Genomic DNA, 43316 nt, shown 5'->3' with positions numbered 1-43316 from the left:
CATTTGGTCGCGGTGCGATGACCAACCACTGGGTCGACATCAAGAACGCCAACCTCATTGTGGTGATGGGCGGTAACGCCGCTGAAGCGCACCCGGTCGGGTTCCGCTGGGCGATGGAAGCCAAAATCCACAACGGTGCGAAACTGATTGTGATCGATCCCCGCTTCACGCGTACTGCGTCAGTGGCGGATTTCTACACCCCTATTCGTTCAGGTACTGACATTACTTTCCTGTCAGGCGTACTGCTGTACCTGATGACCAACGAAAAATACAACCGCGAATACACCGAAGCCTATACCAACGCCAGCCTGATCGTGCGTGAGGATTACCACTTCGAAGATGGTCTGTTTAGCGGTTACGACGCCGAAAAACGCAAGTACGACAAAACCAGCTGGAACTACGAGCTGGATGAGAAAGGTTTTGCGAAGCGTGACACCACCCTGCAACACCCGCGCTGCGTATGGAACCTGCTGAAAGAGCACGTCTCCCGCTACACGCCGGAGGTTGTCGAAAACATCTGCGGTACGCCGAAGGCGGACTTCCTGAAGGTGTGCGAGCTGATCGCCGAAACCAGCGCGAAAGACAAAACCGCGTCGTTCCTGTACGCCCTCGGCTGGACGCAGCACTCCATCGGCGCGCAGAACATCCGCACCATGGCGATGGTGCAGCTGCTGCTCGGCAACATGGGGATGGCAGGCGGCGGCGTGAACGCCCTGCGTGGTCACTCTAACATTCAGGGTCTGACCGACCTCGGCCTGCTGTCTCAGAGCCTGCCGGGCTACATGAACCTGCCAAGCGAGAAACAGACCGACCTGCAAACCTACCTGACGGCCAGCACGCCTAAACCGCTGCTTGAAGGTCAGGTGAACTACTGGGGCAACTATCCGAAGTTCTTCGTCTCGATGATGAAAGCGTTCTTCGGTGACAAAGCGACGGCGGAAAACAGCTGGGGCTTTGACTGGCTGCCGAAGTGGGACAAAGGTTACGACGTTCTGCAGTATTTCGAGATGATGCACCAGGGCAAAGTGAACGGCTATCTGTGCCAGGGCTTTAACCCGGTTGCCTCGTTCCCGAACAAGAACAAGGTTGTTGAGTCGCTGTCGAAACTGAAGTTCCTGGTGACGATTGACCCGCTCAATACCGAAACCTCAACCTTCTGGCAGAACCACGGTGAATCGAACGACGTCGATCCGTCGAAGATTCAGACCGAAGTGTTCCGTCTGCCATCGACCTGCTTTGCGGAAGAGAACGGCTCTATCGTCAACTCCGGGCGCTGGCTGCAGTGGCACTGGAAAGGCGCGGACGCCCCGGGCATCGCCATGAACGACGGCGAGATCCTGGCCGGTATCTTCTTACGCCTGCGTAAGATGTATGCGGCTGAAGGCGGCGCGAACCCTGAGCCTGTGCTGAACATGACCTGGAACTACTCGACGCCGGAAAACCCAGCGCCGGAAGAAGTGGCGATGGAGAGCAACGGTAAGGCGCTGGCGGACGTTATCGACCCGGCCACCGGCACCGTGCTGGCGAAGAAAGGCGATCAGCTCAGTACCTTCGCGCACCTGCGTGACGACGGCACCACCTCCAGCGGCTGCTGGATCTTTGCCGGTAGCTGGACGCCGAAAGGCAACCAGATGGCCAACCGCGATAACGCCGACCCGTCGGGTCTGGGCAATACGCTGGGCTGGGCATGGGCGTGGCCGCTCAACCGCCGTATCCTCTATAACCGCGCGTCCGCTGACCCGCAGGGCAACCCGTGGGATCCGAAGCGTCAGCTGCTGAAGTGGGACGGTGCGAAATGGGGCGGCGTGGATATTCCGGACTACAGCACTGCCGCACCAGGCAGCGATGTCGGACCGTTTATCATGCAGCCTGAAGGGATGGGGCGTCTGTTCGCTATCGATAAGATGGCGGAAGGTCCGTTCCCGGAACACTATGAGCCGTTTGAGACGCCGCTGGGCACCAACCCGCTGCACCCGAACGTGGTTTCTAACCCGGCAGCCCGTATCTTCAAGAGCGATTTTGAAGCGCTGGGTAAAAAGGACAAGTTCCCGTACGTGGGCACCACTTACCGTCTGACCGAGCACTTCCACTACTGGACCAAGCACGCGCTGCTTAACGCCATCGCGCAGCCGGAACAGTTTGTGGAGATCGGCGAGAAGCTGGCGAACAAGCTCGGCATTGCCCATGGCGATACCGTGAAGGTCTCCTCTAACCGCGGCTACATCAAGGCCAAGGCGGTGGTGACCAAGCGTATTCGCACGCTGAACGTTCACGGTCAGCAGGTGGATACCATCGGCATCCCAATTCACTGGGGCTATGAGGGCGTGGCGAAGAAAGGGTTCATTGCGAACACCCTGACGCCATTCGTCGGTGATGCGAACACGCAGACGCCGGAGTTTAAGGCCTTCCTCGTGAACGTGGAAAAGGTGTAACGGAGACGATTTATGGCTTATCAATCTCAAGACATTATCCGTCGTTCCGCGACTAACGGTTTCACGCCCGCGCCTCAGGCGCGGGACCACCAGCAGGAAGTGGCGAAGCTGATCGACGTGACCACCTGTATCGGCTGTAAAGCCTGTCAGGTGGCCTGCTCTGAGTGGAACGATCTGCGTGACGAAGTGGGCCACAACGTCGGGGTGTACGACAACCCGGCGGACCTGACCGCCAAGTCCTGGACGGTGATGCGTTTCTCGGAAGTGGAGCAGAACGACAAGCTGGAATGGCTTATCCGCAAAGACGGCTGTATGCACTGCGCGGATCCGGGCTGCCTGAAGGCATGTCCGTCAGAAGGGGCTATCATTCAGTATGCCAACGGCATCGTCGACTTCCAGTCCGAGCAGTGCATTGGCTGCGGCTACTGCATCGCGGGCTGTCCGTTCGACGTACCGCGCCTGAACCCGGAAGACAACCGCGTCTACAAATGTACGCTGTGCGTAGACCGCGTTACCGTCGGCCAGGAGCCTGCCTGCGTGAAGACCTGCCCAACCGGCGCCATCCACTTTGGTTCTAAAGAGGATATGAAAACGCTGGCGGCAGAGCGCGTGGGCGAGCTGAAAACCCGTGGTTACGACAATGCGGGCCTGTACGATCCGGCCGGTGTTGGCGGTACGCACGTGATGTACGTGCTGCACCACGCCGACAAGCCGAACCTGTATCACGGCCTGCCGGAGAACCCGGAAATCAGCGCCACCGTGAAGTTCTGGAAAGGCATCTGGAAACCGCTGGCAGCGGTGGGCTTTGCTGCCACCTTCGCAGCGAGCATCTTCCACTACGTCGGCGTCGGTCCGAATCGCGCGGAAGAGGAAGACGACAACCTGCATGAAGAGAAAGACGAGGTGCGCAAATGAGAAAACGTGACACCATCGTGCGCTACACCGCACCGGAACGCATCAACCACTGGGTCACCGCCTTCTGCTTCATGCTGGCGTCGATAAGCGGGCTGGGGTTCTTCTTCCCGTCCTTCAACTGGCTGATGCAGATCATGGGGACACCACAGCTGGCGCGCATCCTGCACCCGTTTGTGGGCGTCATCATGTTCGCGTCGTTCATCATCATGTTTTTCCGCTACTGGCACCATAACCTAATCAATCGGGATGATATCTTTTGGGCGAAGAATATTCGTAAGATCGTCGTCAACGAGGAAGTGGGTGACACCGGGCGTTATAACTTCGGCCAGAAATGCGTATTCTGGGCGGCGATTATCTTCCTGGTCCTGTTGCTGGTCAGCGGCGTGATCATCTGGCGTCCGTACTTTGCGCCTGCTTTCTCAATCCCGGTGATCCGATTCGCGCTGATGCTGCATTCATTTGCCGCAGTGGCGTTAATTGTGGTTATCATGGTGCATATCTACGCCGCCCTCTGGGTGAAAGGCACCATTACCGCGATGGTGGAGGGATGGGTCACCAGCACGTGGGCGAAGAAACATCACCCGCGCTGGTACCGTGAAGTCCGCCAGAAACAGGAAAAGTCATCTGAATGAGTATTCACATAATCCCGCAAGATGAGCTGGGGTCGAGCGAGAAACGCACGGCGGATTATATTCCGCCGTTGTTATTCCCCAGACTCAAGAACCTCTACAACCGCCGCGCAGAGCGTCTGCGCGAGCTGGCAGAGAACAACCCGCTGGGTGATTTTCTGCGCTTTGCCGCGCTGGTCGCCCACGCGCAGGAAGTGGTGCTGTACGACCACCCGCTGCAAATGGACCTGACCGCGCGGATCAAAGAAGCCAACGCGCAGGGTAAGCCGCCGCTGGACATTCACGTCCTGCCGCGCGACAAGCACTGGCAAAAGCTGCTGCATTCGCTGATTGCCGAGCTGAAGCCGGAAATGAGCGGAACCGCGCTGGCGGTCATTGAGAATCTGGAAAAAGCCTCTGACCTGGAGCTGGAAGAGATGGCGAGCGCGCTGTTTGCGTCCGACTTCTCGCTGGTCAGCAGCGATAAGGCGCCGTTTATCTGGGCAGCCCTGTCGCTCTACTGGGCACAAATGGCAAGCCTGATCCCGGGCAAAGCTCGCGCCGAATACGGCGAGGCGCGCCAGTTCTGCCCGGTATGCGGCTCTATGCCGGTCTCCAGCATGGTGCAAATCGGCACCACTCAGGGGCTGCGCTACCTGCACTGCAACCTGTGTGAAACCGAGTGGCACGTGGTGCGCATCAAGTGCAGCAACTGCGAGCAGACCCGCGATCTGAACTACTGGTCGCTGGAAAACGAAGACGCGGCGGTGAAAGCCGAAAGCTGCGGCGACTGCGGCACCTACCTGAAGATTCTCTATCAGGAAAAGGACCCGAAAGTCGAAGCGGTGGCCGACGATCTCGCCTCGCTGATTCTGGACGCGAAGATGGAGCAGGAGGGCTTTGCCCGCAGCTCGATCAACCCGTTCCTGTTCCCGGGCGAAGGGGAGTAATTCCCTGTGACAGTGCCGGGCGGCGCGTGCTTGCCCGGCCTACACCTGGTAAGGCGTAAGGACCTCGTCAATACCCGCAAAATCTTTCGTGTTGCGAGAAACCAACGGACATTTTCTGCTCTGCGCTGTAGCTAGGATGATAGCATCAGGCAGTTTCATTCCATGCTTCTCACGTAGTAAAACGCTTCTTTCCGCGATATCCCGAGACACATCAATAATTTCAAAAGCGCCCATCACGGCTGCCGTTTTCGCTTCATGACCATGCCTGCGAGCGCCCACCATCACTTCCATCCAGGTAATTAAGCTGATGGCACGATGCGACGCGGTATTCTCAATCGCATCCGCAGCTTCAACACGGTTGTTGAAGAGATCAATGAGAATATTGGTATCAAACACTGCCATGTGCTCCATGATTACCACTCCTCACGCAGCTTGCGTTCATACTCAAGCCCGTCCTCTTTTCTGTCTCCCCACAGACCAAGCGCATTTCGGATAACAGAAGAACTCTGCTGGTCGAGATACAGCTCTATCGCTTCGCGAAGCAGTTCAGCACGTGGTTGATTTCGCAATTGCTTGAGGTTATCCAAACGTTGAATCACGTCATCAGACAAATCGATAAGTATTCTGCCCATATCAAGTTCCGCCAAAACGCTCATATATCACCTTAGTATATCATCTTTGGTTAATTTTCAGGCAAAATACTCTTTATCAATTTAGAGTGAAAGGACGTTTTTTAGGGAATGATCGATTTTGCGAGCCGCTTTCCACAATATGCACCTCTCAACATTTCTCTGTTTTCATCTGCTGTAAACCAGGCTATAAACTGTATAAAAAAACAGTAAAAGGACGTAACCATGGCTCTGGAGAAGGGTATTGATAAGCTGGTACAGGAGTTTATTGCCGCAGGACGACCTTCCTCGCGAAAGCAGAGTATTGATGACCGGAGAAGCGGATATGTCGCCAGCACAGCGCTGGCTGGGGAAAAAGAAACTCGTGTCCAGGTTGAAACGCTTGTTCTAGAGGATTTGACCTTTCGGGTATTTTCGCCTCTCAATGCGCCTGAACTATTGCCTGCTGCCATCTACTACCACGGCGGATGCTTTATCAGCGGCGGCTTTGATACCCATGACAACCAGCTCCGTCAGTTAGCCTGCTACGGCAATTGCCGGGTGGTTGCGATTCAATACAGGCTGGCGCCGGAGCATACCTTCCCCGCCGCACATGACGATGCGGAAAAAGGTGCAGATCTGGTCTGGCAATATGCGGATAAACTGGGCGTGGATAAAAACCGGATCACCTTTTGCGGAGACAGCGCGGGGGGACATCTTGCGCTGGTAACGGCGCTGCGGCTTAAGGCTAAAGGGCTCTGGCAGCCTGTACAGCTTATTCTTATCTACCCCATGCTCGACGCCACGGCCAGTTTTGAAAGCTATACCCTCAACGGCATGGATTACGTAATTACTCGCGATACCCTGCTGAGCGGCTATGAAATATATCTGGCTGGAGCCGACCGTAAGCATCCTGAAGTTAGCCCGCTGTGGCGAGAAGACTTCAGCGGCCTGCCAGCTGTCCATATCGTTACCGCTGAGTACGATCCGTTATGCGATGAAGGTGAGGCGCTGTTTCAACGCCTCACGGAGCAAGGAGTGACTTGTACCGCTCAGCGATGGCTGGGAGTAATACATGGCTTCTTCCAGCTTGGTGGAATTAGCCAATCAGCGCGAGATGTTATGCAGGATATCGCCGGGCGGATTCAGCACGCCCGGGGAGCGTAAACAGGAGATTACTCCTCCTCGTTCCCGCCCTCTTCATACGCGCCAAAAGGCTTCGCCGGAAGAACAATGTAGGTGCCTTCAAACACCGCGCCCGGCGTTTTATCGCCAAACAGTTCGACCTGCATTTGTACGCGCGCCTTGCGACCGCGTGCCAGACGGTCAAGATCGCCACCCAGTGATCCCAGATCGGCCACGGCGGTCGGCTTGCCGCTTATCGGCGCGCTATAGCGAATGTGGGCATCGGCCAGAATGATGGTCCCGCCCAGATGGCGCTCGCGCAGCATCAGCCAGATAAGCCCCCAGCCGGTGAGCGTGGCCAGTGAGAAAAGACTTCCGGCAAACAGGGTGTGGTGCGGATTCTGGTTGCCGGTTTCCGGCATGGTGGTAATAAATTTTTGTCCGGTGTACTGCTGAATGCGTACGCCCATTTTTTCGCTGAGCGGAATGTGCTGATACCAGGCCTGCTGCAGCTGTCCGCACCAGTCGGCGCGATGCAGAATATCGTCCAGCGTGGCGATGGGTTTGATCATCAAAAAATGACGAATCGGCGTGGTTTGCGGGGTTGTGATTTCACCCTGATTCACAAAACCGAGTTTAGCGAAGAATTCCACGGCATCTTCGCGGGCGCTACAGGTGACGCGCTTAACGCCTTCCTGACGGGCGACGGATTCCAGGGTCATCGCCATTAGCGTCCCCAGACCTTTGTCCTGCACGGAGGGATGAACCGCCATAAAGCGAATAGACGCTTCGTTATCGGCGTTGATATACAAACGCCCGACGGCCACAAGGTTGCCCTCTTCGTCCATCACCATCTGATGGTGGGCCATCGCGTCCCAGGCGTCTCGCTCAGAGCCTTTTGGCTGATGTAATGGCTTGCGTAGCATTTCCCAGCGGAACTGGTAATAGGCTTCTAACTCTTCTTCCGTTTGCGGTACTCGAAGGTGATACATAGCTGTACTCTCTCTTGTTACCCGCGGCCACGCCGTAAGTATGCTCATACCTGGAGCCAGAATGTGACGGGGCCATCGTTCACCAGCGATACCTGCATATCTGCAGCGAATCGTCCGGTTTGCGTATTCATTTCCTGCTGGCGACAACGCTCAACAAAGTACTCGTAAAGTGCTTCTGCACGATCCGGCGCGGCGCCTTTCGAGAAACTCGGGCGCATGCCGCGCTCGGTATCCGCTGCCAGCGTAAACTGGGAAACCACCAGCACGCTGCCGCCCGCCTGCTGGACGTTCAGGTTCATCTTGCCTTCCGCATCGCTGAAAATACGGTAGCCCAGCACGCGCTCACACAAGCGGTTGGCTTTTTGTTCGTCATCATCCTTTTCGACACCTAACAACACCAAAAGTCCTGGGCCAATTTCACCCGTCACCTCTCCCTCCACGGTGACGCTGGCACGGGTTACGCGCTGTATCAATGCAATCATGGTTGGTCTGCTTCTTGTTGTTTTTCAGCTTCTGCTGCTTTTTTAAGTTCGCGGTATACACCGAGAGTGACAGTTATTTCAGCACCAAGCAAGACGATACACCAGGTCCAGTAGACCCAGACAAACAAAATGGGGATCACCGCCAGCACGCCGTAAATCAGCTGATAGGACGGAAACATGGTGATGTAAAGGGCAAACCCTTTCTTACCGAGCTCAAAGAGCAACGCCGCCACCAGCGCCCCCACGACCGCATCGCGGTTAGGCACGCGCGTGGTCGGCACCACGCTATAGAGCAGCCAGAACGAGAGCCACGACAGGATCAACGGAAAGATGCGAAGCACATTATCAATCACGCCGTTTAAATCGCTCGCCCAGCGCAGGGAGAGCAGATACGAACTGATCGCGAGGCTCGCCCCGGCCAGCAGCGGCCCCAGCGTGAGGATCATCCAGTACACGGCAAAGGAATAAACCTTTGGCCGCGCTTTTTTACTCCGCCAGATCGTGTTCAGCGCGTTATCGATGGCGTACATCAACAGCAGCGCGGTGACAATAAGACCGCATGCCCCCACTGCCGTCATCTTGCTGGAGTTAGCAACAAACTGCTCAATGTAGTTCTGGATGACATCCCCGGTTGCCGGAATGAAATTCGCGAAGACAAAATGACGAAGCTGCAGGCTGACGTCCGCAAACATCGGAAAGGCGGAAAACAGGGCAAAGATGACTGCCACCAGAGGCACTAATGAGAGCAACGACACGTAGGCGAGGTTACCCGCCAGCGTGGTCATATTGTCCTCATCAATCCGGTGCCAGAGCAGTTTCAGCCAGGCCCGCAGCGGGCGAGTATGGTGCGTGGCTTTTTGATGAACGGTTTTTAGCATAGCTGCTTCGCAAAGTAGTCTGGTATCGTCTCTTTTCCGGTCACCAGAATTGACGTAATACCCAACTGGTTAGCTCCCTCTATATTATCGGCGTTGTCGTCGAAAAAGACCGCATCGGCCGCGGTGAATCCCTCTGCCTGCAGAACAGCCTGATAGATTCGCGCTTCAGGCTTACGCATCCCCATCTCCTGCGAGAGGTAGATCTTATCCACCGCCGCCTTAACTTCAGGGTATTCTTCAGGCCAGAACGTGGTGTGCAGACGGTTGGTATTTGACAGCACAACGACCCGATGTCCCTGCTCGCGCAGTTTGTGCATGATGTCGATCACCTCAGGGCGAACCGCCACAAATACCGCCTGCCAGCCGTGGGAAAACTGTTCATAGCTTAACGAAAGCCCCATCTCCTGGCAGAAACGTTCAGCGAATGCTTCATCGCTGATTTCACCGCGCTCATGCTGGTGGAAGGTCTCGCCCATCGCGAAATTCTGCTTTAAGGTCGCCAGCGGCACGCGGCTAAAATCGCTCCATGCACCCAACACGCGATTAAAATCGATATCGACGATGACGTTTCCTAAATCAAAGATATAAAGCATGTTTATCTCCTGCTCGCCGTGGAGAGGTAACTGTAGCGGGAATAAAGAGATTTGACTATGGATGCGGTCTAAGGTGTGCGATCGATTTTTACGGCGCGTTTTTACGACAGTAAAGCGAAGGGACGTTTGACGCGGCAAAAATCCAGGCCCCCCGATACTCATCGATCATCAGGCTCAGCTCCCTACCCGGCGTGCGGTAAAAACCCGGTAGCGTTGCGTTGATATCAGCCTCATCCGCATTATCGGCAAAGGTTTTAACAATACGATTGTTATTTAACACGCGCGCGTTCTCATGGTCACTGTAGTGAAAATAGATGGTACGATTAACTTCAGTAACCGTCTGACCAAATAATTTACCGTTAATAACCGTAGACCCCTCCCGATGCTGCATCCGCCAGGAAACCGTACCCACAAATCGGTTTTTACCAATCGTCCATTCCACATCTCCCGTACAGCGTATCGGCGCACTCGATAAATGCGAATAAGCTAACCAGCCACTGGTGATAGCGGCCGCCAGAAATGCCGCCAGCAAAATGATACGGTTCCGGAGAGTCATCATTTTTCGTGCGCCCAAAAATAATGGGTGGTACATAACGCCGTCGCGTCCCTTCGCGCATCGTTATTACAGACAAACGCCGCGATTCGCTCCGTTTTACTATAGCCGACGAGAAAAACGTATCGTTTTTCGGCACACAGACCGGGATTATTGTTTAGCAGGCGCACGTAATGATCCTGAATATGTTCGTTAGGTGCATAAAAAAGTTGGCAGGCATGGGGCATGCTACCCGTTGAAAGGGGAATGTAGTGACTAAACGGCATGTTCTGGTGCTTTTTATATAATATTCCCCCGTTGATAAGCGCGATCAACAAAAGCGTTGCGGTCGTTATTATCAGCCAGGCTGGCCTCTGCCTTGCGGCGCCATTGGCAACGACCGCGTCTTTATTGGCTATGACTGGCTCAGCGGTTGGGACAAATAATTCAACCTCGGTAGCCTCGGAAAGCATAAGCCCGCGACGCGAAATCGTTTTTACCGTATCGCGCGGTAAGCCCACCTCAGCGAGGGCATTGCGTAATGTCAAAATAGCCTGGTAAAAGGTATTCGGCGTAGTGACGTCATTGCGCTCCCCCCATCCCACCACCATTAACTGGTTTTGCGAAATTATTTCTCCGGGATGGGTGATGAGATAAAGAAAACAGAGGTTGGCAGGAAGCTGCAATTGTATCGAGCGCCCGGTAATATGATTTACCAGGTTTTTGTTTTCTGGATCATACTCGACCAATTTGTTAATAAGATACAATTTTCCTTTCCTCAGCAATAACAACCCTTAACTATATACACCAGAAAGATATACGTATATTTAACAACAGTATAGGACAGAAGGATCAGGACGCGATACCACCCCAACTAAGATTAAAAATAACACATTGTTTTTCAATCAGTTAAAAGGCAGTTTTCTTAGGTTTCTCTCATCTAAAACGACATAATGAGATTTCATTACACTTCGCCCGGCCCACTCATTATATTGAGCCCCAAGTCGCGAAAAGACTGTCGTTACGGCCGATTTAAGAAACGAATCTTTAGCTATTAGTGCTATTTCGTAAATCGTCCTCCGGGATTTTTTTTGTCGAATAATCTTAAGGGGCTGAAGAATAGTCCTGGAATACGATGGCCAAAGTATGTCCTTTCGCTATGGCTACGGCCTGACAAAATAGACATCACCAGGAATTTATATTCTTCATCACTATTTATCATAAACAAGAGAGGGGCACGAGATATGTTTCAAGATTGACACATTTGGATGGCAGTGAAATATTGACAGTGAAAATAAGACAGGAGTGGACTGGATGATGACATCGTCGCATAAGGTTGTCCGCTGTATGAGCTGTGAATTGTCCTGTCAGTTATTTCCAGATAACGCAGTACGTTCACAATATTGTGGAAATGCCTCATTCGCAGTTTGGCCTGGTGGTAACCATTTCCTGCAGATTGCAGTAGAAAATAAAATATTGCAAGGAAACAAGAATCACTTATTACGCGGCTTTATATTTGTAGACTTTTCGTTTTGCAACCTGCGCGTACTTGCCGATCCGCAATGGATTGAACGTCTGGTGAGAACTAACATGAACATCGTGATTATCACAGACCGCAAGCTGGAAGCATTGGCCAATTATTTTTTCATGCAGCGCAGTGAAATAAAGGGAATTATTTATTCGAATGATAACGACATTATATTAAAGGAAAAAATCAGCCATCTTTTCTCCGGGAGACGGTTAAATAGCAGACGCGGCAGCATGTTGAACGCTGTTGAATTTACGTTACTGAACAGATTTTTGTCAGGTGCTTGCCTCCAGGAGATTATAAAATCAGACGGCATTGATGTTAAAAAAATTTATGTTCATAAAATACGACTTGAGAGGAAGTTAGGCACCAGTATTCATAAAATTCTCGTTTCTATTTTGTAATTTCAACCTGTTTACCTACCCACATTTAATGGTGTGGAGGATGTTCTACGCCTGAAAGAAAGGGGGCAGTCATGCCATATTTAATGAAACACTCACCAGTCGCCGCTGCGATTTCGCTGGCGTTAACGTCAGCGCTATTTACCGCACATGCAGCGGTAATAGATTTTGCTAATTTACCTGCCTCCGGAGCGGTAACGGATTTGCCTGCAGAAATACAGGCACTGATACCCGCAACGGCAAACGCGAACTTTAGCAAAAATACCGGCGATCCTAACTATGTCTACCAGTACAGCCCGGGGAATATCCCGATTTACGGAGATGGGATCACCCTCGAAGGGCCTGGGGCGGAAGCCTTTGAGCATTCCGTTACCGTTATTCAGAACTCCACGTCCGGCAGCCCGGGGGTGATATTTGGTGACGATCTGACTATTCGCACCCAGTCAAAAGTGGCTGCCAATAATGGTAAAGACGTCGACGGTATTCGTACCCACGGGATGAACACGCCGGCCAACCCGGTATTTATCATTACCGGCGACCGCACCCACATCTACGTTAATGGCCAAAGCGGTGACGGCATCAATGCTGGGTACAGCTCCTTCAGTCAGGGTTCTCTCGGCTCCGCCAATATTTATGTAGGTGACGATCTCTATATCGAAACCACGGGCAGCACCGGGCGCGGGATTAGCGCTTATGCACTGAATGATGCGTCGAAGGCAAAAAATAACGTTATCGTCGGCGATCGTGCGCATATTGTGACGCGCGGGACTTACGCTGAGGGCATTCGTACCAACCAGAGCGGCTCTTACGTCCGGCTGGGCGATGAGGCGACCATCGAAACGTACGGCACGTCGGCCTATGGCCTGTACACGGGCTCTGCGTCAAAAATTGAGCTAGGCAAAAGCGCGACGATTACCACCGACGCGGCCAGTGCCTCCGGGGTTTATTCCACCGGCTCGTCAACCATCACCCTTGATGAAGGCGCCACCATCACGACCAACGGTGCCAGTGCGCATGGCGTCTACGCTTACACCGGTGCGGTGAATCTGGGAGAGAACGTCACCATTGCGGTAAACAGCAGCGAGAAAACCAGCAGCTCCGCGCAGGCGCCGCACGGGATGTATGCCTGGTCGCGCGGCGTGATAGCGCTCGCGGGTGGTGCAACCATTACCACCGCAGGCCAGCGCGACAGCGGTAGCTATGCCCTGAACGCCAGTAACGGCGGGGTGATTGATGCGTCCGCAGGAGGCAAGTTCATCCTCAACGGCGATATCCTTTCCGCAGGCGGCGTCGCGGCCACCAGCGCGCTTCCGGCACAAAACAGTACCATTACGCTGACTATGGATGACAACTCCCTGTGGAACGGAGCGTCCTTCATTGAGAGCAACGCCGCGGGTACCGGTACTATCGCACTGACGATGAATGATGCCGTCTGGAATCTGCGCGACAGCTCCACGCTGACCAGCCTGACGCTGAATGCGGGCGGCACGATTAATTTCCAGCATGCAGAGGACGCGGCGTGGCAAACGCTGACCATCAAGGATGATTTTATCGGCAACGGCGGCAAGCTGGTCTTCAATACCGTGCTGTTTGACGACACTTCGGAAACGGACAAACTGATCGTTGAAGGCAACACCTCCGGTCATACCGGGGTGGAAGTGAACAACATTGGCGGTGCCGGCGCGCAAACCGTAGAAGGGATTGAAATTGTCAGCGTTGGCGGCAACTCTGAGGGGACGTTTGAGAAGGCCAGCCGTATCGTGGCGGGGGGCTATGACTATAACGTGGTGCAAAAAGGTAAAAACTGGTTTTTGACCAGCCTGGTCGAGCCCGTTGATCCTGTAGACCCACCGGTCGACCCCGTAGATCCACCTGTTGACCCAGTGGACCCGGTAGATCCGCCCGTTGACCCGGTGATCCCGCCGCAAGAGCCGGTTCCCCCAGCCGCACCACCGAAAGGCGAGCACCAGTATCGACCGGAATTTGGCAGCTATCTGGCAAACAGCTATGCGGCCAATACGCTGTTTATGACCCATCTGCACGATCGTCTGGGTGAAACGCAGTACACCGACATGCTTACGGGCGAGCAGAAAGTGACGAGCCTGTGGATGCGTAACGTCGGCGGTCATACGCGTTTTAACGACGGCAGCGGCCAGCTAAAAACGACCGCCAATCGCTACGTGCTGCAGCTGGGTGGCGATGTCGCCCAGTGGAGCACCGATGGCCTGGACCGTTGGCATCTTGGCCTGATGGCGGGCTACGGCAACAGCCAGAGCCGGAGCGCTTCCAGCCTGACCGGCTACCGCTCACGCGGTGAAGTAAATGGCTATAGCGTCGGTCTGTATGGTACCTGGTACGCAAACGAGGCGGATAAAAGTGGCACCTACGTTGATAGCTGGGTGCTGTATAACTGGTTCGACAATAAGGTAATGGGACAGGATCAGGCCACTGAGAGTTATCGTTCCAGCGGCGTGACCGCCTCTGTCGAAGCGGGCTATAGCGTTAAGGTGGGCGAAAGCAGCCGCAACAGCTACTGGATCCAGCCGAAAGCGCAGGCCGTTTGGATGGACGTGCAGGCTGACGATCATCGCGAGCGCAACGGCACGCGGGTGAAAGACGAGACTCAGGGCAACCTGATGACACGTCTCGGCGTGAAGGCCTACATCAGCGGACATAACGCGATTGACGACGGTAAATCACGGACCTTCCAGCCGTTTATCGAAGCGAACTGGATCCACAACACCCAGCCCAAGCGTATCCGCATGGATGACGTCAGCAATGACATGCGTGGTACGCGCAATATCGGTGAACTCAAGACCGGCGTAGAGGGGCAGATTACGCCGCAGCTTAGCGTATGGGGCAACGTGGCTCAGCAGATAGGCGATAAAGGCTACAGCGATACGCAGGGGATGTTAGGGGTGAAATACAGCTTTAAATAACAATATTTAAGCCGCTGTTTGCTCAGCGGCTTTTTTTGCTTCAGGCAATATCATCGCTGGTACTGGCCAGGATGATTTCAACCTTACTGGATTTCAGGTGAGTTTGCAGAGCCGAGCCAGGCATCTCATCGGTGAAGAGTGCCGTGGCCTGCGCCACGTTGCCAATCTCTACCGCCGCGGATGCGGTAAATTTCGTATGATCGGCCGCGAGCAGAATGTGGCGAGCGTGGGCGATCATGGTTTTCACCACGCTGGCTTCATTGACGTCAAACTCCATCATCGCGCCGTCGTGCTCAATTGCCCCCACGCTGGTCACGAGATAATCCGCCCTAAAACCAGACACAAACGCCGTTGCCGCAGGCCCGATAATCCCGCCATTGTGCGGGCGCAGCGTGCCGCCAGGCACCATCACTTCAAAACGCGGATTCTTATACAGAATATGCGCCACCCGCAGGCTGTTGGTGATAATGCGCAGGTGGTTATGGTTGAGCAGCGCCCGGGCAACGTGCTCTACGGTCGTGCCGATGGTGATGAAAATAGTCGAGCCATCGGGAATATAGTCCGCAATGGCTTCGGCAATCGCCCGCTTCTCTTCGGTAAGCGAGACTTCACGCTGCTCGAACGCCGTGTTCACCACGCTGGATGCCCTGCCCGCCCCGCCATGATGACGCGTGATCAGCCCCTGCTCGCTGAGCTTACGGATATCCCGGCGCACGGTTTGCGTGGAGACATCCAGCAGCTGCGCCAGTTCATCAATGTTCATATAGCCGCGATCGGCAATCAGCGTCAGCAGCTGATCGTGACGCGGGTTGCCGGTCAGTTCGGTAAGGCTCATGGGCTGTCCTCTGAAAACCATCACGCCCCGCATTTTATACAAAAAGTGACAAAAAAGAGCGGGTTTGATCACAGTCAGGTATACCCGCGCGTCCACCGGGCTTCGTGCATTTCAGCGCTGCGACGGCGCTGGCAAAACGCACGGCGTCTGCGGCGGGCCATTTCTGCCCCAGGCTGACCGCCAGCGCACCGTGGAACACGTCGCCCGCCCCCGTGGTATCCACCACGTTCACCTCAAAGCCGGGCTGATGACACAATGCGCCGTTTTCCAGCCAGAAGCAGCCGTCTCGCCCCTGCGTAACATACACATGTCCATTTGTGAGCGTTTGTGCTTTTCTCAGGGCATTTTCTTTTTCGTCCCGCTGCGTAAGGCGCCGCAGCCCTGGCGCGGAGAAGGCCGCGTGATCGCTTAAAGCGATCAGCTCCGCGATGTCCTGCGGGGTGACATCCGCATCAAGCAACGTCGGAACGCCCTGCTGACGGGCCAGGGTAAATGCCTGTTTTGCCCCGTCATGCCAGCGCACATCGGCTAAGACAATATCCCATTGAGAGAAGTCGATTTCTTGCAGCCAGTCTGCCGCCGCAGGGAGATCGGGGCTGGGGTAGTTGGCAATCACGCGCTCTCCGCCTGCGTCCACCAGCACCGCCGATTGTGACGATCGGGCCCCCTTAAACACGCGCGTGTAGCGGGTCTTCACCCCCAGGGATTCCAGCTCCGCGAGCAGCCGTCTGCCGGTATCGTCATCACCCACCCGGCCAATAAAATCCACTTCCGCGCCCAGTTTCGCCGCCGCCACTGCCGCCGTTGCCGCCGGGCCGCCGCCCACCTCCGTATAGTCTTTTGCGACATATTTCCCACCTTCTTTTGGTAAATCATCGAGATACCAGATGCGATCCAGCACGGTAATGCCGACACAAACGATGCGAGTCATGGTGATTCCTTCTGCGATTTCTGATGCCTTCATTTTAATTTCACCAAATGTTTAAAAAGTGACCCGTGTCAATTTTTTGACTATAAATTACAAATACGATCAAAAACAGACAACATAAACGCGCAAAAATTGACACGATGTGACAGGAGAAAGGCATGTCAGCAATCGCATTTATCGGTTTAGGGCAGATGGGCGCGCCAATGGCGAAGAATCTGTTGAAACAAGGTCACCAGCTTAACGTCTTTGACGTGAACCCGCAGGCGGTTCAGGCGCTGGCAGAGAGCGGCGCTCGGGCGGCGGCAACGCCCGCGCAGGCAGCAACGGACGCGGAATTCGTCATCACCATGCTGCCAAACGGCGACCTGGTACGCAGCGTCCTGTTCGGCGAGCACGGCGTGTGCGAAGGGTTATCCCGCGACGCACTGGTCATTGATATGTCCACCATTCACCCGCTGCAAACCGACGCGCTGATACGCGACATGGCTGAGCTTGGCTTCAGCCTGATGGACGTGCCCGTCGGGCGCACCTCAGACCATGCCATCGCCGGCACGCTGCTCCTGCTGGCAGGCGGCACGGCGCAGCAGGTTGAGCGCGCCACCCCGGTCTTAATGGCGATGGGCAATGAGCTGATTAACGCCGGCGGGCCAGGCATGGGCATCCGCGTGAAGCTTATCAATAACTACATGAGCATTGCCCTGAACGCCCTTTCCGCCGAGGCCGCCGTGCTGTGCGAAGCGCTTGGCCTCTCCTTTGACGTGGCGCTCAAGGTCATGAGCGGTACGCCTGCGGGTAAAGGCCACTTCACAACATCCTGGCCGAACAAGGTGCTGAAAGGGGATCTTTCTCCCGCCTTCATGATCGACCTTGCGCATAAGGATCTGGGGATCGCCCTCGACGTGGCCAACCAGCTCCACGTTCCGATGCCGCTGGGCGCGGCTTCCCGCGAAGTTTACAACCAGGCACGCGCCGCCGGGCGCGGGCGCGAAGACTGGACGGCCATTCTTGAACAGGTTCGCGCATCTGCCGGGCTGAAAAAAACACACTGATACGAAAGGACTGAGGAATGACGATGTACACCCTGAAAGATATCACCCGACCTTCCGGCGGTTTTGCGATGCTGGCCGTGGATCAGCGCGAAGCGATGCGCCTGATGTTTGCTGCCGCAGGCGCGCCGGTGCCGGTAACCGACCAGCACCTGACCGATTTTAAGGTCAACGCGGCAAAAATTCTGTCGCCGTACGCCTCTGCCATTCTCGTCGACCAGCAGTTCTGCTATCGCCAGATTGTCGAGCAGCAGGCCGTGGCCAACAGCTGCGCGATGATTGTGGCCGCCGACGAGTTTATTCCGGGGAACGGTATCCCGGTCGACAGCGTGGCGATCGACAAGAACGTCGACGCGCAGGCGGTTAAACGCGATGGCGGCAAAGCACTGAAGCTGCTGGTGCTGTGGCGCAGCGATGAAGATCCGCAGCAGCGCCTGGAGATGGTGAAAGCGTTCAATACGCTGTGCCACGATAACGGGCTGCTGAGCATTATCGAGCCGGTGGTGCGTCCGCCACGTCGCGGTGCCGCGTTTAACCGCGAACAGGCGATTATCGACGCGGCCAAAGAGCTGGGCGACAGCGGTGCCGACCTCTACAAAGTGGAGATGCCGCTGTTTGGCAAGGGCACGCAGCAAGAGCTGCTGGCGGCCTCGCAAAAGCTTAACGAGAACATCGCCATGCCGTGGGTGATCCTCTCCTCCGGCGTGGACGATAAGCTCTTCCCGCGCGCCGTCAGCGTCGCCATGCAGGCGGGGGCATCGGGCTTTTTAGCCGGTCGCGCCGTCTGGTCCTCTGTGATTGGCCTGCCGGACACCGAGATGATGCTGCGTGATATCTCCGTCCCCAAACTTCAGCGTCTGGGTGAGATCGTCGACGAAATGATGGCTCGCCGTTAAGAAAGGACCCGAACATGAAATGGTTTAACACCCTGAGCCATAACCGCTGGCTCGAACAAGAGACCGACCGCATTCTCGATTTCGGTAAAAACGCCGCCGTACCGACCGGCTTTGGCTGGCTGGGCAATAACGGCCAGGTGCGTAGCGATATGGGCACGCATCTGTGGATCACCGCCCGCATGCTGCACGTTTACGCGGTGGCGGCGAACATGGGACGCCCCGGCGCGTATGCCCTGGTTGAGCACGGCATTAATGCCCTCAACGGTCCGCTGCGCGACAAGCAGCACGGCGGCTGGTACGCCTGCGTAAACGATGAAGGCGTCATTGACGCCTCCAAGCAGGGCTATCAGCACTTCTTCGTCCTGCTGGGCGCGGCGAGCGCCGTGACCACGGGTCACCCGCAGGCACGTAAGTTGCTGGACGATGCCATCGAGGTGATTGAGCGCTACTTCTGGAGCGAACAGGAGCAGATGTGCCTGGAGTCCTGGGATGAAGCCTTCAGCAAAACGGAAGACTATCGCGGCGGTAACGCCAACATGCACGCCGTGGAAGCCTTCCTGATCGTTTATGACGTGACCCACGACCGTAAATGGCTCGACCGCGCCCTGCGCATCGCCTCGGTGATTATTCACGACGTGGCGCGCAAAGGGGAGTACCGCGTTAACGAGCATTTTGACACAACTGGAACCCGATCCGCGACTATAACATCGATAACCCCGCCCACCGCTTCCGCGCCTATGGCGGCACGCCGGGGCACTGGATTGAGTGGGGCCGCCTGATGCTGCACCTGCGCGCCGCCCTGGAAGCGCGCTTTGAAACCCCGCCGGAGTGGCTGCTGGAAGATGCGAAAGGACTGTTCCACGCCACCATCCGCGACGCCTGGGCACCCGACGGGGCGGACGGCTTTGTCTACTCCGTGGGCTGGGACGGCAAGCCAATCGTGCGCGAACGCGTGCGCTGGCCAATCGTCGAGGCGATGGGTACGGCCTATGCCCTCTATACCGTGACCGGCGAAGCGCAGTACGAAGCCTGGTATCAGAAGTGGTGGGATTACTGCATCAAATACCTGATGGACTACAAAAACGGTTCGTGGTGGCAGGAGCTGGACACCAACAACGAAGTGACCACCAAAGTCTGGGACGGCAAGCAGGATATTTACCACCTGCTGCACTGCCTGGTGATCCCCCGCCTGCCGCTGGCCCCGGGCTTAGCCCCTGCCGTCGCCGCCGGATTACTGGATAGCCAGGCCAAATAATTAAGACGGAGTGTTTATGCGTACCCTACACAATATTGACCTGAAAAATAACGAAAGTGGCTTCACCCTGCGCTGGCAGGACCGTCTGATTTTGTCCCACACCGCGGATGCCCCTTGCCTGTGGATTGGCGCAGGCGAGGCGGATATCGAGATGTTTCGCGGCAACTTCAGCATCAAAGACAAGCTCAACGAAAAGATTGCCCTGACGGACGCGACCGTCACGCAGCAAAGCGCGGGCTGGGCGATCCGCTTTACCCGCGGCGATGCGGTAAGCGCGACGCTGCTGGTGGGCCTGGATACAGATGGCCGTCTGGAGCTGAAGCTGAAAAATGACGCCGCCAGCCATAACCGCATCTGGCTGCGGCTGGCAGCTCAGCCGGAAGATCATATCTACGGCTGCGGCGAGCAGTTCTCGTATTTCGATTTGCGCGGCAAGCCGTTCCCGCTGTGGACCAGCGAGCAGGGCGTGGGCCGCAATAAGCAAACCTACGTCACCTGGCAGGCCGACTGCAAAGAGAACGCGGGCGGCGACTACTACTGGACCTTCTTCCCGCAGCCTACCTTCGTGAGCACCCAGAAGTACTACTGCCACGTGGATAACAGCTGTTATATGAACTTCGACTTCAGCGCGCCGGATTTCCACGAGCTGGCGTTCTGGGAAGATAATGCCACGCTACGCTTCGAATGTGCGCAAACGTACGTCGATCTGCTGGAAAAACTGACCGGCCTGCTGGGGCGTCAGCCGGAGCTGCCGGACTGGGTTTACGACGGCGTGACGCTGGGCATTCAGGGCGGCACCGAGGCGTGCCAGCAGAAGCTCGACGCCATGCGCGAGGGCGGCGTGAAGGTCAACGGCATCTGGGCGCAGGACTGGTCCGGCATTCGCATGACCTCCTTCGGCAAGCGCGTGATGTGGAACTGGATGTGGAACAGCGCGCTCTATCCGCAGCTTGAAGCGCGGATTGCGAAGTGGAAAGAGGAAGGGGTTCAGTTCCTCTCCTATATCAACCCGTACGTCGCCAGCGATAAAGATCTCTGCGAAGAGGCGTCGAAGCGCGGCTATCTGACCAAAAACGCCAACGGCGAGGACTACCACGTCGAGTTCGGCGAGTTCTACGCGGGCGTTATCGACCTGACCAACCCGGCAGCCTACGACTGGTACAAAGAGGTCATTAAAAAGAACCTGATCGAACTGGGCTGCGGCGGCTGGATGGCCGATTTCGGGGAGTACCTGCCGACCGACACCTTCCTGCATAACGGCGTGAGCGCGGAGATCATGCATAACGCCTGGCCTGCCCTGTGGGCCAAATGTAACTACGAAGCGCTTCAGGAGACCGGCAAGCTCGGCGAGATCCTGTTCTTCATGCGCGCGGGCTATACCGGCAGCCAGAAGCACTCGGTGATGATGTGGGCGGGGGATCAGAACGTCGACTGGAGCCTGGACGACGGTCTGGCGTCCGTCATCCCTGCGGCGCTGTCGCTGGCGATGACCGGGCACGGCCTGCACCACAGCGACATCGGCGGCTATACGACCCTGTTCGAGATGAAGCGCAGCAAGGAGCTGCTGCTGCGCTGGTGCGACTTCAGCGCCTTTACGCCGATGATGCGTACCCATGAGGGCAACCGTCCAGGCGATAACTGGCAGTTCGACGGCGACGCGGAAACCATCGCGCACTTCGCGCGCATGACCACCGTCTTCACCACCCTGAAGCCGTACATCAAAGCCGCGGTCGCGCAGAACGCGAAAAGCGGCCTGCCGGTGATGCGCCCGCTGTTCCTGCACTATGAAGACGACGCGCGCGCCTACACGCTGAAATACCAGTACCTGTTTGGCCGCGATCTGCTGGTAGCGCCGGTTCATGAAGAGGGGCGCCGCGACTGGTCGCTCTATCTGCCGCAGGACTGCTGGGTGAATGCGTGGACCGGGGAAACCTGCCAGGGCGGTGACGTGACCGTAGATGCCCCGCTCGGCAAGCCGCCGGTCTTCTACCGCCAGCACAGCGAATGGGCAGATCTGTTTAGCACCTTACGTCATATCTGATAAGGCTCGCCCGCGGGGCAACCTGCGGGCAGACGGAGAACAATAATGAGTCAACATACTTCCGATCCGGCAACCCTGCGCCTGCCGTTTAAAGAAAAACTCGCCTACGGGATGGGCGATCTCGGCTCAAACATCCTGCTGGATATCGGCACGCTTTATCTGCTGAAGTTTTACACCGACGTGCTGGGGCTGCCGGGCACCTACGGCGGAATTATCTTCCTGATTGCGAAGTTCTTTACCGCCTTCACCGATATGGGCACTGGGATCATGCTCGACTCCCGGCGCAGGATCGGCCCGAAAGGAAAATTCCGTCCGTTCGTACTGTACGCGGCGTTCCCGGTGACGCTGCTGGCGATTGCCAACTTCGTCGGCACGCCGTTTGAAATCACCGGTAAAACGGTGATGGCGACGGTGCTGTTCATGCTGTACGGCCTGTTCTTCAGCATGATGAACTGCTCCTACGGCGCGATGGTACCGGCCATTACCAAAAACCCGGACGAGCGCGCCTCGCTGGCCGCCTGGCGTCAGGGCGGCGCTACGCTGGGCCTGCTGCTCTGTACCGTGGGTTTTGTTCCGGTGATGAACCTGATTGAAGGCAATGACCAGCTTGGCTATATCTTTGCCGCCACCCTCTTCTCGCTGTTCGGACTGTTTTTTATGTGGTGGTGCTACAAGGGGGTGACCGAACGTTACGTCGAGGCGCAGCCCGTTAACCCGGCGCAAAAACCGGGGCTGCTGCAGTCGTTTCGCGCCATCGCCGGGAACCGTCCGCTGTTTATCCTGTGCATCGCCAACCTGTGCACGCTGGGCGCCTTTAACGTCAAACTCGCCATTCAGGTCTACTACACGCAGTACGTGCTGAACGACCCGATCCTGCTGTCGTACATGGGCTTCTTCAGCATGGGCTGCATTTTTATCGGCGTCTTTATGATGCCCGGCGCGGTGCGGCGCTTCGGCAAGAAAAAGGTCTACATCAGCGGGCTGATGATTTGGGTGGCGGGCGATCTGCTCAACTACTTCTTCGGCGGCGGCTCGGTGAGCTTTGTGGCGTTCTCCTGCCTGGCCTTTTTCGGCTCCGCGTTCGTGAACAGCCTGAACTGGGCGCTGGTGTCCGATACCGTGGAGTACGGCGAGTGGCGCACCGGCGTGCGCTCCGAAGGAACGGTGTATACCGGTTTTACCTTCTTCAGGAAGGTCTCCCAGGCGCTGGCGGGCTTCTTCCCGGGGATCATGCTCACGCAGATCGGCTATGTGCCCAACGTGGTGCAATCCAGTGGCACGGTTGAAGGGCTGCGGCAGCTGATATTTATCTACCCGAGCCTGCTGGCAGTTATCACCATCGTGGCGATGGGCTGCTTCTACAACCTCAACGAGAAGATGTATGTGCGCATCGTCGAAGAGATCGAACTGCGCAAACGTACGGCATAATGACGTGATAGAGCGCCCGGCTGGGCGCTTTGAGGATCGACCATGACACATAATACTGATCCGTTAACCCTCAAATTGAGCCTGCGAGAGAAGTGCGCCTACGGGATGGGCGATTTTGGCTCGAACCTGATGCTGTGTATTGGCACGCTGTATCTGCTGAAGTTCTACACCGATGAACTGGGTATGCCGGCGTTCTACGGCGGCATTATTTTCCTCGTCGCTAAGTTTTTCACCGCCTTTACCGACATGCTGACCGGGGTGCTGCTCGACTCACGGCGTAACATCGGCGCGCGGGGGAAGTTCCGGCCGTTCATTCTTTACGCCTCCGTTCCGGTGGCGCTGGTGGCGACGGCGCAGTTTATGGCCAACGACTTTAGCCTGACGGTGAAAACGGCCCTCGCCACCGTGCTCTTCATGATGTTTGGCCTCTGCTATAGCCTGATGAACTGCGCCTACGGTGCGATGGTCCCGGCCATCACCAAAAACCCGAACGAGCGCGCGCAGCTTGCGGCGTGGCGTCAGGGCGGCGCAACGGTAGGACTGTTGCTCTGCACCGTCGGCTTTATGCCCATTCAGGCGCTGTTCGTCCACCAGCCCTCACTCGGCTATCTGGTGGCCGCGCTGGTGTTCGTTACCGGCGGCCTGTTCTGCATGTGGTGGTGCTACAGCGGGGTGAAAGAACGCTACGTCGAGCTTACGCCCGATCACCATAAGCCCGGCATTCTGAAATCATTCTGCGCGATTTTCCGCAATCCACCGCTGCTGGTGCTGTGCATCGCCAACCTGTGCACTCTCGCCGCGTTTAACATCAAGCTGGCGATTCAGGTCTATTACACCCAGTACGTGCTGAACGATCTGCATCTGCTGTCGTGGATGGGCTTTTTCAGCATGGGCTGCATTCTGATTGGCGTATTTCTGGTACCCGGCGCGGTAAAGCGCTTTGGCAAGAAACCGGTCTATCTGGGCGGGCTGGCGCTGTGGGCGGTGGGCGACGTGCTGAATTTCTTCTGGGGGACCAGTTCCCTGCTGTTCGTGCTGTTTTCCTGCATGGCCTTCTTCGGCACGGCGTTTGTGAACAGCCTGAACTGGGCGCTGGTGCCGGATACCGTTGATTACGGCGAGTGGAAAACCGGCATTCGCGCCGAAGGGTCGGTGTATACCGGCTATACCTTCTCGCGCAAAATCTCCGCCGCGCTCGCCGGTTTCCTGCCCGGCATCATGCTGACCCAGATTGGCTACGTTCCCCATGCCGTGCAGAGCGCGGGCACGCTGCTTGGGTTGCGTCAGCTGATTTTCCTCTGGCCGTGCGGCCTGGCGATTGTTGCTGCCGTGACCATGGGGCTGTTTTATAAACTCAACGAAGTGCGCTTCGCCTTTATTATCGAGGAGATTGGAAAACGGAAGAAACAAACCGCGAATACCCCTGAGATAACCACCAACAATAAAGCGTCAGCAGTCACTTTATAACAATAAATCCGGCCACTATGTCCTTCCTGTTTATCAGGAGGGAGGCCTTTCTGTACCTGATACATGGACAAATTATGAAAAGAATCATCACTGTACTGATCGTGTCGTCTGTGTCCTGCCCGGTATTTGCCGGGGCCTATGTCGAAACGCGTGAAGCCTACAATACGGCCTCAGAGATGCACGAGGTGATCCTGCGTGCGGGCTATAACTTCGATATGGGCGCGGGACTGATGTTCACCAACGCCTATAACGTGGGTAAATGGGATGAACTTAAGCACAGCTATAACGAAATCGAGGGGTGGTATCCGCTCTTTAAGCCGACCGATAAACTCACCTTCCAGCCCGGCGGGTTGATTAACGACAGCAGCGCAGGTTCGGGTGGCGCGGTTTATTTAGATACCAACTACAAATTTACAGACTGGTTTAATCTGACGTTCCGCTATCGCTATAACCATAACAACTACGATACGCCGGACTATAACGGGCAGATGGATAAGAACGACACGCACGAATTTGCCAACTACTGGAATTTCAAAGTAACGGATGCATTTTTCTACACCTTTGAACCGCACTTTTTCCAGAGGGTGAATGATTATCACAGCAAAAATGGCAAAGACCATCACTGGGAAATTACCAATAAATTCAGTTACAGGATCGACAGAAACTGGCTGCCGTACCTCGAACTGCAGTGGCTGGACAGATGGAATGATTACAACCGGGAGCAGTACCGGATCCGTTTAGGCCTACGGTATTCGTTCTAATAAAAAAAGCCGCTGATCGCTCAGCGGCTTTTTCGTTGCCGGGTGGCGCATGCGCATACCCGGCCTACGGCATAACCGAATTACTCTTCTTTCGCACCGCGCATAGCACGTTTACGATCGTTCTCGGTCAGGTGACGTTTACGGATACGGATAGACAGCGGAGTCACTTCTACCAGTTCGTCGTCATCGATGAATTCCAGAGCCTGCTCCAGAGTCATCTTGATCGGTGGAACCAGAACCGTTGCTTCGTCAGTACCGGACGCACGCATGTTGGTCAGTTTTTTACCGGTCAGGCAGTTTACGGTCAGGTCGTTAGAACGGCTGTGAATACCGATGATCTGGCCTTCGTAAACTTCAGCACCGTGACCCAGGAACAGCTTACCGCGATCCTGCAGACCGAACAGCGCAAACGCAACCGCTTTACCCTGACCGTTGGAGATCAGCACGCCGTTGTTACGCTGGCCCACTTCGCCCGGACGCACGTCGTCGTAGTGGCTGAAGGTGGAGTACAGCAGACCGGTACCAGAGGTCATGGTCATGAACTCAGAACGGAAGCCGATCAGGCCACGGCTTGGGATCACGTAGTCGAGACGTACGCGGCCTTTGCCGTCTGGATTCATGTTTTTCAGATCGCCTTTACGCTCACCCAGCGCCTGCATCACAGAACCCTGGTGCTGCTCTTCAACGTCCAGCGTCACGTTTTCGAACGGCTCTTGTTTACGGCCGTCGATTTCGCGGAAGATAACTTTCGGACGGGAAACCGCCATCTCGAAACCTTCACGACGCATGTTTTCGATCAGAACAGACAGGTGCAGCTCACCACGACCGGATACGCGGAAGGCATCAGCGTCTTCGGTTTCTTCAACGCGCAGCGCAACGTTGTGCACCAGCTCTTTGTTCAGGCGGTCAAGGATCTGACGAGAGGTAACGAACTTACCTTCTTTACCACAGAACGGAGAGGTGTTGACGTTGAAGAACATGGTAACGGTTGGTTCATCAACAGACAGGGCTGGCAGCGCTTCCACATTCTGCGGGTCGCAGATGGTGTCAGAGATGTTCAGCTCGCCCAGACCGGTGATCGCGATGATGTCGCCCGCTTCAGCCAGATCGCTGTCGATACGCTCCAGACCCAGGTGAGTCAGCACTTTACCAACTTTACCGTTGCGGGTTTTGCCTTCGCTATCGATGATAGTAACCTGCTGGTTTGGCTTCACTTTACCGCGTTTGATACGACCGATACCGATGACGCCAACGTAGTTGTTGTAGTCCAGCTGGGAGATCTGCATCTGCAGTGGACCATCCAGATCAACATCCGGTGCCGGTACGTGATCGACAATCGCCTGATACAGCGGGGTCATGTCTTCCGCCATATCTTCGTGGTCCAGACCCGCGATACCATTCAGCGCCGAAGCGTAAATGATAGGGAAGTCCAGCTGTTCGTCGGTCGCGTCGAGGTTAACGAACAGGTCGAATACCTGATCAACAACCCAGTCAGGACGTGCGCCAGGACGGTCAACCTTGTTGATAACAACAATTGGTTTCAGGCCATGGGCAAATGCTTTTTTGGTCACGAAGCGCGTTTGCGGCATTGGGCCGTCAAATGCGTCAACCACCAGCAGCACGGAATCCACCATGGACATCACGCGCTCAACTTCACCACCGAAGTCGGCGTGCCCTGGGGTATCAACGATGTTGATACGGTAGTCATTCCATTTAATAGCGGTGTTTTTCGCGAGGATAGTAATCCCACGCTCTTTCTCCAAATCGTTGGAGTCCATCACACGCTCTTGAGTTTCGGCACGTGCATCAAACGTACCGGATTGCTGCAGCAGCTTATCAACCAGGGTAGTTTTACCATGGTCAACGTGCGCGATGATGGCGATGTTACGCAAATTTTCGATCACAACTTTGCCTCAGGCATTAGAAATAGCGCGTTATTGTACACGGATTAATCGCACTACAAAACAGGATCACAAACATCCTCCGCAAACAAGTATCGCAGAGATGCTTTGTGATCGCTTTCACGGAGCGAAAAAGGGCACTTTAACGAAAATTGCACCAATATGGTGCTCGGTGTTCACACTGAAGCACTATACTGGTGCAACATTACCATTGTGGTGCAGCCCTTTTGCACTATGGTGCGCATGATAACGCCTTTTTGGGGTGTTTTAAAAGTTGGCACAGATTTCGCTTTATAAAAATTACATGGCAACAGCCAGTACAAACAGAAACTGAAGACCTCGTTACCACGACGACAATGACCAATCTGGAGAGTTAAGTATGTCCGCTGAACACGTTTTGACGATGCTGAACGAACATGAAGTGAAGTTTGTTGATCTCCGCTTCACCGACACCAAAGGTAAAGAACAGCACGTCACAATCCCTGCTCATCAGGTGAACGCCGAATTCTTTGAAGAAGGCAAAATGTTTGACGGCTCCTCCATTGGTGGCTGGAAAGGCATTAACGAATCCGACATGGTTCTGATGCCAGATGCAACCACTGCGGTCATTGATCCGTTCTTCGAAGAACCTACCCTGATCATCCGTTGCGACATCCTCGAGCCAGGCACGCTGCAGGGCTACGACCGCGACCCACGTTCTATCGCGAAACGCGCTGAAGAGTACCTGCGTTCTACCGGCATCGCGGACACCGTTCTGTTCGGGCCAGAGCCAGAGTTCTTCCTGTTCGATGACATCCGTTTTGGTGCCTCTATCTCTGGCTCCCACGTGGCTATCGACGACATCGAAGGCGCATGGAACTCCTCCACCAAATACGAAGGTGGTAACAAAGGTCACCGTCCAGGCGTGAAAGGCGGTTACTTCCCGGTTCCTCCGGTCGACTCTGCACAGGACATTCGTTCCACCATGTGTCTGGTGATGGAAGAGATGGGCCTGGTTGTTGAAGCTCACCACCACGAAGTGGCGACTGCGGGTCAGAACGAAGTGGCTACCCGCTTCAACACCATGACCAAAAAAGCGGACGAAATTCAGATCTACAAATACGTTGTGCACAACGTTGCGCACCGTTTCGGTAAAACCGCGACCTTCATGCCAAAACCAATGTTTGGCGACAACGGTTCCGGTATGCACTGCCACATGTCTCTGTCCAAGAACGGTACCAACCTGTTCTCTGGTGACAAATATGCCGGTCTGTCCGAGCAGGCGCTGTACTACATTGGCGGCGTAATCAAACACGCTAAAGCGATCAACGCCCTGGCGAACCCAACCACCAACTCCTACAAGCGTCTGGTCCCGGGCTACGAAGCGCCAGTGATGCTGGCTTACTCTGCGCGTAACCGTTCTGCTTCTATCCGTATCCCGGTGGTGGCGTCTCCTAAAGCGCGTCGTATCGAAGTTCGCTTCCCGGATCCAGCGGCTAACCCATACCTGTGCTTCGCAGCACTGCTGATGGCCGGTCTGGACGGTATCAAGAACAAGATCCACCCAGGCGAAGCGATGGACAAAAACCTGTACGACCTGCCGCCAGAAGAAGCGAAAGAGATCCCACAGGTTGCTGGCTCTCTGGAAGAAGCCCTGCAGGCGCTGGACGCAGACCGTGAGTTCCTGACCGCAGGTGGCGTATTCACTGACGACGCTATCGATGCCTACATCGCCCTGCGTACTGAAGAGAACGACCGCGTGCGCATGACTCCGCATCCGGTTGAGTTCGAACTGTACTACAGCGTTTAATTAAGTTGTTTTACCCGGCGTGACAAGCGCCGGGAGTAGTTGCCGTGGAAACTTTTAGCCCATCTCCGGATGGGCTTTTTTCTCCACCAACAACCTGATCTCACGCGCTTTTGACGCCGAAAACGCTATACTGCACTAAATTAGTGCAAAGGACTCCAGGAGACTGCTGAATGGCAACTGGCACGCTGCCCGATGCTGGGCAGATCCTCAATTCTTTGATTAACAGCATTTTGCTGGTGGATGACGAGCTGGCCGTTCATTACGCCAACCCGGCGGCACAGCAGCTGCTCGCCCAAAGCGCACGCAAACTGTTCGGCACCCCGCTTCCGGAACTTCTGAGCTATTTTTCGCTGAATATTGGCCTGATGCAGGAAAGTTTACAGGCGGGCCAGGGTTTCACCGATAACGAAGTGACGCTGGTGATCGACGGGCGCTCGCACATTCTGTCGCTGACCGCGCAACGTCTTCCCGAAGGCTTGATCCTGCTGGAAATGGCGCCGATGGATAATCAGCGTCGCCTGAGCCAGGAGCAGCTTCAGCATGCGCAGCAAATTGCCGCCCGAGACCTGGTGCGCGGCCTGGCGCATGAAATCAAAAACCCGTTGGGTGGGTTACGCGGCGCGGCGCAGCTTCTGACCAAGGCGCTGCCCGACCCTGCGCTGGCGGAGTATACCAACGTCATCATCGAGCAGGCGGACCGCCTGCGGAATCTGGTTGACCGTCTTCTCGGGCCACAGCAGCCGGGAATGCACGTCACAGAAAGCATCCATAAAGTGGCCGAGCGGGTGGTGAAGCTCGTCTCGATGGAGCTGCCGGAGAACGTCACGCTGGTGCGTGATTACGACCCAAGCCTGCCGGAACTGGCCCATGACCCGGATCAGATTGAGCAGGTCCTGTTGAACATTGTGCGCAATGCCCTGCAGGCGCTGGGACCGGAAGGGGGCGAGATTATTTTGCGCACCCGCACCGCCTTCCAGCTCACGTTACACGGCGTGCGCTATCGGCTTGCGGCCCGTATCGACGTCGAGGATAACGGCCCCGGTATTCCATCGCATCTTCAGGACACTCTGTTCTACCCGATGGTCAGCGGCCGCGAAGGCGGAACCGGCCTGGGCTTATCCATTGCCCGCAGTTTGATCGACCAACACTCTGGAAAAATTGAATTTACCAGTTGGCCGGGACATACCGAGTTTTCGGTTTTCCTGCCGATTAAAAAATAAAGGTGACGTTTATGCAACGAGGGATAGTCTGGGTAGTCGATGACGATAGCTCCATCCGTTGGGTGCTTGAACGCGCGCTCACAGGGGCAGGATTAAGCTGCACGACGTTTGAGAGCGGCAGCGAAGTGCTCGACGCACTCACCACTAAAACGCCCGATGTTCTGCTGTCGGATATCCGTATGCCGGGCATGGACGGGCTGGCGCTGTTAAAGCAGATCAAACAACGCCACCCTATGCTTCCGGTCATCATAATGACGGCTCATTCCGATCTGGATGCCGCGGTGAGCGCTTACCAGCAAGGGGCATTCGATTATCTGCCCAAACCGTTTGATATCGACGAAGCGGTGGCGCTGGTTGAGCGCGCGATTAGCCATTACCAGGAGCAGCAACAGCCGCGCCACGCGCCCGATTTCGGGCCAACCACCGACATCATCGGCGAAGCGCCGGCGATGCAGGACGTGTTTCGCATTATTGGCCGTCTGTCCCGCTCGTCCATCAGCGTCTTGATCAACGGCGAATCGGGCACCGGTAAAGAGCTTGTGGCCCATGCCCTGCATCGCCACAGCCCGCGGGCAAAAGCGCCGTTTATCGCCCTGAATATGGCGGCGATCCCAAAGGACTTGATTGAATCCGAGCTGTTCGGGCACGAAAAAGGGGCGTTTACCGGCGCAAATACCATTCGCCAGGGGCGCTTCGAACAGGCTGACGGCGGCACGCTGTTCCTGGATGAGATCGGCGATATGCCGCTGGACGTTCAGACCCGTCTGCTGCGCGTGCTGGCCGACGGGCAGTTTTATCGCGTGGGCGGTTATGCGCCGGTGAAGGTGGACGTGCGTATTATCGCCGCGACCCACCAGAACCTGGAGCAGCGCGTGCAGGAAGGCAAATTCCGTGAGGATTTATTCCATCGCCTGAACGTCATTCGCGTTCATCTGCCGCCGCTGCGTGAACGCCGGGAAGATATTCCCCGCCTGGCGCGTCATTTCCTGCAGGTGGCTGCCCGCGAGCTGGGCGTAGAAGCCAAGCAGCTTCACCCGGAAACCGATGCCGCTCTGACGCGTCTGGCGTGGCCGGGCAACGTGCGTCAGCTGGAAAACACCTGCCGCTGGTTAACCGTGATGGCTGCCGGTCAGGAAGTGCTGATTCAGGATTTACCGGCCGAGCTGTTTGAGGCGACCGCGCCGGAAAGCAGTAGCGGACACGCGCTGCCGGACAGCTGGGCGACGCTGCTGGCGCAGTGGGCCGACCGCGCGCTGCGTTCCGGTCATCAAAACCTGCTGTCTGAGGCTCAGCCTGAGATGGAGCGTACGCTGTTGACCACCGCGCTTCGTCATACCCAGGGTCATAAGCAGGAAGCCGCTCGCCTGTTAGGATGGGGACGCAATACCCTGACGCGCAAGCTGAAAGAGCTGGGAATGGAGTAATATCCGCGCTTGTGTAAAGGTTATTAATTGAGCGCAAATTGCCGTTATTTTGCGCTTTACTGTTCCGATGAGTTTTGTATGATCGTGCCCGGAAATTGGGGGTGAACATCATGCTGGAAACATTCGTGAATATGCTCTCTAGCGGAGCCGCTGAAAGCCACACGCCACAAACCGCCGTTGCGGCGGTGCTGTGTGCGGCGCTGGTTGGGCTGTTTAGCTAGCGAGTTGGCGATGAAAAGCCGGGTGGCGCTTCGCTTCCCCGGCCTACATTTCGCACTTTTGTAGGCCGGGTAAGGCGAAGCCGCCACCCGGCATTACCGTTTAAATCACCCGCGAGAACTGCTGCATACGCGCTTTCTGACGCAGGTATGCGTCAAAGCACATGCAGATATTGCGGATCAACAGACGCCCTTTCGGCGTGACCTCAATCGCGCTCTCCGACATATCCACCAGCCCGTCTTTCGCCAGCGGCGCCAGCAGCTTCAGATCTTCCGCGAAATAATCGCTGAAGTTCAGCGCCCACTGCGCTTCCACGTCCCTGAAATCAAGACGGAAGTTGCAGATAAGCGCCTTAATCACATCGCGACGGATGCAGTCGTCACGGGTTAATGCGATGCCGCGCCACAGCGCGTTGCCGGTCTCATCCACCTGCTGGTAATACAGCTTTAGCTCTTTCTGGTTCTGCGCGTAGCAGTCGCCGATCATGCTGATGGCGGAGACGCCCATGCCGAGCAGATCGGTATCGCCCTGGGTCGTGTAGCCCTGGAAGTTGCGGTGCAGTACCCCTTCGCGCTGAGCAACGGCCAGCTCGTCATCAGGACGGGCAAAGTGATCCATGCCGATAAACTGATAGCCGGTGTCGGTCAGCGAGGTGATGGTTTCCTGCAGGATATCCAGCTTCTGCTGGGCAGAAGGCAGATCGGCATCTTTGATTTTGCGCTGGGCGGCAAAGAGCGTCGGCAGATGCGCGTAGTTAAAGACGCTCAGGCGGTCCGGACTGAGTTCAGCCACGCGCTTCAGCGTAAAGGCGAAGCTTTCCGGCGTCTGCTTTGGCAGGCCGTAAATCAGGTCAATATTGGTCGACGTGAAACCGATGTCACGCGCATGGTTGAGTAAGGCAAAAATAAAGTCTTCGTCCTGCTCGCGGTTCACCAGACGCTGAACCTCTTTATTGAAGTCCTGCACGCCCATGCTCAGGCGGTTGAAGCCTTCTGCGCGTAAGTGATCCAGCACATCCAGCTCAATTTCGCGCGGATCGACTTCGATCGAGATTTCAGCATCGTCGTTAAAACTGAAATTGCCGCGCAGCAGGGTCATCAGGCGGCTTATTTGCGCTTTGTTCAGATAGGTTGGCGTACCGCCGCCCCAGTGAAGCTGGCTGACGTGACGGCCTTTAAACAGCGGCGCGCGATGCACAATTTCCTGTTCGAGCGCGTCAAGATACTGGTCGGCTTTATGCTGCTGGCGGGTCACGATTTTATTGCAGCCGCAGAAGTAGCAAAGCTTGTGGCAGAACGGAATATGGACGTAGAGCGACAGCGGACGCTCAGGATAGCGCGCGACAGCCTGCTGAAAATCCTCCTCGCCGAAGGCATCGGAGAACTCCAGCGCGGTGGGGTATGACGTATAACGCGGCCCGGAATAGTTATATTTCTGGATTAGGGCCAAATCCCAGTCGATAGTTGGTGCTGACATGCTCACTCCTTCCGTTGGTGTCGCGTTCGTATACGGCGGCCCGTTCTGACCCCATTGCGGGCCATCATTCGGGTGCGCAGCCACTTCTGTCGCCGCGACAACCGCCGTAGTTTAACGAATAACCACACCAGATAACATATAACCGGAAGGGTTATAAGCAGGACTATCGAGCCTGCCGGGTGCAAATGTTAGTTTCCACCCTTCAGAAGACGCATCATATCTTCCTGTTTTTCGTCTTCTTCTTCGTCGTCTTCGTCATCGTAAGACAGACCCAGCTTCTGCATCAGCTCGTCGATGCGATCCAGTTTGGCATCCACCCATGACTGCTCTTCGGCGGTCAGGGTTTCACCCTCTTCAAGACGTTCCAGCAGCGCGTCCAGGCGCTCATCGTTCTCCAGCAAATCCAGCTCAGCCTGCGGTGAAAGCATAGGTTTCTCGCTCTTTGGTTTGTGCTGCTTAGTGACCGGGGTGTCTGTCACGCCCAGTGGAATGGGAGTTTTACTGCCGATACGAGGATCTTTCTGCTGCTTGCTTTTTGCAGAAGCGCCCGCTGCACCACCACCGTTGGCACGGCTACCCGCAGCATGACCGCGATGTTTTTTGTCGCGTTTGCGGTCGCGCGCTTCCTGGTTCAGTTCTTCGCGCGTTTTGCGGCGTGCTTTTGCAGGGCGTTTCGCGCCCGCAGCGGAGGTTGGTTTTTTCATGATGTTTTATCTTTAAGTCGTTTTCTTCAGTATAGAATTGCGGCGAAATCTAGCAGAAAGCAAGCAAAGAAAAAAGGCGACAGAGCAATCTGTCGCCTTTTTTCCTGACTCACAACCCTTAACGGGTCAGACATTCCATGTTTGCCAACAACAAACCCTGTTTATCCCTTGGCTAATACCGTCCGTGATACGGTTCCATTTCCTGTTAAAACGCCTCCAGGCGCTGGTCGTCCTGACAATCCTGCGTCTTCGCCTCCTGGCGCTCCTGACCCTTATCCTTAAGTCATCATCCTGTTGGCTTCCTCGCCTTGCCGCATACTTTACCGTGTTCGCTTAAACTAACAAGCAACGAAACGGTACAAAAACGGATTTTCAGATAATTACCTGGAAATAAGATGATGATTTAAAACAGTTTGCCTTTTTCTTGCTCCTGCGATTTCTCTGAAATCTCCCATAGTACGTATAGCCAATCTCTCACAGCGGCCAGGGCTTAAGCCTACAGGCTGAGTGCAATGAAAAAAGTCTTTTGCCCGCATTCAGGTATAATCCCCCTCAGATTACGATTTTTGGAGACGACCACGTGACTACCTGGAACTACCAACAGACGCATTTTGTCACCAGTGCGCCCGATATTCGCCACCTCCCCTCTGATACCGGTATTGAAGTGGCCTTTGCTGGCCGCTCTAATGCGGGGAAATCCAGCGCCCTGAATACGCTGACCAATCAGAAGAACCTGGCGCGTACCTCAAAAACACCTGGCCGTACCCAGCTGATCAACCTGTTTGAAGTCGCAGAGGGCAAACGCCTGGTCGACTTACCGGGGTACGGTTATGCGCAGGTACCCGAAGAGATGAAAATCAAATGGCAGCGTGCGCTGGGTGAATACCTCGAAAAACGCATGTGCCTGAAAGGTCTGGTGGTATTGATGGATATTCGCCACCCGCTGAAAGATCTCGATCAGCAGATGATCGACTGGGCGGTGGCAAGCGATATCGCCGTGCTGGTGCTGCTGACGAAAGCCGATAAGCTGGCAAGCGGTGCGCGTAAAGCGCAGGTGAATATGGTTCGTGAAGCGGTGCTGGCGTTCAACGGCGATGTGCAGGTTGAGCCGTTCTCCTCGCTGAAAAAGCAGGGCGTGGACAAGCTGCGTCAGAAGCTCGACACCTGGTTTAGCGAGCTGGAACCCGCGACGGAAGCGGAAGAAGAGTAATACCGAGCGCGGCAATGGCCGCGCTTTTTTTTGCCGGAACATTTCTTTGCCGCAATAAAAAACGCCCCAGTCATTACTGACTGGGGCGGCTAAAATATTCAGCCAAATCCGATTACGTGAAGTAAAAGGTCTGAAAGATAGAACATCTTACCTCTGTACCCTACGCCGATAACTCTACCCCTTTTTGTGTTGCAGAAAAAGCACTTTTTGTAGTTTTTTTTCATTCTTTACATAGGGAATTCTAATGATCGTCACAAAACGCGCGTTGCCATGTTGCAAACTTACATAAAAAGCGCGTTATGCGAAGAACCGTTAGTGAGCCTGATCCCAGTTTTCACCACTTCCCACTTCCACCAGCAACGGCACGTCCAGCGTCATGCTGCTTTCCATCAGTTCGTGGATCTTCTTCGACACGGCGTCGAGGTCGTCCTTGTGCACTTCAAATACCAATTCATCGTGTACCTGCATGATCATTTTCACACGCGGTTTCTCTTTCTCGAGCCAGGCATCCACGGCGATCATTGCACGTTTAATAATGTCCGCCGCGGTCCCCTGCATCGGGGCGTTGATCGCGGCACGTTCTGCGCCCGCGCGGCGCGCCGCGTTGCTGGATTTGATGTCCGGTAAGTAGAGACGGCGGCCATCCAGGGTTTCAACGTAACCTTTCTCTTTCGCCTGCGCGCGGGTACGTTCCATATATTCCAGCACGCCCGGGTAGCGTTCGAAGTAGAGATCCATATACTTCTGCGACTCTTTACGCGGAATATTGAGCTGGCGTGAAAGGCCGAACGCGCTCATGCCGTAGATCAGACCGAAGTTGATCGCTTTAGCGCTGCGGCGCTGTTCGTTGGTCACGCTGTCCAGCGGCAAGCCGAAGACTTCCGCCGCGGTTGCCCGGTGGATATCCTTCCCTTCGGCAAACGCGGTCAGCAGGCCTTTGTCGCGGGACAGATGCGCCATAATGCGCAGCTCAATTTGCGAGTAGTCAGCAGAGACAATCAGATAATCCTCTGGTGCGATGAAAGCCTGGCGAATACGGCGGCCCTCTTCGTTACGTACCGGGATGTTCTGCAGGTTGGGATCGGTTGACGAGAGACGACCGGTCGCCGCGACAGCCTGATGATATGAGGTGTGCACGCGGCCCGTTTTCGGGTTGATCATCAGCGGAAGCTTATCAGTGTAGGTAGACTTCAGCTTCGCGAGACCACGGTACTGCAGAATCACTTTTGGCAGCGGGTAATCCAGCGCCAGCTCTTCCAGCACCTCTTCAGAGGTTGAAGGCGCACCGCCAGGGGTTTTCTTCAGCGGCTTGATGCCCTGCTTTTCAAACAAAATGGTTTGCAGCTGCTTCGGTGAAGAGAGGTTAAACGGCTCGCCTGCAAGCTCATGCGCTTTTTGCTCCAGCTCGGTCAGGCGCTGCGCCAGCTCCCCGGAGTGGTTATGCAGCACCGTTGGATCGATTTTCACGCCGTTGCGTTCAATGCGGGACAGCACGGGTACCAGCGGCATCTCAATATGCTGGAACACATTCAGCGGACCTTCGTGCTTTTGCAGTTTTGGCCACATCTTCAGGTGGAGCTGCAGCGTAACGTCAGCATCTTCCGCCGCGTAGCGTCCTGCCTCTTCAAGAGCAATCTGGTTAAAGGTGAGCTGATTTTTCCCTTTGCCGGCAATCTCTTCGAAGGTGATGGTTTTGTGCTTGAGCCAGCGGTCAGATAAGGAATCCATATCATGGCGGCCCGCGACGCTGTCCAGAATGTAAGATTCAAGCATGGTATCGAAGGCGATCCCGCGCAGTTCAATGCCGTAGTTTTGCAGAATGCCGCGGTCGTACTTGAGGTTTTGCCCAACCTTGAGCGCCTTTTCGTCTTCCAGGATCGGCTTCAGCAGTTCAAGCACGCGTTCACGGGAGATCTGTTCCGGCGCATCCAGGTAATCGTGCGCCACGGGAACATAGGCCGCATGACCTGGCGCTGTCGCAAATGACAGGCCTACCATATTGGCAGAGATGTTATCGAGACTGTCCGTTTCGGTGTCAAAGGCAAAGACCGGCGCCTTTTTCAGTTTCTCGATCCAGGCAATGAGCTGTGACTCTTCAAGAAGGGTTTCATAATTGTCGAAGGAAAGCGCCACGGCTTCTTCTTCCGCCTGCTCTTCAGCATCAACGACAATCGTCTCCTTCGGCTTTGTGGAAGGTTTTGCCCCTTTTGCCTGCAGCCATTTACCGGCTTCCACGTCAGTGGTCCAGCGCTTAAATTCGTATTTCTTAAACAGGCTTAGAAGCTCGTCCGCAGAAGGCTGCTGCACTTCCAGCTGTTCACAGCCCAGTTCGAGCTCAACATCGGTTTTGATTGTGGCCAGCTTATAAGAGAGATAAGCCACCTCTTTGTTCTCTTCCAGCTTCCCAGCCATGGTTTTGGCACCACGGAAGGAGAGACTGGCGATTTTGTCTGATTCCGCGTAGAGCGTATCTAGCCCGCCCAGCCCCTGAAGCAGCGCCTGCGCGGTTTTTTCACCGACGCCAGGGACACCCGGGATGTTATCCGAGGAGTCGCCCATCAACGCGAGGAAGTCGATAATCAGCTCTGGCGGCACGCCATATTTTGCGACCACCTCTTCCGGCCCAAGAATGGTGTTGGTCATGGTGTTAATCAGGGTAATCCCTGGCGTCACCAGCTGCGCCATATCTTTATCACCGGTGCTAATCAGTACCGGACGACCCATCTTTTCGGCTTCACGCGCCAGCGTACCGATGACGTCATCCGCTTCAACCCCAGAAACGGCCAGCAGCGGCAGACCCATCGCTTTCACCATCGCATGCAGCGGCTCTATCTGCGCACGCAGATCGTCAGGCATTGGCGGACGGTGGGATTTGTAATGTTCAAACAACTCGTCGCGGAACGTTTTGCCTTTCGCATCAAACACGACGGCCGCATGGGTTGGCTGATACTGAAGGATCAGGCTGCGCAGCATATTCAGCACGCCATACATTGCGCCGGTAGGTTCTCCTGCGCTGTTGGTCAGAGGAGGAAACGCATGGTACGCCCGATACAGGTAAGAAGAGCCATCGACGAGAATAAGAGGGTTTTCTGGGATCTGAACCATAATGTCCGTGCCTTTAATCAATTTATGCGTAAAGGATGCCACAGAAGGATGAAAACATCAGTTATTCAGGCCCGATACAGGAAAAGATTTTGCGATCGTGAGGATCGCTCGTAAAAATCAAACTGTGGATAAGTTTGTGAGTATTTTCACTTCACATGAATAGCAGACGTAAAAAATACATATAAGGCAATATTTAGATCTTAATTATCAGATTGTTATGTTATGAGATCGCCTCTATATGGCCAACTGATGGCAATTTAGTCTATGTGGATATAAGCCTTGATTTACGCAGAACGACAGAGAAATCTTCTGCGCCGGGGTAAAAGCCACCAAATCACCCTGTGAAAGCGCCATTCATTTGTCTGTTTTCTGGTAAAATCAGCGCCCAGCGTCGACTAGCCGGTCGCTCACTTACAGCTAACTACCTGAAAAAGCTCATCATGTCGAGATTGCTCGCTGCAATAACATTACTGCTAAGCATCATTTTAACTATCCTGGTGACGATCGCCTGTTCCGTACCGATCATTCTCGCCGGGATCATTAAACTGCTGCTGCCTGTATCCGTGGTGTGGCGAGCCGTGTCCGCATTTTGTAATTTCATGATGTATTGCTGGTGCGAAGGACTGGCGATCCTGTTGCGCCTTAACCCGCACCTGAAGTGGGATGTCAAAGGGCTGGAGAACCTTAACAAAAAGAACTGGTACCTGCTGATCTGCAATCACCACAGCTGGGCGGACATCGTGGTGTTATGCGTTCTTTTTCGCAAACACATCCCGATGAACAAATATTTCCTGAAACAGCAGCTCGCCTGGGTGCCTTTTATCGGGCTGGCCTGCTGGGCGCTCGATATGCCGTTTATGAAACGCTATTCGCGCAGCTATTTGATTCGTCATCCGGAACGTCGCGGTAAGGATGTGGAGACCACGCGCCGCTCCTGTGAAAAGTTTCGTGCGCATCCAACGACCATCGTGAACTTTGTTGAAGGCTCCCGGTTTACGAAAGAGAAGCGCCAGCAAACTCGCTCTCCGTATCAGCATCTGTTGCCGCCAAAGGCAGCGGGGATTGCGATGGCGCTTAACGTGCTGGGAGCACAGTTCGATAAACTTCTTAACGTCACGCTCTGCTATCCGGAAAACGATAAGACGCCGTTCTTCGATATGCTCAGCGGCAAACTGACGCGTATTGTCGTGCACGTCGACCTGGTTCCGATTGACGCTGAACTGCACGGTGATTACGTAAACGATAAGAACTTCAAACGTCGTTTCCAGCAGTGGCTTAATACGCTCTGGAAAGAGAAAGACGAACAGATAGACAAGATAAAATCTTCATACAAAAACGCCGGTCAGTGACCGGCGTTTTTACATTAACGAAATTACTTCTTCTCAACCAGGTATTTCACGGTATCTGCATACTGCTGTACGAAAATATCCATGCTGCTGGTGTCCATGCCCTGCATGTTCAGCTGATATTTGCCGTTAACAAACATCGCCGGAACGCCCTGAAGCTGGAGGTCAGCAGCCGCTTTTTCCTGCTGGGCAACCAGTGATTTCACCACGAAGCTGTTCCATGCGGCATCGTACTCTTCACCTTTCACGCCGGCATCAACGAACACTTTACGGATATCCGCAGTGGTCTGAACGGTCTGGGTTTTCTGTACGGCTTCAAACATTGGCGAAGTGATCTTATCTTCTACGCCCAGTGCCATCGCCACCGCCCATGCCTGAGTCAGGTCTTTACCCAATGGGCCCAGGAACTCGACGTGGTACTTGGTCATTTTGGTGCCTTCCGGCAGCTTTTTCTTCACGTTGTCAGAGACATGCAGCACCTGCTCGAACTGGTAACAGTGTGGGCAATAGAACGAGAAGAACTCCAGTACCTGTGGCTCGCCAGCGACCGGCTTCTCCAGCGTGATGTACTGTTTGCCGTCGGTAAACTGTGCAGCAGAAGCGCTAAATGCCAGAATCATACCTGCCAGCGCCAGCCAAATTTTTTTCATGATTAACTCTCTCCTGGGTGTGTCCATTAATACATCGGCGTTAATTGCAGAGGGGGCTCCTGAAGAACCTTAACCTGCTCAGTAAATGTAGATATCTGGCTACGCCAGTAATCCTCTCCGGTAAGCCACGGGAAATTACGAGGAAATGCCGGATCGTCCCAACGCCTGATTAACCATGCGAGATAATAAACAAAACGCATCGCACGTAAAGGCTCAATCAGGGCAATTTCGTCTGAATTAAACGGGCTAAATTCTTCATAAGCTTCAATAATGGTTTCAAGCTGCATGCGTTGCTCGGCTTTGTCGCCATTGAGCAGCATCCACAGGTCCTGAACCGCTGGCCCCATACGCGCATCATCGAGATCGACAAACAGCGGGCCGTCACGCCAGAGAATATTCCCGGCGTGACAATCGCCATGCAGGCGCAGAACGGAAATATCATCGCGCCAGCAGGTTTTCACTGCAGCAATAAGCTTATCGGTGGCGTTGAGGAAATCATCCTTTAGCGCTGCGGGGATCATTGCAGACGTTTCGAATATTGTGCGCGGTTCAAGGAGGTATTCCTGAATCCCCATAGTCGGGCGAGCAATAAAGGCTTTTTTGCGTCCCGTCTGGTGTATACGCCCAAGATAGCGGGCAACCCACTCCATCTGATCGATATTATCCGCTTCAAACTGACGGCCACCCAGACTTAGGAATACTGCGTAGTAATACCCTTCGTGCGTAAGGAGCGTTTGGTTATTGAATTTTAGCGGTGCGGCAACGGGGACATCGTCATTCAGCAGATCGTGAGCGAACTGATGCTCTTCCTGAATTTGTTCAGCGGACCAGCGTTCAGGACGATAGAATTTTACGACATAGCGCTGACGATCCTCGTCCTGAAATTGATAGACGCGGTTTTCGTAGCTGTTTAGCGGTGTTAGCCCGGAATCCACCCGAATACCCTGTTCAAACAGGGCATCCATAATGGTGTCCGGGTGTAATGTCTGGAAAGTAAAAGCCTGGTCGTTCATCCGATCATCCGGAAATTATACGAATGATTCAGGATATCATCTTGTGGCGATTTCGGTGCCGCCGCTTACAAGCTTTTACTCTTTAATTACGCCTCGGGCGCGCAGCAATGCCGTCTTAAAATCTTCCTCATAATCTTTCTGAATACCAGGAATAACAGCATCTTTGGCAGAGTCGCGCATTTTAAGGTGGTAGATCAGGATGTCGTCAGAAAGGTCTGCCAGATCACCGTCAAAACCTGACTCTTTTGCCAGTTTCTGTAAAAATTGCATCAGATTGAGCTCTGGCTCTTTTTGCCAGGCGGGCTGGAGGAGTTCAATAACTTCATTCAGACGTTTACATTTCATGGTGGTGCTCCTTTCATTTAGAGTGACACGTTAGCAGGGTCAATCCCACAATAAAAGAGGCGATATTCGTGAATGTTAGCCAGGAAATCATCGGGGTCGTTCTGGCAGGCGGCAGAGCAACGCGAATGGGCGGTAAAGATAAGGGGCTTCAGCTTCTTAATGGAAAACCCTTGTGGCAGCATGTCGCCGATACGCTCGCAGGTCAGGTGACGACTATAGCCATCAGCGCTAACCGGCATATCGACACTTACCGGCGCAGCGGCTACGGCGTTTATCAGGATAGCCTTGAGAATTACCCGGGCCCGCTTGCCGGTATGCTTTCGGTCATGCAACAGTCGCAGGGTGAGTGGTTTATCTTCTGCCCCTGCGATACCCCGTTTATTCCGTCCTGTCTTGTCGAACGTCTGTTCCTGCTTCGTGGTACAGCGCCTGTGGTTTGGGTGCATGACGGCGAACGTGACCATCCTGCTGTCGCGTTGATGCATCGATCGCTTGCACCTGCTCTGCTGGCCTACCTGGCTGCGGGAGAGCGCAGGGTGATGGTCTTTATGCGTGAGTCTGGCGGCCATTCCGTTGATTTTAGCGATGTGAAATCAGCGTTTGTGAACGTAAATACGAGTGAAGATTTGCAGATGATGCAGGAGAAAAGATGATACCTGTTGTAGCCATTTCCGCCTGGAGTGGGACCGGGAAAACCACGCTGTTGAAAAAGCTCATTCCCGCGCTTTGTGCCAGAGGGCTTCGCCCTGGTTTGATTAAGCATAGTCATCACAACATGGACATTGATACGCCCGGAAAAGACAGCTATGAGCTGCGTAAGGCCGGAGCAGCACAAACGATGGTAGCAAGTCCTCAGCGCTGGGCGTTAATGACAGAAACGCCGGATGAGGCGCCGCTGAATCTCGCTTATCTGGTTAGCCGGATGGATCACTCCACGCTGGATCTGGTGCTGGTTGAGGGGTTTAAGCATGAGGCTGTGCCTAAGATCCTACTTTTCAGAAGCGATGCCGGGCATGATTTGAGCGAGTTAATGCTGGATGAGCATGTGATTGCGGTGGCCAGCGATGTGGCAGTGGAACTTGAGGTTCCAGTGCTGGATTTAAATGATGTGGACGGGATTGCGCAGTTTATTGTGGCGTGGAGTGCGGTCTGACTTGCCAGGTGGCGGCTTTGCCTTAACCGGCCTACCGTTTTTTGGCGCAGAAACGCAAAAAGGCCATCCTTCCGGATGGCCTCTTCACTTATTTGATGCCTGGCAGTTCCCTACTCTCACA

Annotated in this window: 38 protein-coding genes and 1 pseudogene; 22 read left to right on the top strand and 17 right to left on the bottom strand. The window is 55.0% G+C overall.

What is annotated here, in order from left to right; genetic code table 11:
- The 4 genes from fdnG to fdhE form a co-directional block, all read left to right on the top strand.
- Positions 1-2432: formate dehydrogenase-N subunit alpha (fdnG, locus tag HMPREF3143_RS04585; RefSeq protein ID WP_254668417.1), on the top strand; the 2432-nt coding region annotated here is incomplete at its 5' end.
- Between the two features lie 12 nt (positions 2433-2444).
- Complete coding sequence (gene fdxH / locus HMPREF3143_RS04580; RefSeq protein ID WP_008501831.1) at positions 2445-3347, top strand: formate dehydrogenase subunit beta; 903 nt, start codon at positions 2445-2447, stop codon at positions 3345-3347.
- Positions 3344-3979, top strand: a complete 636-nt coding sequence (fdoI, locus tag HMPREF3143_RS04575; RefSeq protein WP_070531952.1) for a formate dehydrogenase cytochrome b556 subunit — start codon at positions 3344-3346, stop codon at positions 3977-3979. Before fdxH ends, fdoI begins: the two co-directional genes overlap by 4 nt.
- Positions 3976-4905 (top strand): formate dehydrogenase accessory protein FdhE, encoded by a 930-nt coding sequence (fdhE, locus tag HMPREF3143_RS04570; protein ID WP_070531950.1) that lies wholly within the window; start codon positions 3976-3978, stop codon positions 4903-4905. The genes fdoI and fdhE overlap by 4 nt, the downstream gene beginning before the upstream one ends.
- Positions 4906-4944: 39 nt before the next feature.
- Here the strand turns inward: fdhE and HMPREF3143_RS04565 are convergent, their stop codons facing one another.
- Complete coding sequence (locus HMPREF3143_RS04565) at positions 4945-5316, bottom strand: type II toxin-antitoxin system VapC family toxin (RefSeq protein WP_084832108.1); 372 nt, start codon at positions 5314-5316, stop codon at positions 4945-4947.
- A 2-nt stretch (positions 5317-5318) separates the two neighbouring features.
- Positions 5319-5561 carry a ribbon-helix-helix domain-containing protein gene (locus HMPREF3143_RS04560; RefSeq protein ID WP_015569912.1) on the bottom strand — a complete coding sequence of 81 codons (243 nt, stop codon included), beginning with the start codon at positions 5559-5561 and terminating at the stop codon, positions 5319-5321.
- A 198-nt stretch (positions 5562-5759) separates the two neighbouring features.
- On the opposite strand from HMPREF3143_RS04560, the gene HMPREF3143_RS04555 reads away from it, so the two are divergent.
- Complete coding sequence (locus HMPREF3143_RS04555) at positions 5760-6680, top strand: alpha/beta hydrolase (protein ID WP_070531947.1); 921 nt, start codon at positions 5760-5762, stop codon at positions 6678-6680.
- A gap of 8 nt (positions 6681-6688) precedes the next feature.
- Here HMPREF3143_RS04555 and fabY read toward each other — a convergent pair whose 3' ends face one another.
- From fabY to HMPREF3143_RS04525, 6 genes are all read right to left on the bottom strand, one after another.
- Positions 6689-7630 (bottom strand): fatty acid biosynthesis protein FabY, encoded by a 942-nt coding sequence (fabY, locus tag HMPREF3143_RS04550; protein ID WP_023326334.1) that lies wholly within the window; start codon positions 7628-7630, stop codon positions 6689-6691.
- Positions 7631-7674: 44 nt separating this feature from the next.
- Complete coding sequence (gene dtd, locus HMPREF3143_RS04545) at positions 7675-8112, bottom strand: D-aminoacyl-tRNA deacylase (RefSeq protein WP_008501836.1); 438 nt, start codon at positions 8110-8112, stop codon at positions 7675-7677.
- On the bottom strand, positions 8109-8990 hold the full coding sequence (locus tag HMPREF3143_RS04540) for a virulence factor BrkB family protein (RefSeq protein ID WP_021242790.1): 882 nt from the start codon (positions 8988-8990) through the stop codon (positions 8109-8111). Before HMPREF3143_RS04540 ends, dtd begins: the two co-directional genes overlap by 4 nt.
- Positions 8984-9583, bottom strand: coding sequence for a glucose-1-phosphatase (gene yihX, locus HMPREF3143_RS04535; protein WP_070531944.1), 600 nt, complete (start codon positions 9581-9583; stop codon positions 8984-8986). Before yihX ends, HMPREF3143_RS04540 begins: the two co-directional genes overlap by 7 nt.
- Before the next feature lie 88 nt (positions 9584-9671).
- A complete protein-coding gene (locus HMPREF3143_RS04530) occupies positions 9672-10175 on the bottom strand; it encodes a hypothetical protein (RefSeq protein ID WP_252909073.1) in 504 nt (167 codons plus the stop codon).
- A complete protein-coding gene (locus HMPREF3143_RS04525; protein WP_070531938.1) occupies positions 10139-10882 on the bottom strand; it encodes a winged helix-turn-helix domain-containing protein in 744 nt (247 codons plus the stop codon). The genes HMPREF3143_RS04530 and HMPREF3143_RS04525 overlap by 37 nt, the downstream gene beginning before the upstream one ends.
- 547 nt (positions 10883-11429) lie before the next feature.
- Between HMPREF3143_RS04525 and HMPREF3143_RS04520 the strand changes: the two genes are divergently transcribed.
- On the top strand, positions 11430-12047 hold the full coding sequence (locus HMPREF3143_RS04520; protein WP_023326338.1) for a hypothetical protein: 618 nt from the start codon (positions 11430-11432) through the stop codon (positions 12045-12047).
- Positions 12048-12118: 71 nt separating this feature from the next.
- Complete coding sequence (locus HMPREF3143_RS04515) at positions 12119-14983, top strand: autotransporter outer membrane beta-barrel domain-containing protein (protein ID WP_070531935.1); 2865 nt, start codon at positions 12119-12121, stop codon at positions 14981-14983.
- Between the two features lie 40 nt (positions 14984-15023).
- Here HMPREF3143_RS04515 and HMPREF3143_RS04510 read toward each other — a convergent pair whose 3' ends face one another.
- Together HMPREF3143_RS04510 and HMPREF3143_RS04505 are read right to left on the bottom strand one after the other, a co-directional pair.
- Positions 15024-15818, bottom strand: a complete 795-nt coding sequence (locus HMPREF3143_RS04510; RefSeq protein ID WP_021242785.1) for a DeoR/GlpR family DNA-binding transcription regulator — start codon at positions 15816-15818, stop codon at positions 15024-15026.
- Between the two features lie 34 nt (positions 15819-15852).
- A complete protein-coding gene (locus tag HMPREF3143_RS04505; RefSeq protein ID WP_070531933.1) occupies positions 15853-16749 on the bottom strand; it encodes a sugar kinase in 897 nt (298 codons plus the stop codon).
- Positions 16750-16904: 155 nt separating this feature from the next.
- Between HMPREF3143_RS04505 and yihU the strand changes: the two genes are divergently transcribed.
- The 7 genes and pseudogenes from yihU (at position 16905) to ompL (ending at position 25640) form a co-directional block, all read left to right on the top strand.
- A complete protein-coding gene (yihU, locus tag HMPREF3143_RS04500; RefSeq protein WP_032675666.1) occupies positions 16905-17795 on the top strand; it encodes a sulfolactaldehyde 3-reductase in 891 nt (296 codons plus the stop codon).
- 17 nt (positions 17796-17812) lie between these two features.
- Positions 17813-18688 (top strand): sulfofructosephosphate aldolase, encoded by an 876-nt coding sequence (yihT, locus tag HMPREF3143_RS04495; protein WP_025912312.1) that lies wholly within the window; start codon positions 17813-17815, stop codon positions 18686-18688.
- Positions 18689-18702: 14 nt separating this feature from the next.
- Positions 18703-19943 (top strand): annotated as a pseudogene (gene yihS / locus HMPREF3143_RS04490) (sulfoquinovose isomerase).
- Positions 19944-19959: 16 nt separating this feature from the next.
- Entirely contained in the window at positions 19960-21984 is a 2025-nt protein-coding gene (locus HMPREF3143_RS04485) for an alpha-glucosidase (protein ID WP_070531930.1), read from the top strand.
- 45 nt (positions 21985-22029) lie between these two features.
- Positions 22030-23412, top strand: a complete 1383-nt coding sequence (locus HMPREF3143_RS04480; protein WP_070531928.1) for an MFS transporter — start codon at positions 22030-22032, stop codon at positions 23410-23412.
- A gap of 42 nt (positions 23413-23454) precedes the next feature.
- A complete protein-coding gene (locus tag HMPREF3143_RS04475) occupies positions 23455-24879 on the top strand; it encodes an MFS transporter (protein ID WP_070531926.1) in 1425 nt (474 codons plus the stop codon).
- Between the two features lie 74 nt (positions 24880-24953).
- The gene (gene ompL, locus HMPREF3143_RS04470; protein ID WP_032635449.1) at positions 24954-25640 is read left to right on the top strand and encodes a porin OmpL; all 687 of its coding nucleotides are present in this window, start codon (positions 24954-24956) and stop codon (positions 25638-25640) included.
- Between the two features lie 80 nt (positions 25641-25720).
- Here the strand turns inward: ompL and typA are convergent, their stop codons facing one another.
- The gene (typA, locus tag HMPREF3143_RS04465; RefSeq protein ID WP_008501854.1) at positions 25721-27544 is read right to left on the bottom strand and encodes a ribosome-dependent GTPase TypA; all 1824 of its coding nucleotides are present in this window, start codon (positions 27542-27544) and stop codon (positions 25721-25723) included.
- A gap of 376 nt (positions 27545-27920) precedes the next feature.
- Here typA and glnA point away from each other — a divergent pair, with 376 nt between their 5' ends.
- From glnA to HMPREF3143_RS25470, 4 genes are all read left to right on the top strand, one after another.
- Entirely contained in the window at positions 27921-29330 is a 1410-nt protein-coding gene (glnA, locus tag HMPREF3143_RS04460) for a glutamate--ammonia ligase (protein WP_008501856.1), read from the top strand.
- Between the two features lie 170 nt (positions 29331-29500).
- Positions 29501-30550, top strand: a complete 1050-nt coding sequence (gene glnL, locus HMPREF3143_RS04455; RefSeq protein ID WP_008501857.1) for a nitrogen regulation protein NR(II) — start codon at positions 29501-29503, stop codon at positions 30548-30550.
- Between the two features lie 11 nt (positions 30551-30561).
- Positions 30562-31974: a nitrogen regulation protein NR(I) gene (gene glnG, locus HMPREF3143_RS04450; protein WP_008501858.1), complete on the top strand. Its 1413-nt coding sequence runs from the start codon at positions 30562-30564 to the stop codon at positions 31972-31974.
- Positions 31975-32084: 110 nt separating this feature from the next.
- Positions 32085-32195, top strand: a complete 111-nt coding sequence (locus HMPREF3143_RS25470) for a YshB family small membrane protein (RefSeq protein ID WP_032622955.1) — start codon at positions 32085-32087, stop codon at positions 32193-32195.
- 100 nt (positions 32196-32295) lie between these two features.
- Here the strand turns inward: HMPREF3143_RS25470 and hemN are convergent, their stop codons facing one another.
- Positions 32296-33669, bottom strand: coding sequence for an oxygen-independent coproporphyrinogen III oxidase (gene hemN / locus HMPREF3143_RS04440; RefSeq protein ID WP_021242777.1), 1374 nt, complete (start codon positions 33667-33669; stop codon positions 32296-32298).
- Positions 33670-33857: 188 nt separating this feature from the next.
- Positions 33858-34373, bottom strand: a complete 516-nt coding sequence (yihI, locus tag HMPREF3143_RS04435; protein WP_008501860.1) for a Der GTPase-activating protein YihI — start codon at positions 34371-34373, stop codon at positions 33858-33860.
- A 580-nt stretch (positions 34374-34953) separates the two neighbouring features.
- On the opposite strand from yihI, the gene yihA reads away from it, so the two are divergent.
- Positions 34954-35583 carry a ribosome biogenesis GTP-binding protein YihA/YsxC gene (gene yihA / locus HMPREF3143_RS04430; protein ID WP_008501861.1) on the top strand — a complete coding sequence of 210 codons (630 nt, stop codon included), beginning with the start codon at positions 34954-34956 and terminating at the stop codon, positions 35581-35583.
- 312 nt (positions 35584-35895) lie between these two features.
- Here the strand turns inward: yihA and polA are convergent, their stop codons facing one another.
- The gene (polA, locus tag HMPREF3143_RS04425) at positions 35896-38688 is read right to left on the bottom strand and encodes a DNA polymerase I (RefSeq protein ID WP_045416841.1); all 2793 of its coding nucleotides are present in this window, start codon (positions 38686-38688) and stop codon (positions 35896-35898) included.
- Between the two features lie 440 nt (positions 38689-39128).
- Between polA and HMPREF3143_RS04420 the strand changes: the two genes are divergently transcribed.
- The gene (locus tag HMPREF3143_RS04420; RefSeq protein ID WP_063435673.1) at positions 39129-40037 is read left to right on the top strand and encodes an acyltransferase; all 909 of its coding nucleotides are present in this window, start codon (positions 39129-39131) and stop codon (positions 40035-40037) included.
- Positions 40038-40060: 23 nt separating this feature from the next.
- Here HMPREF3143_RS04420 and dsbA read toward each other — a convergent pair whose 3' ends face one another.
- The 3 genes from dsbA to HMPREF3143_RS04405 form a co-directional block, all read right to left on the bottom strand.
- Entirely contained in the window at positions 40061-40684 is a 624-nt protein-coding gene (gene dsbA / locus HMPREF3143_RS04415; RefSeq protein WP_008501864.1) for a thiol:disulfide interchange protein DsbA, read from the bottom strand.
- A 26-nt stretch (positions 40685-40710) separates the two neighbouring features.
- Positions 40711-41697, bottom strand: a complete 987-nt coding sequence (locus HMPREF3143_RS04410) for a serine/threonine protein kinase (protein ID WP_070531923.1) — start codon at positions 41695-41697, stop codon at positions 40711-40713.
- A gap of 75 nt (positions 41698-41772) precedes the next feature.
- Positions 41773-42042 carry a YihD family protein gene (locus tag HMPREF3143_RS04405; RefSeq protein WP_008501866.1) on the bottom strand — a complete coding sequence of 90 codons (270 nt, stop codon included), beginning with the start codon at positions 42040-42042 and terminating at the stop codon, positions 41773-41775.
- Between the two features lie 68 nt (positions 42043-42110).
- On the opposite strand from HMPREF3143_RS04405, the gene mobA reads away from it, so the two are divergent.
- On the top strand, positions 42111-42695 hold the full coding sequence (mobA, locus tag HMPREF3143_RS04400) for a molybdenum cofactor guanylyltransferase MobA (protein WP_008501867.1): 585 nt from the start codon (positions 42111-42113) through the stop codon (positions 42693-42695).
- Positions 42692-43195 (top strand): molybdopterin-guanine dinucleotide biosynthesis protein MobB, encoded by a 504-nt coding sequence (gene mobB, locus HMPREF3143_RS04395; protein ID WP_008501868.1) that lies wholly within the window; start codon positions 42692-42694, stop codon positions 43193-43195. The genes mobA and mobB overlap by 4 nt, the downstream gene beginning before the upstream one ends.
- Positions 43196-43316 lie beyond the last annotated feature (121 nt).

The organism is Enterobacter sp. HMSC16D10, assembly GCF_001807145.1.
GTDB lineage: Bacteria > Pseudomonadota > Gammaproteobacteria > Enterobacterales > Enterobacteriaceae > Enterobacter > Enterobacter roggenkampii.
Note: the sequence above shows the minus strand (reverse complement) of the source record. Positions and strands in the feature narration are given on the sequence as shown.

Excerpts from the sequence above, each read along its gene's own strand:
- fdxH (WP_008501831.1), top strand. The coding sequence starts at position 2,445 with ATGGCTTATCAATCTCAAGACATTATCCGTCGTTCCGCGACTAACGGT.
- fdoI (WP_070531952.1), top strand. The coding sequence starts at position 3,344 with ATGAGAAAACGTGACACCATCGTGCGCTACACCGCACCGGAACGCATC.
- fdhE (WP_070531950.1), top strand. The coding sequence starts at position 3,976 with ATGAGTATTCACATAATCCCGCAAGATGAGCTGGGGTCGAGCGAGAAA.
- HMPREF3143_RS04565 (WP_084832108.1), bottom strand. The coding sequence starts at position 5,316 with ATGGAGCACATGGCAGTGTTTGATACCAATATTCTCATTGATCTCTTC.
- HMPREF3143_RS04560 (WP_015569912.1), bottom strand. The coding sequence starts at position 5,561 with ATGAGCGTTTTGGCGGAACTTGATATGGGCAGAATACTTATCGATTTG.
- HMPREF3143_RS04555 (WP_070531947.1), top strand. The coding sequence starts at position 5,760 with ATGGCTCTGGAGAAGGGTATTGATAAGCTGGTACAGGAGTTTATTGCC.
- fabY (WP_023326334.1), bottom strand. The coding sequence starts at position 7,630 with ATGTATCACCTTCGAGTACCGCAAACGGAAGAAGAGTTAGAAGCCTAT.
- dtd (WP_008501836.1), bottom strand. The coding sequence starts at position 8,112 with ATGATTGCATTGATACAGCGCGTAACCCGTGCCAGCGTCACCGTGGAG.
- HMPREF3143_RS04540 (WP_021242790.1), bottom strand. The coding sequence starts at position 8,990 with ATGCTAAAAACCGTTCATCAAAAAGCCACGCACCATACTCGCCCGCTG.
- yihX (WP_070531944.1), bottom strand. The coding sequence starts at position 9,583 with ATGCTTTATATCTTTGATTTAGGAAACGTCATCGTCGATATCGATTTT.
- HMPREF3143_RS04530 (WP_252909073.1), bottom strand. The coding sequence starts at position 10,175 with ATGTACCACCCATTATTTTTGGGCGCACGAAAAATGATGACTCTCCGG.
- HMPREF3143_RS04520 (WP_023326338.1), top strand. The coding sequence starts at position 11,430 with ATGATGACATCGTCGCATAAGGTTGTCCGCTGTATGAGCTGTGAATTG.
- HMPREF3143_RS04515 (WP_070531935.1), top strand. The coding sequence starts at position 12,119 with ATGCCATATTTAATGAAACACTCACCAGTCGCCGCTGCGATTTCGCTG.
- HMPREF3143_RS04510 (WP_021242785.1), bottom strand. The coding sequence starts at position 15,818 with ATGAGCCTTACCGAACTGACCGGCAACCCGCGTCACGATCAGCTGCTG.
- HMPREF3143_RS04505 (WP_070531933.1), bottom strand. The coding sequence starts at position 16,749 with ATGACTCGCATCGTTTGTGTCGGCATTACCGTGCTGGATCGCATCTGG.
- yihU (WP_032675666.1), top strand. The coding sequence starts at position 16,905 with ATGTCAGCAATCGCATTTATCGGTTTAGGGCAGATGGGCGCGCCAATG.
- yihT (WP_025912312.1), top strand. The coding sequence starts at position 17,813 with ATGACGATGTACACCCTGAAAGATATCACCCGACCTTCCGGCGGTTTT.
- HMPREF3143_RS04485 (WP_070531930.1), top strand. The coding sequence starts at position 19,960 with ATGCGTACCCTACACAATATTGACCTGAAAAATAACGAAAGTGGCTTC.
- HMPREF3143_RS04480 (WP_070531928.1), top strand. The coding sequence starts at position 22,030 with ATGAGTCAACATACTTCCGATCCGGCAACCCTGCGCCTGCCGTTTAAA.
- HMPREF3143_RS04475 (WP_070531926.1), top strand. The coding sequence starts at position 23,455 with ATGACACATAATACTGATCCGTTAACCCTCAAATTGAGCCTGCGAGAG.
- ompL (WP_032635449.1), top strand. The coding sequence starts at position 24,954 with ATGAAAAGAATCATCACTGTACTGATCGTGTCGTCTGTGTCCTGCCCG.
- glnA (WP_008501856.1), top strand. The coding sequence starts at position 27,921 with ATGTCCGCTGAACACGTTTTGACGATGCTGAACGAACATGAAGTGAAG.
- glnL (WP_008501857.1), top strand. The coding sequence starts at position 29,501 with ATGGCAACTGGCACGCTGCCCGATGCTGGGCAGATCCTCAATTCTTTG.
- glnG (WP_008501858.1), top strand. The coding sequence starts at position 30,562 with ATGCAACGAGGGATAGTCTGGGTAGTCGATGACGATAGCTCCATCCGT.
- HMPREF3143_RS25470 (WP_032622955.1), top strand. The coding sequence starts at position 32,085 with ATGCTGGAAACATTCGTGAATATGCTCTCTAGCGGAGCCGCTGAAAGC.
- hemN (WP_021242777.1), bottom strand. The coding sequence starts at position 33,669 with ATGTCAGCACCAACTATCGACTGGGATTTGGCCCTAATCCAGAAATAT.
- yihI (WP_008501860.1), bottom strand. The coding sequence starts at position 34,373 with ATGAAAAAACCAACCTCCGCTGCGGGCGCGAAACGCCCTGCAAAAGCA.
- polA (WP_045416841.1), bottom strand. The coding sequence starts at position 38,688 with ATGGTTCAGATCCCAGAAAACCCTCTTATTCTCGTCGATGGCTCTTCT.
- HMPREF3143_RS04420 (WP_063435673.1), top strand. The coding sequence starts at position 39,129 with ATGTCGAGATTGCTCGCTGCAATAACATTACTGCTAAGCATCATTTTA.
- dsbA (WP_008501864.1), bottom strand. The coding sequence starts at position 40,684 with ATGAAAAAAATTTGGCTGGCGCTGGCAGGTATGATTCTGGCATTTAGC.
- HMPREF3143_RS04410 (WP_070531923.1), bottom strand. The coding sequence starts at position 41,697 with ATGAACGACCAGGCTTTTACTTTCCAGACATTACACCCGGACACCATT.
- HMPREF3143_RS04405 (WP_008501866.1), bottom strand. The coding sequence starts at position 42,042 with ATGAAATGTAAACGTCTGAATGAAGTTATTGAACTCCTCCAGCCCGCC.
- mobB (WP_008501868.1), top strand. The coding sequence starts at position 42,692 with ATGATACCTGTTGTAGCCATTTCCGCCTGGAGTGGGACCGGGAAAACC.